This window comes from Aeromonas veronii bv. veronii (assembly GCF_000820225.1).
Lineage (GTDB): Bacteria > Pseudomonadota > Gammaproteobacteria > Enterobacterales > Aeromonadaceae > Aeromonas > Aeromonas veronii.
The window spans coordinates 90,312-137,183 of sequence record NZ_CDDK01000041.1 but is presented as its reverse complement, the minus strand read 5'-3'; the positions used below and the strand labels follow the sequence as shown (position 1 = coordinate 137,183).

At 58.3% G+C, this 46,872-nt stretch carries 42 protein-coding genes; 21 read left to right on the top strand and 21 right to left on the bottom strand.

Annotation, left to right across the window (positions count from 1 at the left end; all coding sequences use genetic code 11):
* Window positions 1-571 precede the first annotated feature (571 nt).
* From BN1139_RS17925 to BN1139_RS17900, 6 genes are all read left to right on the top strand, one after another.
* Complete coding sequence (locus BN1139_RS17925; protein WP_005354944.1) at window positions 572-1,114, top strand: fimbrial protein; 543 nt, start codon at window positions 572-574, stop codon at window positions 1,112-1,114.
* 99 nt (window positions 1,115-1,213) lie between these two features.
* A complete protein-coding gene (locus BN1139_RS17920) occupies window positions 1,214-1,603 on the top strand; it encodes a hypothetical protein (protein WP_005354943.1) in 390 nt (129 codons plus the stop codon).
* A gap of 67 nt (window positions 1,604-1,670) precedes the next feature.
* On the top strand, window positions 1,671-4,205 hold the full coding sequence (locus tag BN1139_RS17915; RefSeq protein WP_005354942.1) for a fimbria/pilus outer membrane usher protein: 2,535 nt from the start codon (window positions 1,671-1,673) through the stop codon (window positions 4,203-4,205).
* 10 nt (window positions 4,206-4,215) lie between these two features.
* Window positions 4,216-4,947: a fimbrial biogenesis chaperone gene (locus BN1139_RS17910; RefSeq protein ID WP_005354941.1), complete on the top strand. Its 732-nt coding sequence runs from the start codon at window positions 4,216-4,218 to the stop codon at window positions 4,945-4,947.
* 5 nt (window positions 4,948-4,952) lie between these two features.
* Entirely contained in the window at window positions 4,953-5,981 is a 1,029-nt protein-coding gene (locus BN1139_RS17905) for a fimbrial protein (RefSeq protein WP_005354940.1), read from the top strand.
* 11 nt (window positions 5,982-5,992) lie between these two features.
* Entirely contained in the window at window positions 5,993-6,544 is a 552-nt protein-coding gene (locus BN1139_RS17900; protein ID WP_005354939.1) for a fimbrial protein, read from the top strand.
* A gap of 2 nt (window positions 6,545-6,546) precedes the next feature.
* Here the strand turns inward: BN1139_RS17900 and BN1139_RS17895 are convergent, their stop codons facing one another.
* The 7 genes from BN1139_RS17895 to BN1139_RS17865 form a co-directional block, all read right to left on the bottom strand.
* Window positions 6,547-7,782 carry a winged helix-turn-helix domain-containing protein gene (locus tag BN1139_RS17895; protein ID WP_005354938.1) on the bottom strand — a complete coding sequence of 412 codons (1,236 nt, stop codon included), beginning with the start codon at window positions 7,780-7,782 and terminating at the stop codon, window positions 6,547-6,549.
* A gap of 300 nt (window positions 7,783-8,082) precedes the next feature.
* The gene (menE, locus tag BN1139_RS17890) at window positions 8,083-9,486 is read right to left on the bottom strand and encodes an o-succinylbenzoate--CoA ligase (protein ID WP_005354937.1); all 1,404 of its coding nucleotides are present in this window, start codon (window positions 9,484-9,486) and stop codon (window positions 8,083-8,085) included.
* Window positions 9,479-10,408, bottom strand: coding sequence for an o-succinylbenzoate synthase (gene menC / locus BN1139_RS17885; protein WP_005354935.1), 930 nt, complete (start codon window positions 10,406-10,408; stop codon window positions 9,479-9,481). Before menC ends, menE begins: the two co-directional genes overlap by 8 nt.
* Window positions 10,408-11,268 (bottom strand): 1,4-dihydroxy-2-naphthoyl-CoA synthase, encoded by an 861-nt coding sequence (gene menB, locus BN1139_RS17880; protein ID WP_005354934.1) that lies wholly within the window; start codon window positions 11,266-11,268, stop codon window positions 10,408-10,410. Before menB ends, menC begins: the two co-directional genes overlap by 1 nt.
* Window positions 11,261-12,058 (bottom strand): 2-succinyl-6-hydroxy-2,4-cyclohexadiene-1-carboxylate synthase, encoded by a 798-nt coding sequence (gene menH, locus BN1139_RS17875; protein WP_005354933.1) that lies wholly within the window; start codon window positions 12,056-12,058, stop codon window positions 11,261-11,263. Before menH ends, menB begins: the two co-directional genes overlap by 8 nt.
* Entirely contained in the window at window positions 12,018-13,775 is a 1,758-nt protein-coding gene (gene menD / locus BN1139_RS17870; protein ID WP_005354932.1) for a 2-succinyl-5-enolpyruvyl-6-hydroxy-3-cyclohexene-1-carboxylic-acid synthase, read from the bottom strand. Before menD ends, menH begins: the two co-directional genes overlap by 41 nt.
* Before the next feature lie 32 nt (window positions 13,776-13,807).
* The gene (locus tag BN1139_RS17865; protein WP_005354931.1) at window positions 13,808-15,130 is read right to left on the bottom strand and encodes an isochorismate synthase; all 1,323 of its coding nucleotides are present in this window, start codon (window positions 15,128-15,130) and stop codon (window positions 13,808-13,810) included.
* A 208-nt stretch (window positions 15,131-15,338) separates the two neighbouring features.
* Here BN1139_RS17865 and BN1139_RS17860 point away from each other — a divergent pair, with 208 nt between their 5' ends.
* The gene (locus BN1139_RS17860; RefSeq protein ID WP_005354930.1) at window positions 15,339-16,244 is read left to right on the top strand and encodes a 1,4-dihydroxy-2-naphthoate polyprenyltransferase; all 906 of its coding nucleotides are present in this window, start codon (window positions 15,339-15,341) and stop codon (window positions 16,242-16,244) included.
* 106 nt (window positions 16,245-16,350) lie between these two features.
* A complete protein-coding gene (locus BN1139_RS17855; RefSeq protein WP_005354929.1) occupies window positions 16,351-16,566 on the top strand; it encodes a DUF6500 family protein in 216 nt (71 codons plus the stop codon).
* Window positions 16,567-16,646: 80 nt separating this feature from the next.
* Here BN1139_RS17855 and BN1139_RS17850 read toward each other — a convergent pair whose 3' ends face one another.
* Entirely contained in the window at window positions 16,647-18,041 is a 1,395-nt protein-coding gene (locus BN1139_RS17850) for a PepSY-associated TM helix domain-containing protein (RefSeq protein ID WP_005354928.1), read from the bottom strand.
* Window positions 18,042-18,309: 268 nt separating this feature from the next.
* Between BN1139_RS17850 and BN1139_RS17845 the strand changes: the two genes are divergently transcribed.
* Entirely contained in the window at window positions 18,310-18,717 is a 408-nt protein-coding gene (locus BN1139_RS17845) for a hypothetical protein (protein WP_005354927.1), read from the top strand.
* A gap of 26 nt (window positions 18,718-18,743) precedes the next feature.
* On the opposite strand, the gene BN1139_RS17840 is transcribed toward BN1139_RS17845, so the two are convergent.
* Both BN1139_RS17840 and dbpA read right to left on the bottom strand, forming a co-directional pair.
* Window positions 18,744-19,034, bottom strand: a complete 291-nt coding sequence (locus BN1139_RS17840) for a YkgJ family cysteine cluster protein (RefSeq protein WP_005341481.1) — start codon at window positions 19,032-19,034, stop codon at window positions 18,744-18,746.
* An 89-nt stretch (window positions 19,035-19,123) separates the two neighbouring features.
* On the bottom strand, window positions 19,124-20,503 hold the full coding sequence (dbpA, locus tag BN1139_RS17835) for an ATP-dependent RNA helicase DbpA (RefSeq protein WP_005354926.1): 1,380 nt from the start codon (window positions 20,501-20,503) through the stop codon (window positions 19,124-19,126).
* Window positions 20,504-21,045: 542 nt separating this feature from the next.
* Between dbpA and BN1139_RS17830 the strand changes: the two genes are divergently transcribed.
* A complete protein-coding gene (locus tag BN1139_RS17830) occupies window positions 21,046-22,251 on the top strand; it encodes a NupC/NupG family nucleoside CNT transporter (protein WP_005354925.1) in 1,206 nt (401 codons plus the stop codon).
* Between the two features lie 64 nt (window positions 22,252-22,315).
* On the opposite strand, the gene BN1139_RS17825 is transcribed toward BN1139_RS17830, so the two are convergent.
* The gene (locus BN1139_RS17825) at window positions 22,316-22,816 is read right to left on the bottom strand and encodes a metal-dependent hydrolase (RefSeq protein WP_041202821.1); all 501 of its coding nucleotides are present in this window, start codon (window positions 22,814-22,816) and stop codon (window positions 22,316-22,318) included.
* Window positions 22,817-22,941: 125 nt separating this feature from the next.
* Entirely contained in the window at window positions 22,942-23,391 is a 450-nt protein-coding gene (locus BN1139_RS17820; protein ID WP_005354923.1) for a YaiI/YqxD family protein, read from the bottom strand.
* 140 nt (window positions 23,392-23,531) lie between these two features.
* Between BN1139_RS17820 and zntB the strand changes: the two genes are divergently transcribed.
* Both zntB and BN1139_RS17810 read left to right on the top strand, forming a co-directional pair.
* The gene (zntB, locus tag BN1139_RS17815) at window positions 23,532-24,497 is read left to right on the top strand and encodes a zinc transporter ZntB (protein WP_005341467.1); all 966 of its coding nucleotides are present in this window, start codon (window positions 23,532-23,534) and stop codon (window positions 24,495-24,497) included.
* 13 nt (window positions 24,498-24,510) lie between these two features.
* Window positions 24,511-25,023 (top strand): mechanosensitive ion channel domain-containing protein, encoded by a 513-nt coding sequence (locus BN1139_RS17810; protein WP_005354921.1) that lies wholly within the window; start codon window positions 24,511-24,513, stop codon window positions 25,021-25,023.
* A gap of 61 nt (window positions 25,024-25,084) precedes the next feature.
* Here the strand turns inward: BN1139_RS17810 and BN1139_RS17805 are convergent, their stop codons facing one another.
* The 7 genes from BN1139_RS17805 to lpxL form a co-directional block, all read right to left on the bottom strand.
* Complete coding sequence (locus BN1139_RS17805) at window positions 25,085-25,333, bottom strand: hypothetical protein (protein ID WP_005354919.1); 249 nt, start codon at window positions 25,331-25,333, stop codon at window positions 25,085-25,087.
* 64 nt (window positions 25,334-25,397) lie between these two features.
* Entirely contained in the window at window positions 25,398-25,970 is a 573-nt protein-coding gene (locus BN1139_RS17800; RefSeq protein ID WP_005354917.1) for a DNA-J related domain-containing protein, read from the bottom strand.
* Window positions 25,967-27,754, bottom strand: coding sequence for a cation:proton antiporter (locus BN1139_RS17795; protein ID WP_005354915.1), 1,788 nt, complete (start codon window positions 27,752-27,754; stop codon window positions 25,967-25,969). Before BN1139_RS17795 ends, BN1139_RS17800 begins: the two co-directional genes overlap by 4 nt.
* A 190-nt stretch (window positions 27,755-27,944) precedes the next feature.
* Window positions 27,945-28,466, bottom strand: coding sequence for an MltR family transcriptional regulator (locus BN1139_RS17790; RefSeq protein WP_005354914.1), 522 nt, complete (start codon window positions 28,464-28,466; stop codon window positions 27,945-27,947).
* Between the two features lie 122 nt (window positions 28,467-28,588).
* Window positions 28,589-29,734, bottom strand: a complete 1,146-nt coding sequence (locus BN1139_RS17785; RefSeq protein WP_005354912.1) for a mannitol-1-phosphate 5-dehydrogenase — start codon at window positions 29,732-29,734, stop codon at window positions 28,589-28,591.
* 37 nt (window positions 29,735-29,771) lie between these two features.
* On the bottom strand, window positions 29,772-31,694 hold the full coding sequence (locus tag BN1139_RS17780) for a PTS mannitol transporter subunit IICBA (RefSeq protein WP_005354910.1): 1,923 nt from the start codon (window positions 31,692-31,694) through the stop codon (window positions 29,772-29,774).
* Window positions 31,695-32,321: 627 nt separating this feature from the next.
* A complete protein-coding gene (lpxL, locus tag BN1139_RS17775) occupies window positions 32,322-33,245 on the bottom strand; it encodes an LpxL/LpxP family Kdo(2)-lipid IV(A) lauroyl/palmitoleoyl acyltransferase (RefSeq protein ID WP_005354908.1) in 924 nt (307 codons plus the stop codon).
* Between the two features lie 204 nt (window positions 33,246-33,449).
* Here lpxL and hldE point away from each other — a divergent pair, with 204 nt between their 5' ends.
* The gene (gene hldE / locus BN1139_RS17770; RefSeq protein ID WP_005335903.1) at window positions 33,450-34,877 is read left to right on the top strand and encodes a bifunctional D-glycero-beta-D-manno-heptose-7-phosphate kinase/D-glycero-beta-D-manno-heptose 1-phosphate adenylyltransferase HldE; all 1,428 of its coding nucleotides are present in this window, start codon (window positions 33,450-33,452) and stop codon (window positions 34,875-34,877) included.
* Between the two features lie 116 nt (window positions 34,878-34,993).
* Here hldE and tolC read toward each other — a convergent pair whose 3' ends face one another.
* Window positions 34,994-36,316 carry an outer membrane channel protein TolC gene (gene tolC / locus BN1139_RS17765; protein WP_005354907.1) on the bottom strand — a complete coding sequence of 441 codons (1,323 nt, stop codon included), beginning with the start codon at window positions 36,314-36,316 and terminating at the stop codon, window positions 34,994-34,996.
* A gap of 304 nt (window positions 36,317-36,620) precedes the next feature.
* Here tolC and nudF point away from each other — a divergent pair, with 304 nt between their 5' ends.
* The 7 genes from nudF to BN1139_RS21150 all read left to right on the top strand — a co-directional run bounded on the left by nudF (window position 36,621) and on the right by BN1139_RS21150 (window position 44,242).
* The gene (nudF, locus tag BN1139_RS17760; RefSeq protein WP_005335901.1) at window positions 36,621-37,262 is read left to right on the top strand and encodes an ADP-ribose diphosphatase; all 642 of its coding nucleotides are present in this window, start codon (window positions 36,621-36,623) and stop codon (window positions 37,260-37,262) included.
* A gap of 46 nt (window positions 37,263-37,308) precedes the next feature.
* Complete coding sequence (locus BN1139_RS17755) at window positions 37,309-37,713, top strand: DUF1249 domain-containing protein (protein ID WP_202411252.1); 405 nt, start codon at window positions 37,309-37,311, stop codon at window positions 37,711-37,713.
* A gap of 22 nt (window positions 37,714-37,735) precedes the next feature.
* A complete protein-coding gene (cpdA, locus tag BN1139_RS17750; protein ID WP_041980816.1) occupies window positions 37,736-38,554 on the top strand; it encodes a 3',5'-cyclic-AMP phosphodiesterase in 819 nt (272 codons plus the stop codon).
* 12 nt (window positions 38,555-38,566) lie between these two features.
* Window positions 38,567-39,154 carry a YqiA/YcfP family alpha/beta fold hydrolase gene (locus BN1139_RS17745; RefSeq protein ID WP_005354902.1) on the top strand — a complete coding sequence of 196 codons (588 nt, stop codon included), beginning with the start codon at window positions 38,567-38,569 and terminating at the stop codon, window positions 39,152-39,154.
* 132 nt (window positions 39,155-39,286) lie between these two features.
* Complete coding sequence (gene parE, locus BN1139_RS17740) at window positions 39,287-41,197, top strand: DNA topoisomerase IV subunit B (RefSeq protein WP_005335894.1); 1,911 nt, start codon at window positions 39,287-39,289, stop codon at window positions 41,195-41,197.
* A 71-nt stretch (window positions 41,198-41,268) separates the two neighbouring features.
* Window positions 41,269-43,545 carry a DNA topoisomerase IV subunit A gene (gene parC / locus BN1139_RS17735; protein WP_005354900.1) on the top strand — a complete coding sequence of 759 codons (2,277 nt, stop codon included), beginning with the start codon at window positions 41,269-41,271 and terminating at the stop codon, window positions 43,543-43,545.
* Window positions 43,546-43,603: 58 nt separating this feature from the next.
* A complete protein-coding gene (locus tag BN1139_RS21150; RefSeq protein ID WP_005354898.1) occupies window positions 43,604-44,242 on the top strand; it encodes a hypothetical protein in 639 nt (212 codons plus the stop codon).
* Window positions 44,243-44,345: 103 nt separating this feature from the next.
* Here BN1139_RS21150 and BN1139_RS17730 read toward each other — a convergent pair whose 3' ends face one another.
* The gene (locus BN1139_RS17730) at window positions 44,346-45,254 is read right to left on the bottom strand and encodes a LysR family transcriptional regulator (protein WP_005354896.1); all 909 of its coding nucleotides are present in this window, start codon (window positions 45,252-45,254) and stop codon (window positions 44,346-44,348) included.
* A 102-nt stretch (window positions 45,255-45,356) separates the two neighbouring features.
* On the opposite strand from BN1139_RS17730, the gene BN1139_RS17725 reads away from it, so the two are divergent.
* Window positions 45,357-46,598, top strand: a complete 1,242-nt coding sequence (locus BN1139_RS17725; RefSeq protein WP_005354895.1) for an MFS transporter — start codon at window positions 45,357-45,359, stop codon at window positions 46,596-46,598.
* Window positions 46,599-46,872: the final 274 nt, after the last annotated feature.

Sequence of the window (46,872 nt, the reverse complement as noted above, 5' to 3'; positions counted from 1 at the left end):
ACCTGATTACCTGATTACCTCTTTAGGGGGCGATTTATGAAGTGGTTGATAACTATTGTCAAAAATAGATAGATTATCTTTGTTGTGTTCTTGTTGAAATTTTGTGTGCGACTTTGAATTCACAGTCTGACAATATTGCAATAGATGTCCTTTATATGAACTTTATTTATTTCATGATATCGCTTTATGTTTCATTGTTGGTTTAAGTCATTGTTTTTATTTTGTTTATAAAAAAATTTATACAAATCAAAATGTATTTGATGTGCATCAAACGAGTCGTTAATTTGTTCGTCAAGCAAAAGCGGAATGCGGCTTTCTGCACAGACGACAAGGACGTATGTAGTTGTGCAGTTGAGGTGTAGCGGGAACTACCCCTGATGCTGTGTGTTGCTTTTGCTTATTTAAATAAACCTGAAGAGGCACAGTTTATTATTGGCATGACCTCTCATCGGCTTAATGAGAGGCGAACGCCAACAGTTGCTGTGCAGTATATCGCGGCATCACTTAATATCGTGACTCCAGCATGATTGGAGTGATGCAGTACAACACACGTTAATGTAGGTATAAACGAATGAAAGCTAATAAAATTCTGGTTGCTATGGGTGTTGGTTCCATGCTGCTGTGCGGCTCCGCTTTTGCTGCTGGTGGTGCCGGTTCCGGTAAAGTCACTTTTAACGGTGAAATCATCAACGCTCCTTGCTCTGTAGCCCCTGAGTCTGTTGACCAGGTAGTTGAAATGGGCCAGATCAGCACCAAAGAGCTGGCCAACGGTGGTGAGTCCAGCTCCAAGCCGTTCAGCATCAAGCTGCTGAACTGTGAAATCTCTGACAAGGAAGATGCCGTCAAGGTGACCTTCAGTGGTGCCAAAGACCCGGTAGACTCCAGCCTGCTGGTGATCGGTGGTGGTGACGCCGCGGGTGCCGGTATCAAGATGACCGCTCCGGGCGGTGCTCCGATCGTATTGGGTACCCCGACTGCCGCCTTCGGCCTGGTCAACGGTGACAACGAGTTGCCCTTTAGCGCCGTGCTGAAAGGCTATGCAAGCCAAGACACCAACCCGCTGAAAGCCGGTGCTTTCACTGCAGTGACCAACTTTACTCTCTCCTACGAGTAATAGAGTGCCTTAACGTGTGACAAGGGTTGTGGTGGTGCGAGCCACCACAACTTCACACATTCTGTTTCCTCACATCGAACCCTAATCATGAAAACTTCAATGATGGCGGCCATGGTGCTGCAGCTGGTGATGATGGCGGGATCAGTCCACGCCAACGAACTCACGGATGGACTAGCCGAATCGGGTTGTACGCTGGAGGTGCTGCGCAGCATTCCACTGCAGGCTCAGCAACCGGGCACGTTGAAAATCAGCGGTTGTCAGGTTGACGGGGCGACGGTGGCATCACTGCCTTTTATTTCCATGTCCGTGCGTGGTGCCATGAGCGATGAGCTGGGCATTCTCAATAACGGCCAATATCACAAGGTATCCGGTGAGCGCTTTATTGTCTCGGATATCGTCAACAGTGATCTGGAATTCAATTTGGGGCTCATCAGCAGTCAGCTGTTTTTTCCGGACAGTACGACGCTGTTAGAACTCAATTATATGTAAGCAAACCAATTGCTTAGTGTAGATACCTCATTACGTGAGACCTTTATGCAATTCCTAGAGTGAAAATATGAGCGTTTCAACATCAGACTCTGTGAGAAAAAAACATTATTCAAAAATGGCTTTTATGCTATGCGTGTCCGGCCTGATGGCGGTGGCAAATCACGCATGGGCAGAAACGGAGTTTAATATTGATGCGCTCGATCTGGATGAGCGGACCAAGATCGACCTCTCCCAGTTTGCCGACGAAGGCTACATCCTGCCCGGCGACTACTACCTCGAGATCGAGGTCAACAAGAACAAGCTGCCCCTGCAGAAAATCCCTTTCTACGAGAGCGATACTGGCAAGGGAAAGGGTGGGGTAGCCTGCCTGCCGCAAGACGTGATCCCCAAGCTGGCGCTGACCGACGAGGCCATCGCCAAGATCGATACCTGGCACGATGGCCAGTGTGCCAACCTGTTGGCGCTGGACGGCGTAGTGGTCTCGAACGATATCGGTAACGGCTTGCTGCGCATTGCCATCCCTCAGGCGTGGATGAAGTACAGCGATCCCAACTGGATTCCGCCCGAGCAATGGGATGAAGGGATCCCGGGGATGATGCTTGATTACAACATTAACGCCCAAGTCAACGAAGGCGATGGTTACTCCAATCACAACATCAGCAGCTATGGTACGCTGGGGTTCAACTACGGCGCCTGGCGTCTGCGGGGTGACTATCAGGCCAGCTCTTACTGGGGCGACAATGAGCGGACATCGACCGAGTTGAACCGTATCTATGCCTATCGTCCGTTGCCGAACATGGCCGCCAAGCTGACAGTGGGTGAGCAGCAGCTCAACTCCCAGTTGATCGATGGTTTCCGCTATACCGGCGTCAACCTGGCCAATGACGAGCGCATGCTGCCACCTAGCCTGCAGGGTTATGCGCCGGAAGTGAGCGGTATTGCCAAGACCAACGCCAAGGTCACTATCTCCCAGTCCGGCCGGATCATCTATGAAACCAACGTGCCGGCGGGCCCGTTTCGCATCCAGGGTCTGGACAGCTCGGTGCGCGGCCGCCTTGATGTGCGGGTAGAGGAGCAAGATGGCAGTGTCAATTCGTTCCAGGTAGACACGGCAACCGTTCCCTACCTGACTCGCCCTGGCTATGTCCGATACAACCTGGCGGTTGGTGCGCCTTCCGAACAGACGGATTCGGTGCACGATGTGCACGGCCCTGCCTTTGTGACCGGTGATTTCTCCTGGGGGGTGGCGAACTCCTGGTCGCTGTACGGCGGCAGCCTGATTGCGGGTGAATACAACTCCATGGGATTGGGTATCGGTCGTGATCTCTATGCCTTCGGCGCTATTTCCGCCGACCTGACCCAGTCCATCGCCAAGTTGCCGGGCCTGTCGACCAAGATTGGCCAGTCGGTACGGGTGAACTACGCCAAGCAATTTGATGAATACAACAGCTCGATCACCTTCGCGGGTTATCGCTTCTCCCAACATGACTTCATGACCATGTCGCAGTTTCTCAATAACAAGGATCGGTTGGAAAACAACACTACGACCTCGAGCGATGATTACAATACCTGGGGTGACAAGGAGCTCTACACCATCACCGCCAACAAGACCTTCTGGGCGGAGGATGCAGCCAAGGCGCTGACTGTTTATCTGGACTACACCCACAGAACCTACTGGGAACACGATGCCGAGGATCGCTACGGCCTCACTATCAACAAGAACGTGAACATCGGCAGCTTCAAGGATGTTTCCGTCTATGTGTCGGCCTACAAGACCAAGACCGAGAACTACGAAGATGACAAGAGCGTCATGTTGACCCTCAGTGTGCCAATAGGGGACAGAAAGAGCGCGGGATACAGCGTGCAGTCCTCCAACGGCAAGGTGACTCACCTGGCCACCTATCAAGACTACAGTCGACCGGATGATACCTATCAGCTGGGAGCGGGCGTGCAGAGCAATGGTCACGCCGTGGCGCGGGGTTACTACAACCACAACAGCGACATCGGTGCGGTCAGCCTCAATGCCTACAGCGTGCAGAGCGAATACACCTCGGTCGGGGCCAGCCTGCGTGGCGGTCTGACGGCGACCCAGCACGGTGCAGCCCTGCACCAGGCGACTCGTCGTGGCGGTACCCGCATGATGGTGGATACCGATAATACCTCCGGCGTCTCTTTCAACAATGGCCGCGCCGTGACCAACCGCTTTGGCGTCGCGGTGATCAGCGACATGACCGACTATCGCAAGAGCGACACCCGGGTCGATGTGGATCAGCTGAGCGACGACATCGATGCGATGAATGCCATCAAGCAGGGGACCCTGACCGAGGGCGCAATTGGGTATAATGCTTTCGAAATTGCGGAAGGGTTCAAGCTGCTGGCCAATGTCAGACTACCCGATGGCTCAGTGCCGCCGTTTGGTGCCACCGTCGTCAAGGATTCCGGCCGTGTGCTCTCGGTGGTGGATGAAGATGGCCTGGTCTATCTGACCGGGGTGAAACCGAATGAAGCGTTTGAACTCTCCTGGGGCGGGGCCCGCCAGTGCAAGATAGTGGCGCCGCAACAAGTAACCGATCTGTCGATGAAGACTCTCACTTGCAAGTAATGGGATACCGATGAAAAAGCTGCTCTCTTATATCTGTCTGGCTGCGCTTGGCATGACCTCACTCAACGTCAGTGCCGCCATTGTGCTGGATCGTACTCGTGCCGTTTATCCGGGCGGCGCCAAGTCCATCAGCCTCAACATCAAGAACGAGAACCAGAAGCTGCCTTACCTGGCGCAGGCCTGGATTGAAGATGCCCAAGGCCAGAAGATCTCTTCTCCCTTCGTGGTGCTGCCGCCGGTACAGCGTGTGGATGCCAACCAGAAGTCCATCGTGCGCATCGCCAGTGTGCCGGCCATCGAAAGCTTGCCCAAGGATCGTGAGTCCATCTACTACTTCAACCTGCGCGAGATCCCGCCCAAGAGCGAGAAGAGCAACGTGATGCAGATTGCCGTGCAGTCCAAGATCAAGCTGTTCTACCGCCCCGAGGCCATTCTGCCCGAGCGTGGGGCAGTCTGGCAGGATCAGGTGCTGATCACCAAGCAGGGCAAAGCCCTCAAGGTCAACAACCCGACCCCTTACTACATCACCTACGTGGGCCTAGGTCATCCGCAGGGCAAGGAGCGGACCACTATCAAGGGTTTCTCCGCCTTTATGGTTTCTCCCAAGTCAGAGCTGACGGTCACTATCCCGGAAACCCTGGGCAACGAATTTGTGATCAGCTATGTCAATGACTACGGCGGATATATGGATATCAAATACCAGTGCGCAGGCAATGCCTGTAAAGCCGTGAAGAGCGAGTAAGCCTTATGCTACGTTCCATCTTCTGTTCAAGTCTTATGCTGTTGGCAGGAACGGCATTGGCAAATGGCTATGTGACGCCTAACCCAACCCATGATTACTATATATCGTTGGACAAGGCTGACATTCAAAACAGGCCTGGTTTTACTACCAAGGCATTTGAGTGGAATTTGGGAGGGCAATACTCAGGTATCGTTACCTGCCCAGATAGAAGCATTCCACAATCTCCAGTGTACTATAAAGCAACAATGACGGATGGCTTGCCTCAAGTTGGTGATGGTTTTGTAAAACTAAATGACTTTTTGGATATGAAAGTCGAAATTTGGATAGCTGGTTGGAAGAAAAAATTTGTTACAGCCCCATTTCCGAATGAAAGTAACGATTATCCAAATTACTCTTGTACTAAAGGGAAAGAGACAAGAATAAATAATTTCGAAAGCGGTAGCCGTGGAAAGGTAACTTTTCGCGTGAAAAAACAAATAATTAATGGCGTGCAAATATCAGATCGTCAAGTTGTAGAGATGTATGGTCGTCTAGGGGCTACAACTACAGACTTTAATAGTTTGCCAATGTCTAGAATTACGATTACATCTGCAATTTTATATGTACCAGAAGAGTGCGTGATCAATGGTGGGCAGACTATTGAAGTAGAGTTTGGTGATTTGCCGGGCTCGGGATTGGATGGAAATAACTTTGAAAAGACGGTCCCTCTGACATTTCAATGCCGTGGTGGTGTTTTCGAAGGGGATGCTTTGAAGATCAATCTTGGCATTTCTGGAAAACCAACCACTTTCAGTCAAGACTATCTGCGGACAACTCGGGATGGCTATCAAGGTGGAAATGTTATTTCCGATTTAGGGATAAAATTCAAACAGCTGGATGGTTCTCAGCTGAAATTGAATACCTTCTATCCGGTTTCCATGCAGGGAAATATCGGTGATTGGGGCTTTATCGCTGCACCGGTAACCCCGACAGGTGCAGATATTCCGGCGGGCGATTTCTATGCGACAGCCACCATCGTTGCCGAGTTCCAATGAGGAGATGTTTTATGCTACGGACATTGTGGATAGGCTTGGTGCTGTACCCGTTGTTGGGGGTAACGGCAGCCCCCCGTGCCAGCAATGATCTGGAATTGCTTGGCAATACGGTCCATCTCCATGGCAGGATCATCGATCAGCCCTGTGTGGTTTCCCCTGAATCCCTTGATCAGGAGGTCGAGATGGGGGTAGTTGATGTGAAGGAACTCTATGCCAACGGAGTCGCGGAGCTAGTGCCGTTTTCCATTCGTCTGACCAATTGCAAGCCGGGTATTTTCCGCATGGCCAAGGTGACCTTTACTGGCTCGCAGGATACCGAACTAAGCGGCGGATTGGCATTCACGGCTGGGATTGCCAAGGGGGCAGGCATCCGCCTGTATGACGTGGCTCAATCACCTCTGAATTTGGGTAGTGCCTCCCGCGGCTATCTGCTAGGTGGTGCGGCAGATAATGAGCTTCAATTTTTTGCCAGGGTTGAAGGACATCCGGCGGCATTGACTGCCAAGAACATCCAGCCTGGCGACTATTCTGCCGTCGCCAATTTCATCGTTGCTTATGAATAAACTCAGAAGTCATTGCGCTGGATGACTTTTGTATTGCCATGGCTGGGCCAGGTGATGACGCCACCTAGATAACTGGAAAGGTAAATACCTCCGGGCAATTGAATGAACTTGGCTTTTTGTTTGGGGGGTGTTAGCGCCGCGACCAGAGTGGCGACCAGAGCGTTATTGGTCAGCGCCTGCTGGTCAATGAAATTGACAATGGTATTTTTTATCTCGACCGAAATATCGCCATTATCCCGCTCCAGATCCCCAACAGAATCCAGATTGAACAGCGTCTTTCCCTGATTGTCAGTGGCTATCACGGTGGCCACTACTATTTCTCTGTTCATGGTCACAATATATTTGCTCTTTCTGGTCATTTCTACCCAGTTGTCTGGTGCCTGACAATCTCTGTGATATCTGACTGTGGTTTCTTGATTATTGTAATAGTTGTTGGAAACATTATTTCCCTGCTGGTTCATGGTTGTGATAACGCATTGAACTTCTTCGGCCACAGGGTGACCACTACGCAACAGGAAGATATTTTCGGATAATTTTCTGCTACTATTGTTGATGGAAAAATAGCTGATGGCTTCTTTTCCAACCAGAATTGAAATCTGCTCATCAGCTTTACGTGAAACAGGTTTTATCAAGGGCGTCAGTGAATCTATTTTCACATTCAGTGCTTTTTCTGTCTCGCTGGTCATATAGAGAGAAATCTGACCTAAATTGATAGTGCGTAGTGTATTTGCTGTCGCATAGTTATAAATGACGAGGGCTAGTGAAGTCAGCGAGACCAGCAGCAATGCAAACAGCAAAATACGCTTTGGGCTGAAATATCGGTCATATTTGCGGCGAGTATATTGCCGCCTGGCTTGAGGTGCAGGGGAAGGCGTCGGCGCATGAATTTCTTCCGCTGGTGCTGGCTCTTCACTTTCCCCAGCGAGCTCAATCGGAGCACAAAACATATAGCCAACCCGTGGAATGGTATCGATCGCATCCATCAAGCCGAAGGATTCCAGCTTTCTTCTCAACGAGAGTATCTGCCGGTTCAAATTGGTATCGGTATTGTCCTGATTTGGCCACAAGGCATCCTGCAGTTTGCTTCTTGGAATGACAGTGCCTGCCTCATCACACAGCATTTCGAGTAGCTCGGCTTCCTTGTTGCTGAGCTTGATGTCCTTGTCCCCTTTCGAGATTCGGAATATTGCAGCGGAGAAAAAGATATCCTCTGCAATTTTATAAATTCTGTTACTCATGTGTGACTCGTCTTACTGCCAAGGAGAGCATTTTACCACCACGCAGTCTTTGTTCAAATAATGATAAATCGTCAATTTCTTTTATTATCATATGGTTAGCTTTCCTACTAAATGCATGGTGGAGGGTATGGTACTACAGCCAATTAATTTGGTTCAAAAAATGTGCAAAAAAAGGCCGTTTATGTAATCGTTCTCACTTATTCAGACTGAGGAGGAGGATTTTGATACCACCAGCATTTTATTTTGAGCCATATGTGTATTTGGATGGCTCCATGACGTCATTTTTTGTCGCATGAATAATTATTGCGACCTAATGATATTCTGAAATTGTTTCCGCTGTGGCTTGAGATTGCCGCCAAGATCGGGCCAGGGGAGCCAGTGGTCGGGCACCATAAAGCCGGGCAGGGTGCTGCGGATCCAGGTGGCCAGTTCGGGGTAGGGCACCGGCTCGCCGTGCCAGTCGATAAAGGCGGCGGGGCGTTGCCCCCACTCGTCGCTCGGCACCGGCACCACCAGCGCCTGGGCGACAGCGGGATGATCTACCAGTCGTTGCTCGATGGTTTCGGGCTGGATGTTTTCGCCACCCGAGATAAAGAGGTTATCGAGCCGTCCCTCTACCAGCAGCTCCCCTGCCGCAGTGAACCTCCCCTTGTCGCGGGTATGAAACCAGCCTTCGTCATCGAGGGGAAGTTCCTGCTCGCCATCTCGGTAGTAACCGGCAAACAGGGTGGCGCCGCGCACGCAGATCTCCTGCTCCCTGATGCACACTTCCCGTCCCGGTAGCGGTTTGCCAACTATGCCTGCATCGCCGGGGATAGCGGTGCAGACCTGGCTCCCCATCTCGGAGAGACCATAACTCACCTTGGGTTCGAGCCCCATGGCGCAGAGGCGCTTCACCAGCGGTTGCGGGATGGCTGCGCCACCGAGCAGCAGCTCGCGCAGGCGGGTACGGGCGGGATCAAAACCCTCAGCCAGCAGGCGCCAGAGCTGGGTTGGTACCAACGAGAGGTGAGTGATGGGCTGGCACTCCAGCCGCTCCTTGAGGGAGCGTTCACGTTGATCCAGCACCAGCGTGGCGCCCGCCAGAAAGACCCGAAACAGGATGGCGTAGCCGCCCACATGGAACAGTGGCAGGGAGAGCAGCCAGCCGGACTTCTCATCGAGGGGAATGAGGGTGGCAGAGCCGCGCGCCGAGGCCAGGTGGTTGCAGAGCCGGTGCACCACCGCTTTCGGCGTACCGCTGGAGCCGGAGGTGAGGATCATATTGTTGAGTTGGGTCGATTCCAGCGGCCACGTTTCCTCGCTTGCTGGCAGTTTGCGCGTGAAGTCGAGCTGCAGGGGCTGCCAGTTGTCTGCCGGGATCTCCCCTGCCGACCAGAAGGCATCGGCATCGAGTTGTACCGCCAGCTCGCGCTGCTTTTCGAGGGGGAAGGCGGGGTTGAGCGGGCAGAACACCACGCCGCTGCGCACGCAGGCCCACGCCAGCAGCACATCTTCCAGCGCACCGCGCACCACCGCCGCCAGATGAGCGCCACGACGCACTCCGGCTTGTTCCAGCTGTTGGCACAGGCTGTTGAGGCGGGCATCGAGCTGGCGGTAACTGAGGGGCGAGGCGGCGTGGATGGCAATGCGGTTCGGGGCTGTGATTGCCCGGTGGCGTACCGGGCAAGGTGTCTGTTCGGGTGAACGGGAGGGGTCAATCACGGTAATACAGTTGCTCCAGTCGGCTCAGTTCCGGCTTGCCATTTTCCCCCAGCAAGTTGCCTGCCATCCAGCGGCGGGTATCCAGACCCGGCGCCTGTTCGGGAGCCCATTCGCCCGCCAGATGAAAGAGCTGGTTCAGGCCCAGATCCGATTCGAAGCAGGAGGAGATGATCACCTTGAGCCGCAGTTCGCGGGCGCGGGCGATCAGGGCTTCGCAGTTGGCGAGTGAACCGAGCAGGGTAGGCTTGAGCACCAGCGCGCGCAGTTGCGGGATCGGCTCCCACGGCTTGCCTTGTGCCAGCAGTTCGTCCAGCGCCACCGGCATGCCGGTGCGGTTGGCGACAAAGGCGATGTCGGCAAAGTCGGCGCAAGGGTCTTCCAGATACTCGATGCGATTCGGGTCGAGGTGGCCGCAGAAGGTCCACGCCTCCTCGCGAGTCCAGCCCTGGTTGGCATCCAGCACCAGCTTGAGGGAGGGGAGGCGGTCGCACAGCAGGCGGATCAGCGCCAGCTCGTCACGCATCGGGTAGCGTGCCACCTTCAGCTTGGCCTTGCCGGGCGTGCGGTGCAGCCACTCTTTCCAGTTGCGCAGCAGCTCCTGGGGGGAGCCTTGAATGAGGGGATAGGGTTCCGGCAGCGGGTTGCGCTGCTCGGGCCATGTCCGGCGCGCGCAGTCGAGGCCAAATTGCACCGACGGCAGCACGGGGTTCGGGGTATCGCCTGCGGCCAGGGCCGCCAGCGTGGCAAGGGCTTCTGCCTCTGCCTGTTGCAGGCTCTCTTTCGAGAAGCCGGGCAGGGGGGCGATTTCCCCCCAGCCGTCGTTGATGCGCACCAACAGCCCCTCTCGCGCCACCTCCACCTTGCCGTGAAAGGTCAGTGGCTGGGTAAAAGGCAGTTGATAGCGATACAGGGCGAGTGTCATCAGGGGTTCCGCTTGTATTTGGAGAAGTCGGGGCGACGCTTTTCGTTGAAGGCGTTGCGGCCTTCCTGACCCTCTTCGGTCATGTAGAACAGCATGGTGGCATTGCCCGCCAGCTCCTGCAAGCCCGCCTGACCATCACAGTCAGCGTTGAGGGCGGCTTTCAGGCAGCGTAGCGCCATCGGGCTATTTTGCAGCATTTCACGGCACCAGCGCACGGTTTCTCGCTCCAGTTCCGCCAGCGGCACGACAGTGTTGACCAGACCCATGTCGAGGGCTTGCTGGGCATCGTACATGCGGCAGAGGAACCAGATTTCGCGGGCCTTCTTCTGGCCGACGATACGAGCCATGTAGGAAGCCCCCCAACCGCCGTCGAAGGAGCCCACTTTCGGGCCGGTCTGGCCAAACTGGGCGTTGTCGGCGGCGATGGTCAGGTCACACATCATGTGCAGCACGTGGCCGCCACCGACTGCGTAGCCCGCTACCATGGCAACCACAGGTTTCGGGCAGGTGCGGATGTCGCGCTGGAAGTCGAGCACGTTGAGGTGGTGAGTCCCCTCGTCATCACGGTATCCACCGTAGTCGCCACGGATCTTCTGGTCGCCACCGGCGCAGAAGGCTTTCTCGCCAAAACCGGTCAGGATGATGGTGCCGATCTGATCGTCATAACGGGCATCGGCCAGCGCCTGCAGCATCTCTTTGACGGTGCGGGGGCGGAAGGCGTTGCGTACCTGGGGACGGTTGATGGTGATCTTGGCAATGCCATCGTTGGACTTGTGATAGAGGATGTCCTCGTAACCGGCGGAGCAATCTTGCCATTCAACAGGTGCATACAGTTCAGCTTCCGTCATTGCTTCAATCATGACTCGTCTCTTCTTGTTGGTTGACCCACTCCGCGAGGAGTCGGGCAAAGTTATCAGGCTGATGGGCGTGCAGATTATGGCCGCCATCCAGCACCAAGTGGTTGATTCTGCGATCCTGGTTCGCCAGCTGGCAAGCCAGCTGATGGAATTTGTGATCCCGCTTGCCACTCACCCAGGTGACCGGCAGCTGGCTCGCCATGAGCCAGGGGGCGAGATCCGGCTGCTTGCCGAGCGAGGTGGCACGTAGCATGGTGGCGATGCCCTGACCGTCGTTGCCAAGGCGGCGGGCGATCTGGCTGGCCCGGGCCGCATCGTCAAGATCGGCAAACACCCCTTGCCGGTACCAGTCTGCCAGCACGTCAGCCAGTGGTTCCTGCTCAAAGCGCCGCGCCCACTGTTCATCGTGCTGGATGCGAGCGGCCCGTTCACAGGCCGGTAACCCCGGGTTGCAGTTCTCCAGCAGCAGCCCCCGCAGCCCGGTGGGCTTGCGGCTGGCGTGGTAGAGGGCCAGTCGCCCCCCCAGCGAATAACCCGCCAGCAGATAGCGTTCAATGTTGCGGCTGGCCAGCTCGGCGACCAGCCACTGGTGGCTCTGCTCAAAGTTGCTGACGGTGAGAGCTCGATGCTGACCGTGACCCGGCAGATCGAGGGCGATGCAGCGGATGGCTGGCAGCCGGTCGATCACCGGTTGCCAGTCGCCGCTATCCCCCAGCAGACCGTGCAGCATCACCAGCGGCACATGGGCATTTTTATTTGCCACGGATGGCGGCCCCCAGTGCCTTGAGATCATCGGCTACCTGCTCGCTCGGTACCCGGATCTCGATCAAGGTAACGCCATGTTGGAGGGCGGCGCGGTAATCGCGTTCGAACTCGGCCAGGGTGGTCGGCGCCCGATAGGCGAGACCAAACATGGCGGCAGCATGTTCAAAACTGAGGCCGTGGGGCAGCCGGTAGTAGCTCTCCAGCAGCTCCCCTTCGGTGGGCACCGGCAACATACGAAAGATGCTGCCGCCATCGTTGTTGAGCAGGATCACCACCAGCGGTCGACTCGCCTTGCTGAGCAGGGCGAGGCTGTTGAGATCGTGCAGGGCGCTGAGATCCCCAAGCAGCAGGGTGGTGGGCTCATTGCTGCCTTGCTCGATCGATTGGGCAAACCCGTAGGCGGTGGCGATCAGGCCATCGATGCCGGAGGCGCCACGGTTGGTCATCACCCGGCTCGGCCCTTTGCCCGTTTCGCCGAGCATATCCATCAGTCGGGCTGGCATGCTGTTGCCGACAAACAGTTGGCCTTCAATCAGGCGGTTGAGGCGATGGCAGACCCCAAGCTCGGAGAAGTGCTCGCAGGCGGCGGCGATCTGTTGGCTGGCGTTGTGTTGCAGCTCGGCCAATGTGTGCCAAGGGGCTTGTGTGGTGACCGGATGGGCCGCAGCAAAGGCGCTGGCGCTGCAGAGCAGCCGGTTGCGCAGCCGGTAATCGGGATCGAGCCGCGCCGGTTGCGGATCCACCAGCCAGTAATCCTGCCATGAATGGTGTTTGATGAACTGGCCGAGCCGCTTGGAGACAAGCCGTGCGCCAAATTGCAGCAGCACCTCGGCGCGGCCCAGTTCGGCGACGAATTCAGGGTCGTTGAGCGCCATATCCATGTGGATGAGGTTGCGGCTATCGAAGCGGATCTGGCTCTGCAGATCCGCCAGCAGCGGCCAGCCAAGTTGTTCCGCCAGCGCGGCGACCACCTGTGCCTGTTCGGGGTCAGTGATCCTGCCGGCGACAATAATGCCGCGCTGTTGCCGAAAGGTTTCCCACTCCGCCTGAGGGGGGCAGCTCGGCGCGCTTTGCTGCCACGGGCTCCAGGGCTTGTGCGAGCCGAGCCAGTCACCGAGGGGGGCCAGATAGTCGGAGAAATCCTGATAGTGCTCGCCCGGGTAGAGGGGCTCGGGGTACATGCAGTTGAAGTGCACCACTCCGGGAGTGAGCGCCTGTTTGGCCAGCGCCTGATCTACCGAGCTCAGCACAAACGCCGCCGGAATGGTCGGGGTGGGGCTCGGCAGGTTCTGTTGATAGACGGGGTAGCGGCCGAAGATCCCCTGCTGGTCGATCGCCTGATTGGCGCCGTTGTCGATAAGCTCGTGAGGACGATCGGCGGAGAGAATAATCAGCGGCACGCCGGTGAGCTGGGCCTCAGCCACTGCGGGCCAGAGGTTGGCTACCGCGGTGCCCGAGGTCATGATCACCGCCACCGGCCGGTTGCTCCCCTTGGCCAGCCCGAGCGCCATAAAGCCGAGGCCGCGCTCGTCAAAGTGCAAGTGACGACGAAAGCCCTGATGGGCCGCGGCGGCCATGGTCAGCGGCGCGGAGCGGGAGCCGGGGGCCAGCGCGATGTCGCGCACCCCGAGGCGAAAGAGCTCCTCCAGCAAGAGGGAGGACCAGACGTGGTTGAAGGTGGCGTGCTGGCTCGAAAACGGGGGGCAGGCAAACTCTTCGCTGGCAGGCTCTTTACGGGTGGGCATAGGGGCTCTCGTAGCGTGAAAAGGGTGAATGACTATCCCAGCAGGGAGAGCACATTGGCGATCTTGTTGTCGAGCTCGGCCCACTCGGCGACAGGCTCGGAACCGGCGACAATGCCGGCACCGGCAAACAGGGTGACGCTGCCCGGCTGAATGCGGGCGCTGCGAATGGCGACCGAGAACTCGGAGGTCTCCCTACTCAGCATGCCGCAGGCACCGGCGTACCAGCCCCGATCGTAGGGCTCGAACTCGCGGATAAAGGCGAGCGCCGCCTCGCGCGGGGCACCGCCCACCGCAGGAGTCGGATGAAGGGCATCGAGCAACTGCCAGTCGCAGACGCCGAGCTTGAGCTCGGCCTCAATATCGCACTTGAGGTGTTGCAGCAGCCGCAGTTTCAGAATGCGTGGCTCGGTCAGGGTGGCATCGTGGGTCAGTGGCGCCAGTCGGCTGAGGATGTCGGCATGTACCAGCCGGTTCTCCAGCCGGTTCTTGCTGTCGGCCAGCAGCTCGGCGGCCAGTTGGGCATCCACCTCTTCATCGCCGGAGCGGCGAATGGTGCCCGCCAGCGCCTCGGTAAAGAGGTGGCGATCTTCCCGGCGGTAGAGCCGCTCGGGAGAGCAGGCGATAAAAGCCTGCTCGGGGGAGAATTGAAAACCGAAGTGGAAGCAGTCCTGAGCGTGGCGGGCCCACTGGTCGAGCATGGCCCAGGGATTGATATCCGCATCATGGTTCGGACTGGTCAGCAGGCTTTCCCGCGACAGCACCACCTTGGGAGTGTGGGCCTGAAAATCGGGGGCGGTGACGCGTTCCACTAGGGTCTGCCACTGGGCGGGGCCGGGGCAATCCTGTCGCTGCCAGGGCTGCTTTTGCAGGGCGGGCAGCGGGGCTTCCGGGCGCAGGGCGTCGAGGGCGGCTTCGGCCGCCTGCAGTTCGGCCTCGAGATTGTTTTCATCCAGCCAGAGGTTGAGGCAGAGACTGACGCACTCGCCACGGCGCACCAGCTCGATGCGGGGCAGCACGAAACGGCAGGGGCCAAACCCTTGCCAGCCGGACTGGGCCGGATCGAACGCCAGTCCACCATAGTAGCGAGGGCTGTTGTCATGATGCTGGTTGGCTGTGTTAGTGCACACCTGCTTGATGGCGTGCGGCTCGGTCAGTTCATGGATGGCGCCCAGCGCGACATACTCGGGACGAGCCTCTCCACGGGCCTGCCAGTAGATGCGGGGATAGAGGGTTTGCGCCGCGAGCCAGCCCAGAAAGGAGCGGATTTCGATTGCCACTCGCAACCGTACGAAGCCGCTGACGTTGCTGTGACGCAGGGCGTCCAGTTGTTGCTTGATATGGGTCTGAGCCAACATGGATTCTTTTCTGAGCCGGGTAGTAACGAGCGATCCGGTAGCTGGATGCCGTAGGTTTATGCCAAAGGGCGATGATTTCCTATATATTATCTGCCCATTCGTCCATGTAAATCGCCCGCGGGAGCTTCACTCTCCGGGGCCAAGTATACCCAAATCCGGTTCGATAACCCTTAACACGATCAATATCCGATTGTTTGGCCATCACAAAATGACAAATACCTTCTCTGTTTGGTTGCTGGCGGCGCGTTTGCGAACATTGCCGCTCGCCTGCTCTTCCATCCTGCTGGGCTCGGGGCTGGCTGCCAGTCGTGGTGCCTTCGATGGCACCATCATGGCGCTCTCTCTGCTGACCGCCATCTTGCTGCAGATCCTCTCCAATCTGGCCAACGATTACGGCGATGCGGTCTCCGGCGCCGATAACGGTGAACGGATCGGCCCGCAGCGGGCGGTGGTCTCCGGTCTTATCACCAAAAAGCAGATGTGCGTGGCGATGGGGCTGACTGCGCTGGCGGCGGTGGCCAGTGGCCTGCTGCTGCTGGGCTGTGCCTTCGGCGGCCAGTGGCTGCAGATTTTGGCATTTGTGGTGCTGGGTGGCGCGGCCATCGTCGCGGCGGTGACCTATACCGTGGGCAAGACCCCTTACGGCTATCGCGGGTTTGGCGATATCTCGGTGTTCTTATTCTTCGGCCTGCTCGGGGTGCTCGGCTCCTACTACCTCTTTACCAAGACGCTGGAGTGGGAGCTGCTGCTGCCTGCCACCGCCTGTGGTCTGCTGGCGACCGCCGTGCTCAATATCAACAATGTGCGCGACATCGAGACCGACGCCGCCAGCGGCAAGATCACCCTGGCGGTGCGCCTTGGCCGCAACCGCGCCATCGCCTATCACTGGGTGTTGCTGGGGGCGGCGCTGCTGGCAACCATCGTCTTTATCCTGATCCAGCCCGCCAGTTTCTGGCCGTGGATCTTTCTGCCCGCCATGAAGCCTCTTAGCGATGCGGCCAAGACCCTTCGCGAAAGCTACGATGGCGAGGTGCTGACCGGTTCCCTCAAGAAGACCGCCATCAGCGCGTTTCTGTTCAGCCTGCTGCTCTCCATCGGGTTGGCGTTCTCCTGATGAACGACCGGCTTGTTGTTATGTGAAAAGGGCTCCCGAGGCGGGAGCCCTTTTTGTGTGCCGATGCGACGCGTTGGTACTGAATCAGTCAGACAGGAAGACTGCCATGCGTGCATCACTCAAACAGAAAATCATTCAGGTATGCCAGCAAAAAATCGCCCGGAAGGGGGAGACGGTCGGGCTCTCCTTTTATGCCTTCTTTGCCAATCGCAATGACGATCCCGATTTGCTGATGGAGGCAGCGACCTGGTGGATCCAGACCCACAAGCTCGATCACTTCGAGAAGGCCAAGAAAATTCTCCTGCTGGTCGAGCAGGAGTGAAAGTCGGTTGCAATGAAACGCAATGAAACAGAGAGGGCTCCCAAGCGGGAGCCCTCTCTGTTGGTGGATGATGCTATCGACTAGCTGGCGCGCGCCACCTTGAGGGGGCGGCGGGAGAAGAGCAGGGTATCCAGCAGCCAGATGGCAACCATGGAGGCCCCCACCAGCGGGAAGGCGATCCCCAGCAGGATCAGCAGGGCGATGGCACCGCGCATCGACGGGAGTTTGGCAGGCAGCGGCGGCGCGGCGAGACGGCCCTGCGGACGGCGGCACCACCAGATCCACAGACCACTCACGGCGCTGGCCAGCACCATCAGGCAGATAAGCAGCATGGCGAGCTGGTGGGGCCAGCCGTAGAGCTTGCCCATGTGCAGCATGACGCCACTCTCCACCGTTTTGGCGACCGGGCCGTAATCCTGCCAGCGCACATCGGCCAGCACCTTGCCACTGTATTGATCGATATGCAGGGTGGCATCGTTGCGCGGATCATCGGCAAAGATCGCGATGGTATAGACACCGGTGGCGCCGACCGGCGGGGTAATGCTGTAACCCGGTTGGACTCCCCGCTCATGGGCGATCTCGACCACCCGTTGCAGCGGGATCCGCTGGCTTGCCATCACCACTCCCTCGTGCTCGCCGTGGTTCATGGCACCGTGATCGTGCCCCTCATCAACTGGCTGCGAGCTGGGCATGGGGGTGTTCTCCACCGCCCAGGGAACCGTCTGCTCGTGGGCCTGATTCAGGGTGCGGGCCAGCGGCGCCGATTTGGGCACCTCGTTCCACATGGCGGCGGGGAAGCGGTTCCAGACTGCGGCAAACTGATCGCCCCAGAAACCGGTCCAGGTCATGCCACTCAAGAGCAGCAGCAACAGGAAACCTGCGCCCCAGAAGCCGATAACGGCGTGCAGATCGCGCCACCAGAGGCGGCCACGCTGGCTGACTCTGGGCCAGAGAATACCGCCCACGCCGGGCCCCTTGCGCGGCCACCAGAGATAGAGGCCGCTGATGAGCAGTACCAGCCCCCAGCCTGCAGCCAGCTCGATCAGCCGATCCCCTGTGGTGCCGAGCAGCAGGTCGGCGTGCAGGGAGCGAGCCACCGCCTGCAGATTCCACTTGTTATCCATGGTGCTGAGCAGGGCGCTGCTGGCGGGATCGAGGAACAGGGTCAGTTCGCGATCCCCCTGATTGACGATGAACTGAGCGCTCAGATCGGGAGCTGCAGGCGGCAGGTATTTACGCAGGCTGGCATCGGGCATGGTCATCATCGCCTTGGCCAGCAGTTGGTCGGCACTCAGGGTCTGGCTGGCGGTAGCGACCTTCATCAGCTCGGGGTACATCAGGTTGTCGAGCTGGGGTTTGAACAGATAGACGATCCCGGTCAGTGACAGCAGGATCAGGAAAGGGGCGACAAAGAGACCGGCGTAGAAGTGCCAGCGCCAGATCCGTTGGTAATGACTCGAGTCCCTGTTTTTCATTGCACATCCTTGTTGAGGTGCCAAACCTTTCGGCAGGTGGAATGTTTGTGGCGGCGCGGATAATAGCAGTAACGTTTCGTTAACTGCAATCGCACATCTTGAGATCGATTCGGTGCGGGATGTCGGTAACATGAGGTGCAGACGGTTTGCTGGATAGGATGATCACGCTTTGGGGAAAGCCTGTTTGCTGCTGGACTTTTCCTTATAAATTATTACCTTGTTGTAACAATTTGCAGGCGATGGTGGTGGTAACGGAATGGGAGCAGTCATGCAGCCACATGGGCAATTTGACATGGAGCGCAGGGGCCAGATGCTGATCTGCCGCCCGAGTGGCCCTTTCAATCTGGCAGGTGCCATGGCCTATGAGGCGCGCTTTCGTCACGAACTGGCCGGATTGATGGATGGCCCCTGGGGGATTGTCGAGGTCGCGACCGAGTTTGAAGCGGCCGGGCCCGAGGTGCTGGCCCGTTTTCGTCGCCAGTTTGGCTGGTGTGCCGAGAGTGGCTGTCAGTTTCTGGCGGTGGTCTTCGTGGGGGGCTTCAAGCGCTATCTGGCGGATAATATCTTCACGGGATTACCCTTTCGGGCAGTACGTTACTTCGAGCAAGAGGCAGCGGCGATCCAGTGGCTGGGGGAGCAGCTCAACACAGCTCCCTGTGAACCTGCGAGCGCTTGACCACCCTTATCCTGACTGGCCTTGGCTCAATCCAGCTTGATAAACCACTTGTCCCGTTCGTCAACGCAGTCGGGTTCACCCATCTCGAATTCGCGGCAGATCAGCGGTCGTACCTCGTAGATACGGCACATCATGGTGTTGCGGTCGAGGGCGGCGCACCAGCCATCGTCCAGCCGGCGCATAACCGGTATCTCGCCATCCCGTTCCAGTACATAACGGTCCGGCACGCCGGTATCGGTAAAGAGCATCACTTCGAGGCGGCAGCAGCAGGCTTCGCAGTTCTGGCAGCTCACATCGGTTTGGATTGCTTGGGTCATGGTGCCTGTCTTGCCGCATGGCGGCATCGGAGATATGAAACAGGCGCCTGTCAGGCGCCTGTGGTCTGGCTAATGGCTTGCAAAAAACCTTAGCCCAGTTTGCGGGCGCGGTAGCTGCGACCCTTGATCTTGCCTTCCTGCAACCGCTTGAGGGCGGCGCTCGCCACGCTGCGCTTCACCGCGACGTAGGAGTACTGCTCGGAGATCTGGATCTTGCCCACATCGGCGCCGGCAATGCCGCCTTCACCGGTCAGGGCGCCCAGAATGTCACCGGCCCGCACCTTGGTCTTGCGGCCTGCATCGATGGAGAGGGTCACCATCTGCGGGGCGATCGGCTTGATGTCGCGGCCGATGCTGTCGAGATCTCCCAGCGGCATCGGGGCCTGCTGGTACTCTTCGATAAAGTTGACGCGCTGGGCCTCGTTCGGCTGATAGAGGCTCAGGGCCAGACCCTGCTGGCCGGCACGACCGGTACGACCGATGCGGTGCACGTGCACTTCCGGATCATAGGTCAGCTCGTAGTTGATGACGGCGCCCAGCTCCTTGATGTCGAGGCCGCGGGCCGCCACGTCGGTGGCCACCAGAATGGTGGCGCTGCCGTTGGCAAAACGCACCAGCACCTGATCCCGCTCGCGCTGTTCCAGATCGCCATTCAGCGCCAGCGCCGAGAAGCCCTTGGCGGCCAGATGGTCGGCCACGTCGTTACAGGCGCGCTTGGTGTTGCAGAACACCACGCAGGAGCTTGGCTGGTAGTGACTCAGCAGCCAGGTGAGGGCGTCGAGGCGCTGACCGGCAGGCACTTCGTAGAGCTTCTGTTCGATGGCGCTCCCCTCGTGCAGGGACTCCACGCTCACCTCGACCGGATTGCGCTGCACGCCGCGGCTCATCTGGGCGATCCCTTCCGGATAGGTCGCGGAGAAGAGCAGGGTCTGGCGGCGCTCGGGGGCATAGCTGATGACCCGGTTGATATCTTCGCCAAAGCCCATGTCCAGCATGCGATCCGCTTCGTCCAGCACCAGCGTCTTGAGGCCGGAGAGCTCCAGCGTGCCTTGCTCCAGATGTTTGAGAATGCGACCCGGGGTGCCGACGGCGATGTGGGCACCAAAGCTCAGGGTGGCGGACTGCGGTGCGGTCGGGGTGCCGCCGCACAGGGTCACCAGCTTGACGTTGGGCAGGGCGCGCGCCAGACGACGGATCTCCTGAGCCACCTGATCCGCCAGTTCGCGGGTCGGGCAGAGCACCAGCGCCTGCACTTCGAGGCGGTTGACGTTGAGCTTGGCCAGCAGGCCGAGGCCGAAGGCGGCGGTCTTGCCGCTGCCGGTTTTTGCCTTGGCGATCAGGTCTTTGCCATCGAGCACCAGGGGCAGGCTCTGGGCCTGGATCGGGGTCATCTGCAGGTAACCCAGGCTGGTGAGGTTCTCTTGCAGGGCGGGGGAGAGATTGAGGCTGCTAAATTCGCTGTTGTTCACAAAAGGACTCTATTTCGGAGAAAACGGGGATGCGCGAGCGCTAAGGCCGCGCATCATACCAGAATGTGGCACCGGATGTGGCGGATTTTTGAACGGCTGGCCACGAGGGGCCATGAAAGGTTCATTTGTTGCCAAACCGATCGCGGACGATCACCGACAATGCGATAAGGACTATTTTTCAAACACTCATCTAATTATTTATCATGGATAAACGTTTTCTATTTTCGGTATTTTAATATAATGATTTTGAAATATTCCACGAACAGTTACTGCGCCACAGGGAATGTTGCGAAAATGCTGATTAAATATTTTCAAAGAATATGAAAACGGCGCCACCACTATTCAACATTATGTTTTAAAAGGATTTATGTTATCTGTGTTGCGCGATTAATATCAGTTCATTGCACAATTAATTTAAAAACGTTTGTATTATCCTGCCTCCATAATATTGCGCGGGATTGTGATGGCTATCTGATTTTTAAATGTGCAAATGTCTATGATGGCGCCGGTCAAAAATTACAATTTACTCAGGTGCTACAGGTATGGAATACGTTCACTTTGTGCTCGGACTGGTGATGGTCCTCGCTCTCTCTCTGCTGGCTAACCGCCACAACTGGAAACAGATCAAGCTGCGTTATATCGGCCAACTGCTGGTGGTCGAACTGGCGCTGGCCTGGTTCATGCTGAACTCCGAAGTGGGTCTGGCGGTGGTGGGTGGCTTCGCGGCCGGCTTCACCAAGTTGATGGAGTTTGCCAAACAGGGTACCGACTTCGTGTTCGGTGGTCTGGTCAACGAAGGGGCCTTCTCCTTCTTCCTGATGGTGCTGATGCCCATCGTCTTCATCTCCGTGCTGATCGGTATTCTGCAGTACATCCGCCTGCTGCCGCTGGTGATCCGCGGTATCGGTACCGTGCTGGCCAAGATCAACGGCATGGGCAAGCTGGAGTCTTTCAACGCCATCAGCTCGATGATCGTCGGCCAGTCCGAGAACTTCATCGCCCTCAAGAACATCCTGCCGCACCTGAACGAGAAGCAGATGTACACCCTGGCGGCGACGGCCATGTCTACCGTCTCCATGTCCATCGTCGGTGCCTACATGCAGCTGATCGAGCCGCGCTACGTGGTTGCCGCGCTGGTGCTCAACATGTTCAGTACCTTCGTCGTGCTGTCGCTGATCAACCCCTACGAGCCGGATAACTCCGTGACCGACATCAAGGCCATTGCCGAAGGTGACGAGCACCACACCCCGAAGAAAGAGAACTTCTTCGAGATGCTGGGCGAGTACATCATGGCCGGTTTCACCGTTGCCGTGATCGTGGGTGCCATGCTGGTGGGCTTCATCGCTCTGATCGCCCTCATCAACTACCTGTTCGAGATGGCATTTGGCGTGAACTTCCAGTTCGTCATGGGTTACCTCTTCTACCCAGTCGCCTGGATCCTGGGTATCCCGAGTGGTGAAGCGCTGCAAGCGGGCTCCATTATGGCGACCAAGCTGGTGACCAACGAGTTCGTGGCGATGATGGATCTGGGCAAGGTGGCTGCCGAGCTCTCTCCGCGCACCGTCGGCATCCTCTCCATCTTCATGGTCTCCTTCGCCAACTTCAGCTCCATCGGCATCATCGCCGGTGCGGTAAAAGCGCTGAACGAAGAGAAGGGCAACATGGTTTCCCGCTTTGGCCTGAAGCTGGTCTACGGTTCTACTCTGGTCAGCCTGCTCTCTGCTGTTATCGCAGGCATCATGATCTGATCCTCTAGTGGTTCGCACCACTGCTTGGGCCCCTGACCTCGTCAGGGGCTTTTTCGTTTCTGGCCTACAGGCGCCAGCCGCACCACCAGCCGGCGACCAGCAGGGTGAGAGTGCAAAAGCCGGTTTCGATGGCGCCGCCGCTGCGCAGCGGCCAGCCCGGCAGGCGGTAACGGCGCTTGATGGGCCAGAAGAGCGGAATGCCCGCCGGGGTGAGCCAGTCCCCCAGCAGATGGCTGAGGTAGCCGACGATCAGCGCATCCTTGACCCCCATGGGCAGGGTGTCCGGCGGCAGGCTCTGGTTCAGCCCCCAGACAGCGGCGGCGACCGCCAGCAGACTGTGGGTGAAGCCGCGATGGCCAAAGAGGCGCGACAGGGGCTTGGAGATCCACGGCAGTTGCTGCCCCAGCAGTGATTTGGGGTGGTCGAGATCCGGCAGCAGGGCGCTGGCCAGCGCGATCGGGATGCTCTGCCACAGGCTGGCATCGGCCAGGGCCGGCGTCAGCTGCAGTTTGTGGGCAATCAGGGTACAGGTAACGGAGAAGAGCAGGTGCCCTTGGGCGGTCATGATGATTACGGCGTGGACAAGATGGCGGCGCATCTTACCAGCCTGACGGTGGTGGTCAGCTCTTATTTTAAAAATCAGGATGTTACGGCGAAAAAGCGCCCAGACAGGGCGCCTTTAGGGTCTCTTTACAGCTTGCCTTTGACCAGCCACTTGTCGAGGGCGTTGGCGAAGCGCTGTTTGTCGGCAGCATTGAAGGGGGCCGGGCCGCCGGTCTGCACGCCGGCCGAGCGCAGCTCTTCCATAAAGTTGCGCATGCCGAGCCGCGCCTTGATGGTCTCGCGGGTGTAGGTCTCGCCGCGGGGATTGAGTGCCTCGCCGCCAGCATCGATCACCCAGGAGGCGAGGGGGATATCACCGGTGATCACCAGATCGCCGGGCTGAACCTGCTGGGCGATGACATGATCTGCCACATCGAATCCCTTTTCCACCTGCTGGGTTTTGATGAAGGGCGAGGGGGGCACCCGCAACCCCTGATTGGCCACCAGGGTGGTGACGACCTGGGCGCGGTGGGCGGCGCGGTAGAGGATCTCCTTGACCGGAATGGGGCAGGCATCGGCATCAACCCAGATGGGCATGGCATGGTTTCCTGTAGTGAAAGCGGATGGAAAACGAGAGCGGCCATGTTAACACAGGCCTCCCCTTCCAGGCGCGGGGCTGAGTCGGCCCCGCCTTTGGTGTAAGCTGGGGCCAGCACATGAAACGAGAAGGAGACGAGATGGATCGGGTGCCCGGTGAAGTGATTTATGCCCTGACTCTGGATGGCAAGGGTGGCATGGCGCCGCTGACGGCGGGAAGCGAAGTCCCGGCGGCGCATCCCGGCTGGCTGCATCTGGATTACGGCAATCCCGATTCGGCGCGCTGGCTGTTGCAGACCCCCTTGCTCAGCGAGGCGGCCAGGGAGTCGCTGCTCGGCCAGAGCAATCGTCCCAAGCTGGTGCGGATGGGGGAGACGGTGCTGCTGATCCTGCGCGGCATCAACCACAACAAGGATCACAGGCCCGAAGAGATGGTGGCGCTGCGTATCTTCATCACCCCGGATCTCATCATCAGCAGCCGTCGTCGTCCGCTGCTCTCCGAACAGGATGTCTTCAACCAGCTCAAGCTGGGGGGCGGCGCCGATACCCCGGCCGACTGGCTGGTAGAGATTTGCGATGCCCTGACCGATCGGGCGGGGGAGTTTGTCGAGGAGCTGCACGACAAGATCCTCGATCTGGAGGAGATGGTGCTGATGCGCGACATGCCCGCCAATGGCCGCTTGGCGCTGATCCGCAAGCAGCTCATCATGATCCGCCGCTACCTCTCGCCGCAGCGGGATCTGGTGGCGCGGCTGGCCAACGAGAAGATCAGCTGGCTGGATGAGGATGACCGCCGTCGTCTGCTCGATATCGCCGATCGGCTGCGGCGCTGGCTCGATGACCTCGATGCCGGAGTGGCACGCACCGCCGTGCTGGCAGACGAGATCAACAATCTGATGGCGGAGGCGACCAACCGCCGCGCCTACCAGATGTCGGTGATGGCGCTGCTCTTTTTGCCCGCCAGTTTCCTGACCGGCCTGTTTGGCATCAACCTCGGCGGTATCCCCGGGGCCGAGAATCCGACCGCCTTCTGGGTCTTCTGCGGATCCTTGGTGGCGCTGGCAAGCGGGCTGGCTATCTGGCTCAAACATCGGCGCTGGTGGTAAGGAGGCGTAACCCATGTGGCAATCAATTGGCCTGACCCTGCTGCTGTTGCTGGGTCATACCCTGATCCGGCGGCTGATTCACAAGAGCCTGCTGGCGCTCGGTCAGAGCAGGCAGGTGAGCGAGAACCGGGTGCTCTACGTGGCCCATGTGTTCCACTTCCTGCTCGGCTGCGCCACCTTGCTGGTGCTGGCCGGGGTATGGGGGCTCGACTTCTCCCGACTGGTAGTGCTCGCGTCCTCCTTCTTTGCGGTACTGGGGGTCGCCATGGTCGCCCAGTGGTCGATCCTCTCCAACATCACCGCCAGCATCACCATCTTCTTCGCCTTCCCCTACAAGATTGGCGACCGGATCCGCATCCTCGACAAGGATGATTCGGTCACCGGCGTCATCACCGAGATTGGCTTGTTCTACGTGCGGGTGCGTGATGACAACGGCGATCTGGTCACCTATCCAGCCAACCTGATCCTGCAAAAGCCGGTCAGAAAGCTGGAGGGCAAGGTGGCGGAACCACTGCAACCGGAATAGAAAGCAACCGGATTAACAAAAAGGCTCCCTCGGGAGCCTTTTTACTGTGCGGTGGGTGGCGCTAGCGTTCGAAGAAGCGGTAGAGGTGCTCCACCTGAACCGGGCAGTCGGCCACCTGATGCAGATGTTCGCGGGCCTGCTCGACAGTGCCGAAACTGACCGGGCAGCCGAGGGTGTCGGTCAGCTCGTAGAGGGCGCCATCCTTGCCTCTGAATTCGATGATCCATCCGGGGATGGCCACGTCGTGGAGGATTTCGGCCTCTTGCAGGATCTGTTGCTGATAGAGCTTACGAAGTTCACTGACTGTCATGATGCTCTCCTGTGGGGAATATCCAGCTCCAGTCTATGCCTGCCCTTTATATGCGGCAACGGGATCATCCCCGCAGGACCTCCCATGCCCAGCGGATGCGGACAAAGGTCTCGGCATTGCCACCCCGATCCGGATGGTGCTGCAATGCCCGCTCCCGCCAGCGGCGGCGGATCGCCTCCTGGCTCGCCCCTTCATCCAGCTGGAACAGCGCCAGCGCTTCCTCCTTGTGCCCCTCCCCGTCATAGGTGCGCCAGAAGCGGTTGAGCAGGGTTTCTACCTCTGCCCGATCCGTCTGCCAGAACACCTGCCAGTCGAGATAGTAGCTACGCAGATTTTCGCCAACGGCAAAGCCGTGGTTGACCTCCTGATTCCCGGCCAGCGGTTCGAGCCGGATATCCAGGGTACTGATCACCAGCCACCACCCCTCTTGCCAGAGCTCGGCCTGCAGCTGGTAGAGGGCGTTCATGATCAGGAAGTTGACCCGAAACAGCTGCAACTGCTCATCGTCGGCCAAGGGCGGGATTGCCCCCTGCTGGCGCAGGTCGGCCATCAGTTCGTGTACCTTGTAGCTGCCCGCCGCCTGTTGCAGCAGGGCCAGCAGCGGGGCGATCAGCGGATTGTGGGTGGCCTCGCTCATTCGGCGCCCTGCTCTCTGGGCGGTTGCAGGGCGATCAGCAACTCACCCGCCTGCGGGGTGACGGGGCCGGTGACGATGTGGGGCTTGCCCTTGCTATCCATGACGAATAGCGGGATGGCGCCGGGATTGGCGGCCTGATATTGGGCCCAGTCGAACGCTTCGCTCAGGCGGGTCGCCTTGATCTGGCCACCCCGGCTTAGCAGACCGCTCAGCTTGGCATAATTGATGTCGGGGCCGAACAGGTTCTGGCGGGCGCGGAAGGTGGCGCTCTCCCGGTTGGCCTTGCCGTGCTGTTCGCTGGATCGCAGGGAGTAGACCTGCTCCTCGCCGTAGAGGTGGGCGAAGTGCAGTACCCCGAGGGCGTTGTTGTGGCGGTTGGGGGAGAGTGCCAGCACGGTACTGATGCTGGTGAGCGGCAGGTGCAGCTCGGCATGCTCCGACTGGGGGTTGCCGAAGTAGCAGGGCAGGTTGCTCATCCGCGCCTGTTTGCAGAACTCCCAGGCGGGATCGCAGAGTTGCACCGGCACACCCAGATCCGCCAGCGCCTTGCCGATGGCCCGCGCCACCGAGTTGGCCCCTATGATGAGCCAGGTGTTGGGGGCGCTCTGGCGCATCTTGAGCAGGCTGGCCAGCGGTGCCGAGGTGAGGCTCTGCAACACCACGGTGGAGATGATCACCGCAAACACCAGTGGCACCAGCTTGTCGGCATCGGGGATCTCGGCCTGATGCAGGCTGATGGCGAACGAGGCGCTGACCGCCGCCGCGACTATGCCGCGCGGGGCGATCCAGCTCAGCAGGGCGCGAGCTCGCCAGGAGAGATCCGAGCCCCAGGTCGAGACCAGAATACAGAGCGGACGCGCCACGAATTGCACCACGCACAGCAGCGCCAGCACCATGGGGCCGAGTTGCCAGAGCTGGGCCAGATCGAGGCGGGCCGCCAGCAGGATAAACAGGCTGGAGATAAGGATGACCGCGAGATCCTCCTTGAACGCCAGCACCTCCTCCAGATCCAGCCCCTCCTGATTGGCGAGCCAGATGCCGAACACGGTCACTGCCAGCAGGCCCGATTCGTGGCTGAGCCAGTTGGAAAGGCTGAAGGTGACCAGCACCAGCGCCAGCACGCCGAATTTGTGCAGGCTGACCGGCAGCCAGTCCTTGCGAATGAGTAGGGTGGTGAGCCAGCCTGCCGCCACCCCGATCAGGGAACCGACCAGCACTGTCTTGCCCAGCGCCAGCAGGGTATGGCTGATGAGATCCCCCTGACTGCCGAGGCGTACCGCCTCGAACACCAGCACCGCAAACAGGGCGCCGATAGGGTCGATGACGATCCCCTCCCAGCGCAGGATGCGGTCTACCTCCCGGGTGGGGCGGATCACGTTGAGCATGGGGGCGATCACCGTCGGGCCCGTTACCACCAGCACCGCGCCGAGCATGGTGGCGACCCGCCAGTCCAGCCCCAGCAGGAAGTAACCGGCGCTGCCGATGACGGCGAAACTGACCAGCATGCCGGTGGAGCAGAGGTTGCGCACCACCTTGCCGATCCCCTTGAGCTCGGCCAGATGAAGGGTCAACGCCCCCTCGAACAGGATGATGGCTACCGACAGGGAGACCAGCGGAAACAGCAGATCCCCGAGCAGGGCATCGGGGTCGAGCAGGCCGCTGACCGGACCCAGAGTCAGGCCGGTAAGAAGTAGAAACAGGATGGCGGGTACCCGCAGCGACCAGGCGAGCCATTGGGCCAGCACGGAGACTAGGGCGATCCCGGCCAGAGAGAGGGCAATCATGCAGACCTCGATTCAGGCAGTGAGTATGGAGCTAGTGTAGTGGCTAAGTTGGTCAGATTGACACCTGAAGGAGCGTGCATCATGGCCGGGATGGGGAGATGTGCGACAGTCGGCGTCATGGTGGCTGGCGGTGGTGTGAAGGGCGCCAGCCAGACGCCAACCGTGGTGATGGGGTGGCCTCGGGGCCGGATTAGATGGGGCTCTCCTTGTGGAGCTCGCCGACACAGTCGGCCAGCGCCAGTACCAGTGCGGAGCGCACCATCTGATCGAGCCGGTTGAGCTGCATCTGGTAGAAGGCCCAATCCTCTTCGCTGGCAGGGGGCTCCAGTTTCATCATACCGCCCTGATTGACCCCGTGCAGGCGGTCAAGCAGATCGCGGATCGGCTTGTCGCTGAAGCGGTAATCCTTGGGGTCGCGCACCAGAAAGTCGCGGATCTTGAGATAGGCTTCCAGATCCTGATAGCGCTCAAGGGAGATGAGGCCGAGGGCGAAGATGAGCTTGAGGCGCACTTCCAGCTGGCCGAGGGGGCCGCTCTGGTTGAGCAGGGGTTCGATGGCGTATTTGACGGCATACTCCTCCTGACGGAACGCGCGTCGCATCAGGGAGTCGACCGCCTCTTCCAGGATGGTCACGGCTTCGAGAAAGAAGCCGCGAGGGCCATCCTGCTCGTTCAGTCGTTCCAGTACTTCATCTTCCTGGTGTGTGGTCATAGGTGCATTGGGTCCAGCTGACAGGGAGAGAGTCAGCCTCTCTCCCGGTTTTTATCATATGGGGCGCATTTCCTTGCGATTCAATCAATTGGAGCGTCCGGTCATGCGCCGCCAGCAGGGTATTACAAGGTCTCGTAACGAGCCACTATGGTGTGGACGATTTCGCTCTCTGCATCCAGTCCGGTGACGCGGGCCAACGCTTTGGCCGGGCCAAGCTCCGCTAGCAGCTGTTGCAGCTCGACCGCCTGCGGATCATCGGCATTGCGATAGTGGAGCGCCGCGGCGATCCCCTCCTGCAACTGATCGCTCGGCAGGCTGTACTCCAGGGTGCCGAGCAGCGGCTTCACCAGTCGATCCCCCGCCGCCAGCTTGCGCAGTGGCTGACGACCGACCCGGTCAATCTCGTCCACCAGATAGGGGTTGGCGAAGCGGGCCAGGATCTTCTCGATGTAGGCGGCGTGCAGGCGCGGGTCGAAGCCGTAGCGTTTCACCAGTACGGCACCGCTCTCCTCCATGGCGCGGCGCACCTTGCTGCGGATCACCGGATCCTCGATCGCCTCGCGCACTGTGCGGTAGCCCCGCAGTTTGCCGAGGTAGGCGGTGACGATGTGGCCGGTGTTGAGGGTGAACAGCTTGCGCTCGACGAAGGCCATCAGGTTGTCGGTTGGCTCCATGCCAGCCACCTGTGGCAGCTCCCCCTTGAACTGGGTCTGATCGACGATCCACTCGCTGAAGCTCTCTACCGTCACTTCCAACGGATCATCGTTGGCAGCCGCGGCGGGCGGCACGATGCGATCCACCGCCGAGTCGACGAAGCCGATACAGGATTCGAGCGTGGCATGATACGCGACCGGCAGGTACTTGAGTACCTCCCGCTTGAGGTGGCTGGTGCCGCGCACCATGTTTTCGCAGGCGATGACGTTGAGCGGGGTCAGGTTGCCGGCATCGAAACGGGCCTGCAGCCCCTTGGCCAGGGTGCTGGCAATCTTGTCCAGAATGTTGGGGCCCACTGCCGTGGTGACCAGATCGGCAGTGATGATACGCGCGATCACCTCGTGACCGGCGGAGCTCACCGCCGCCACGTTGCGCACCACATCCAGCTTCTGATCCGCCCCTACTACATGGACCTTGTACTCCTGACGGTGGTTGAGCTGGTCGATCAGGGTGTCGTTGACGTCGGCGAAGGTGACCTGATGGCTGGCATCCGCCAGCACTTTGCCGATAAAGCCGCGACCGATGTTACCAGCACCAAAATGCAATGTTTTCATGATATTAACCTCTTGAACCAAAGACGATGAAAGATGATTACGCAGCCTGTTCGGCACCCAGCAGATCCAGGAAGGCCTGGGGATCCGTGGTGCTGGCCAGCCGGTCGATGAGACCGGGTTCATCCAGTGCATTGGTCAGGCGGGTTATTACCTGCATGTGTTCGTCGTTGCGGGCGGCGATGCCGATCACCAGCCGCGCTACCTCATCGGCAGCCTCGCCAAAGGCGACCCCGGCCGGGTACTGGCAGATGACGATGCCGGTACGCTTCACAAACTCCTTGGCGGCGATGGTGCCGTGCGGCACGGCGATGGATTCGCCGAGGTAGGTGGAGACCAGCTGTTCGCGCTCCAGCATGGCGTTGACGTAGTCGGGCGCCACGTAGCCGCGCTCTGCCAGCAGTCGGCCTGCGGTCAGGATGGCGGCCTCCTTGCTGTCGGCTTTCAGTCCCAGATGCACGTCATGACGGCTCAGGGTAAAGACTTCGGCCGCTTGCGGCTCGTAGCTGTCGTCGTTGGCCGCCACCAGCAGTTGCGGGTTGGCGACGTCATCGTTGGCGGCCTGAGTCAGGCTCTGTACCAGCTCCTGATAGAGACCGTTGTCGAGGAAGTTGGTCAGGGAAATATGGTGGGCATGCGGCGCATGGCGACGGGCCCGCTCGGTCAGATCCTTGTGGGTGATGACCCAGTCCACCTGATCGTCGAGCTGATCGATGGCGCGGTTGGTGATGCTGATATCGAGCCCGGCGGCCTGTACCCGCTTGCGCAGCATGCCGGCGCCCATGGCGCTGGAACCCATGCCTGCATCGCAGGCGACCACGATATTGCGCACCGCCATCAGTTCACCGCCCGGCTTCTTGGCCGCTGCGGTTTCGGGCTTGCCGCCCTTCATGGCTTTCATCTTGCGGGTGGCTTCACCGAGGGCATCGGCCTCGTCGGCTTCCGGCTGTTGGGCTCGAACGAATACGGCGGCGACCAGGAAGGAGACCAGAGTGGCGCTGATGATGGAGAGGGCGACCCCGATCAGGGAGGCTTTCGGCGTCATCAACAACACTGCGAAGATGGAACCCGGCGACGCGGGTGAGACCAGACCGGCGTTGAACAGGGTCAGGGTAAAGACCCCGGTCATGCCACCGGCGATCACCGCCAGAATGAGGCGCGGGTTCATCAGCACGTACGGGAAGTAGATCTCGTGGATGCCGCCGAAGAAGTGAATGATGGAGGCACCTGCAGCGGACTGCTTGGCGGCGCCGCGACCGAACACCATGTAGGCCAGCAGTACGCCCATGCCCGGGCCCGGGTTTGCTTCAATCAGGAAGAAGATAGAGCTGCCGTGCTCGGTCGCCTGCTGGATCCCCAGCGGCGAGAAGATGCCGTGGTTGATGGCGTTGTTGAGGAACAGGATCTTGGCCGGTTCAACGAAGATGGAGGTGAGCGGCAGCATGTGGTTATCCACCAGGAAGCCGACGCCACCGGCCAGCACGCCGGAGAGCACCTTGACGAAGGGGCCAATCACGAAGAAGGCGAGGATCGCCAGCAGCATGCCGATAAGGCCAGCGGAGAAGTTGTTGACCAGCATCTCGAAGCCGCTCTTGACGCGACCGTCCATCGCCTTGTCGAAACGCTTGATGGCCCAGCCACCGAGCGGGCCGACCATCATGGCGCCCATGAACATCGGGATGTCGGTCCCCACGATGACGCCCATGGTGGTGATGGCACCGACCACGCCGCCGCGCTCACCCCCCATCAGCTTGCCGCCGGTATAGCCAATCAGCAGCGGCAGCAGGTAGGTGATCATGGGACCAACCAGCTTGGCCAAGGTTTCATTGGGCAGCCAGCCGGTGGGAATGAAGAGGGCGGTAATAAAGCCCCAGGCGATAAAGGCGCCTATGTTGGGCATGACCATATTGGACAGGAAGCGTCCAAAATTCTGTATCTTGACTTTGGTATCCGGTGATAACATGTCGGGACCCCGTTTTAAGCCTGTTTGATTAAAAGTGGTAGTTCGGGATGGCCGGTTTTGCCGAACCTCCATCCCGGTCGTCTAAGCAACTTCAATCTACCAGCTTGCGATCAAATTAGGCTGAAAACGGGGTGTCTTGTGATCCACATCTCAGATACCCCGTCATGCCCCCTCTCCAACCAGTGATGAAGATCACATTCGCTCGCTGTAATTCGGCTACATTTCGATCTTTTCTGTTTTGAATGACCATTTTTTGTGGTTTAGATCACCAATTCAGCTTTGCCGCTCCTTCGTGAAAAGGTGATTTACATCACAAATTCAATTTTTGTATTCGAATGGGACAAATCACTCAATTACTCATCAGTGGGTAGTGGCGATGGATCTATCGAAATACTCCATTGCTTACCAATGAATCAATAAATTTGTAACCCACTTTCAGTTTTTACGGTTGGTGATGAGGTCTCTTTTGCTGCTGGCCGATGGGAATTGGCGCCAACATGCAGGATGTTATCGAGCGGCAGATGTTCGGAGCGCTTGTTTGCCGCGCAGGCCAGACTGCAGATAAAAACAAACCGCCAGCAGGCGGTTTGTCGGTTTTTGCGATCTGAGCCCTGTCGGGGCTGCGGCTTAGTAGAAGCCGGCATCCTCGGGGGAGGGGCGGGTCTTGAAGCGGCGATGGAGCCACATGTACTGCTCTGGTGCCTTGCGCACAGCGGCTTCAATCTCGCGGTTGGCGCGGGCGGCATCAATCATATCATCCCCGCTCGGGTAGTCGGCGAGCGGTGCCCCGATATGCAGGGTGTAACCCTCGCTGGTGCGGATGTTGTAGCAGGGGAGGGTGACGGTGTTCTTCACCCGAGCCAAGGTGGCGGTGCCGGTGATGGTGGCGGCCTGCTCTACCGCGAAGTAGGGCACGAACACGCTGGCGTGGCTGCCGTAGTCGTGATCCGGTGCATACCAGAGGGCGTCGCCGTTGCGCAGCGCCTTGATCATCCCCTTCACATCCATCCGGTCTACCAGATATTTGTTGGAGGCACAGCGCCCGTGGTACTGGGCATACTCCAGCACCGGATTGGTGTTGGGGCGATAGACCCCCACGCCGGGGCGCACCAGCCCGAAACAGCGGGCGTTGAGTTCCAGCGTCAGGAAGTGGCAGGAGAGCAGCAGCATGCCCTGACCTTTTTCCATGGCGGCGATGACGTGCTCTTCCCCTTCCACCTTCATCAGGTTGCGCATCCGCCAGTCTGGCCAGAACCAGGCGATCCCCACCTCGAACACGGCGCAGCCCACGCTCTCAAAGTTTGCCTTAAGCAGTTTCTCCCGCTCATCCCGGGTCAGCTCGGGCATCGCCAGCTCCAGATTGCGACGGGCAATCTTGACCCGGGACTTCAATATCCTGGCGGCGAGGCGACCGAGCTGACGGCCCAGCCACATCTGGCTGCGCCACGGCAGCAGGGTCAGCAGCCAGAGCAGGCCGAGGCCGAACCAGCTGGCCCAGTAACGGGGATGAAACAGGCGGGGCTCCAGGCGGGGAGCGTTGTCATGGGCCATGGCTAATCTCTTGTTCGCAAACACAATCGGGGGATTCTAGCCGAAAAGGGGGGGCGGGGGCGAATGGCTGTGTGCTGGTCAGAGGGGTAGCCTGCGTCCGGTTAGCGTGACAGCGGCGGCAACTGCGGTCGGCTTTTTCTACACCGGATAAAAGAGTGTGATAAAATCGCCCGCTGATTTTTCAGGTTTTGAGAGTCGATACAGATGAAGATCACCCTGCCCGATTTTGAAAAAGCCCGCGTTCTGGTCGTTGGCGATGTCATGTTGGACCGTTACTGGCATGGCCCTACCGGTCGGATCTCCCCCGAGGCGCCGGTGCCCGTGGTCAAGGTTGAACACATTGAGGAGCGTCCCGGTGGCGCAGCCAACGTGGCCCTCAACTCCGCCGCCCTTGGCGCTCATGCCGTGCTGCTTGGCCTGACCGGTCAGGATGAAGCGGCCGATGCCCTGGCCGGTCAGATGGCTGGCGTCAAGGTGGCCTGTGACTTCGTTCGTCTGGCCGACTTCCCGACCATCACCAAGCTGCGGGTGCTGTCCCGCAACCAGCAGCTGCTGCGTCTGGACTTTGAAGAGCCCTTCCACTCCGTCGATGCCACCCTGCTGATGAGCAAGGTCGAGCAGGCGCTGCCGAATAGCGACGTGATGATCCTTTCCGACTATGGCAAGGGTGCTCTCAACGATGTGCCCGGCATGATCCAGCGCGCCCGAGCCGCGGGTATTCCGGTGCTGGTCGACCCCAAGGGGACCGACTTCGAGAAGTATCGCGGTGCCACCCTGCTGACCCCCAACATGTCCGAGTTCGAGGCTGTGGTAGGCAAGGTGAAGAGCGAAGAGGAGCTGGTCGCCAAGGGGTTGGATCTGGTCAAGCGTTTCGAGCTGGATGCCCTGCTGGTCACCCGTTCCGAGAACGGCATGACCCTGATCCGCGAAGGTCAGCCGGAGCTGCATCTGCCGGCTCAGGCCCACGAGGTTTATGATGTGACCGGTGCCGGTGATACCGTCATCTCCACTCTGGCTACCTCACTGGCGGCAGGCAAGAGCCTGGACGAAGCCTGCGCGCTGGCCAATACCGCTGCCGGTATCGTGGTCGGCAAGCTGGGTACCTCTACCGTGAGTCCGGTCGAGCTGGCCAATGCCCTCTACACCGAGCAGGAGACAGGCTTCGGCGTGATGTCTGAAGCCCAACTGAAAGTGGCGGTTCGTGCCGCTCGTCTGCGCGGCGAGAAGGTGGTGATGACCAACGGTTGCTTCGACATCCTGCATGCCGGCCATGTCTCCTATCTGGCCAACGCCGGCAAGCTGGGGGATCGCCTGATCGTGGCGGTCAATACCGACGAGTCGGTTCGCCGTTTGAAAGGGCCGGGTCGTCCGGTCAACCCGACCGAGCGCCGCATGGCGGTGCTGGCTGCGCTGGGCGCGGTTGATTGGGTAGTGCCGTTTGGTGAAGATACGCCGCAGCGCCTGATCGCCGAGATCCTGCCGGATCTGTTGGTCAAGGGCGGCGACTACAAGCCGGAAGATATCGCCGGTTACGCCGAGGTGACCGCCAATGGCGGCGAGGTGCGCGTTCTCAACTTCGAGGATGGCTGCTCCACCACCGACATCATCAAGACGATCCGCGAGCGCGGCTAACGCGCTGCTGGCCCCGCAATCTGGCGGGGCTCATTATCGGCGGTAGCAAGCAGGCAGAAATACGGATAACAAAAAGGCGACCTTGCGGTCGCCTTTTTCATGTCCGATAGCGGCTATCAGCCTTTGGCTTTTGCCGTGGCGGGCATCAGGCCCTGGTTCACTTCCACCAGATCCTGCGCTTCCAGAATACCGGCAGCCTGTTTCAGGCTCAGGATATTGAGAATGTAGTTGTAACGGGCTTCGGAGAGCTTCTGCTTGGCCTCGTACAGCTTGCGAGTGGAGTCCAGCACGTCGACGATGGTACGGGTACCCACTTCGTAACCGGCTTCGGTCGCCTTCAGGGCGCTGTCGGCGGAGACCACAGACTGGCTGTAGGCACGTACCGAGCCGATGCTGGCGTTCACGTTGTTGTAGGAGGAGCGTACTGTGCTCTGCACCGAGCGGAAGTTCTTCTCCAGCAGTTCGCTGGCCGCTACGTAGTTGTATTGAGCCTGTTTCACCTTGGAGCTGGTGGCGCCACCGCTGTAGATGGGCAGCTTGAAGGTCAGACCGATATTGGCCTGATTGTCATTGCCACCGCTCTGAATGTTATCCAGCTTGTAATCGGTATTGCTGGTTTGCAGTCCGGCACCCAGATCCAGAGTCGGCTCATGGCCGGTTTTGGCGAGATCGATCTGCTCCTTGGCAATGTCCTTGCTGATGCGGGCACTGTGCAGTTGCAGGTTCTTGTCCAGCGCCAGCTCCAGCCACTTGTCGGAGCCGAAAGCGGTCTTCTGCGGGCTGAAACGATCGGTGTTCAGCACGTCCAGATTGCGGTGATCGATACCGGTCAGCTCGCGCAGGGTCTCGTAGCTGTTGTCCAGCGAGTTTTCGGCATTGATCTCGTCAGCCAGCGCCTGGTCGCGGGAGGCTTCAGCTTCATGGACGTCGGTGATGGCGGTCAGGCCCACTTCGAAACGCTGCTGGGTTTGCTCCAGCTGACGCTCTACCGCAACCTTGTTGGCACGGACGAATTCCAGGGTATCCATCGCCTTGAGCACATCAAAGTAGGCTTTGGCGGTGCGCACCATCAGGTTCTGGATTTCGAGGTTGTAGGCGACATCTGACTGAGTGGCCTGCTTCTCGCTGATATCCAGATTGACCCAGTTACTGCGACGATAGAGGGATTGCGACAGCGTCACCTCACCCTTGGCGTTGGTATTGCTCTGGGTATCGTTCTTGTTTTGCAGATAATTGAGCCCGGCACCCAGATCGATCTGGGGCAGCAGAGGAGCACGGGATTCGTTGATCTTCTCGAAGGCCTGGTCGCGAACGGCTTTGGACTGCAGCAACTGCGGGTCTTTGATCTGGGCTTGCTGGTAGATGTCGAGCAGGTTTTCGGCATGGGCACCGGCACTGACGCCCAGCAACACCATGACTGACAAAAGTGTTCTTTTCATAGATCGTTTTAACCTTATGTAGTAACCCAAACTGGTTGCTGGAGAGGCAAATATTGTCACCGACCAAGCTTGATTGCAGCTTAATCACTCTACTATAAGCAAAATTTAATGCTAAGAGTCTCAGGTCCGGTGACGGGAACGTCAAGAACCGGACGCAGTTTTCTCCCCGCGCGCCTAGCCAAATGGTCTGTGGCTGCTAAAATCCACCCCTCATTACCATGGTACGCCGAGTGAATGAACGTTCATTCATGTTCCTCGGATTTTATGGTCAAACTGATACAAGTCAAGCTGACGGGAGCCCCGGATGTCGCAGCAACCCTTGCCGCAAGATCGGCATTACGCCGCCGATGATGTAAAAATCATTGAAAAATCAGCTGGATATAACGGCTTCTTCAAGGTGAATGTCTATCGTCTGCAGCATCGGTTATTTGCGGGCGGCTGGAACCAACCCATCGTGCGCGAGCTGTTCGAGCGGGGCCATGCTGCCGCGCTGCTGCCCTATGATCCGGTACGCGACCAGATAGTGCTGGTGGAGCAGTTCCGCATCGGTGCCATGGAGACCAGTCCGACCCCCTGGCTGCTGGAGCTGGTGGCCGGCATCATCGACGAAGGTGAGACCGCCGAGGCGGTGGTGCGTCGCGAAGCGGTGGAAGAGGCCGGGATCGAGGTGGCCCGCTGCGAGCATGCCATCAGCTATCTGGTGAGCCCGGGCGGCAGCACCGAGCGGATCGAGGTCTTTGTGGGCGAGGTGGATGCCAGCAAGGCCGAGGGACTGCACGGTCTGGCTGATGAAGGCGAGGATATCCGGGTGCACGTGGTGAGCCGCGAACAGGCCTACGCCTGGCTCAAAGAGGGACGCATCGACAATGCGGCCTCGGTCATTGCCCTGCAGTGGCTGGCTCTCAACCACGGCGAGCTGCGCGCCCGCTGGCTGGCGGATCGCTGAGGTGGCGCTGACCCTGCAACAGAGCAGGCGCTATGTGCCTGATCTGATGTCCTTGCAGCGTACCTGCGAGGTCAACTACATGGCATTAATGAAACTGCTGCCGCCTGATGGGGAAGTCGGCGCCGAGCGCCGCTATCGGGTCGGCAACGATCTGCAGTTCCAGCTCACCATCATTGGCGAGAGTCGCTTCACCAATCAGGTGATCCTGAGCCAGCACAACCCCGAATTGCCCGAATATTTACAAGCTCAGATAGAGATTCGTTTGTATCATGATGTGCGGATGGCGGAAGTGTGTGCAGCGCAACAGATTTCCCGTTTGCAACCACGTTATGATTATCCCAATAAAAAGATGCACCAGCGGGACGAAAAGGAGCAGGTAAATCTGTTTCTGGCCGAATGGCTAAAATTTTGTCTCAGACATGGTACCAGCCCGATCAATATCTCCAGTTGAACAAATAAAAAGAAGCGTGATTTTGGAAACAGAGCTCCCCCAAGCGCAGGACGGCAGTGTGCGCCTGTTGCAAATTACCGACACCCACCTCTTCGCGAGTGCCGAAGGGCGGCTGTTGGCTGTGCGCACCGCAGAGAGTCTGGCCGCAGTGCTGGAACAGGTGCAGGCCAATGAACACCCCTACGAGGTGATTCTGGCGACCGGCGATCTGTCGCAGGATCACAGTCCGGAATCCTATCAGCGTTTCGCCTCCATGATGGCGCCTCTGGGCCGCCCCATCTACTGGCTGCCGGGCAATCACGATGACAGCCCGCTGATGACCGAATATCTCCATGCCGCCGGGATCAGCGAATCCAAGCAGCTGGTGGGCGACCACTGGCAGGTGATCCTGCTCGACACCCAGGTGCGTGGCAAACCTCACGGCATGATTGGCGATCACCAGCTGGCCGCCCTCGACCGCGCCCTGCGTCAATATCCTGATCGCCACGCTCTTATCACCCTGCACCATCAGGCGGTGCCGGTGGGCTGCGCCTGGCGGGATCAGCACAATCTCAAGAATGCCGATGACCTGTTCGCCGTGCTGGCCCGTCATCCGCAGCAGAAGACCATCCTGTTCGGCCACGTTCATCAGGAGTTTGACGAGGTGCACCGCGGGGTGCGGCTGATTGCCAGCCCATCGACTTGCATTCAGTTCAAACCGCTATCCGACGGCTTCGCGCTGGATGAATCCGGCCCGGGCTGGCGCTATCTCACCCTCTATCCGGATGGGCGGGTGGCCAGCGAGGTGTGGCGCCTGCCGGTGGGGCAGTTTGTGCCCGACCCCAACGCCACCGGTTATTGAGGAGAGCATTCCATGAAGTCCGTTCTCCTTTATCTGCACGGTTTCAACTCCTCACCGGGCTCCGCCAAGGCGCAGCAGATGGCTGCCTGGGTGGCCGCCAATCGGCCCGACATCGAGGTGATCATTCCGGCCCAGCCCAATACGCCAGCGGCGGCCTGGGCGGCTATCGAACAGACCATCGCCGATCTGCAGGGTCGTTATGGCAGTGAATTCAAGCTCGGCGCCGTGGGTAGTTCCCTCGGCGGCTTTATGGCGACCCGGGTGAGCGAGCGGTTCGGCTGCCGCGCTGCACTGATCAATCCGGCGGTGCGCCCGCATGAGCTGCTTTGTGACTACCTTGGCCCCCAGACCAATCCCTATACGGGTGAGCAGTACGAACTGCTGCCTGAACATATGGACGAGCTGCGGGCACTGGCGGTACCGGTGACGGCGCCGGAGCGACTCTGGATCCTGCAACAGCAGGGGGATGAGGTGCTCGATTATCGCAAGGCGCTGGATGAATACCGCTTTGCCCGCCTCTCGCTGGAGTGTGGCGGCAACCACGCCTTTGTAGCGTTCGAGCGCTACCCCGCCCAAATCATCCGTTTCCTCGGGTTATAGTCAGGTTTGAGTCAATAAGGGCGGTCTCGCCCTGCTTGTTCTTCTCCAGATCAAGCTTTCGGTGCGGGGAGTTTGTTCTACCCCCGCCTAGCAGTTAAGATTCCCTCCAAACGTCAATTCGCAAGGCCCTCCATGTCTACTCAATACAATGCGGATGCCATTGAGGTCCTCAATGGCCTTGAGCCGGTGCGTCGCCGCCCCGGCATGTATACCGACACCACCCGGCCCAACCACCTCGGCCAGGAGGTCATCGACAACAGCGTCGATGAAGCGCTGGCAGGTCACGCCCGCAATCTGGAGGTGATCCTGCATGAAGACCAGTCCCTCGAAGTGATCGACGACGGCCGCGGCATGCCGGTCGATATCCACCCGGAAGAGGGTGTCAGCGGGGTGGAGCTTATCCTCTGCAAGCTGCACGCGGGCGGCAAATTCTCCAACAAGAACTACCAGTTCTCCGGCGGTCTGCACGGGGTGGGTATTTCGGTCGTAAACGCCCTCTCCGATCGGGTCGAGGTGACGGTGCGTCGCGACGGTCAGGTCTACGACATCGCCTTCGAGCGCGGCGAGAAGGTGCAGGAGCTGACCATCACCGGCACCTGCGGCCGTCGCAACACCGGCACCCGGGTGCGTTTCTGGCCGCAGGCGAGCTACTTCGATTCGCCCAAGTTCTCGGTCACCAAGCTGGAGCACCTGCTCAAAGCCAAGGCGGTGCTCTGCCCCGGCCTCACCATCAAGTTCCTCGACAAGAACACCGGCATCAAGCTGGAGTGGTGCTACGAAGATGGCCTCAAGGATTATCTGGTCGATGCGGTCAAGCAGTTCACCTGCCTGCCGGAGCAGCCCTTTATCGGCTCGTTCAGCTCAGAACAATCGGCGGTGGACTGGGCGCTCTGCTGGTTGCCGGAAGGGGGCGAATGCCTCGCCGAATCCTATGTGAACCTCATTCCCACCGCCCAGGGCGGTACTCACGTCAACGGCCTGCGTCAGGGCCTGCTCGACGCCATGCGCGAGTTCTGCGAGTTCCGCAACCTGCTGCCGCGCGGGGTCAAGCTGACCCCGGAAGATATCTGGGATCGCTGTGCCTACATCCTCTCCATCAAGATGCAGGATCCACAGTTCGCCGGTCAGACCAAGGAGCGCCTCTCCTCCCGTCAGAGCTCGGCGTTCGTCTCCGGCGTGGTGAAGGATGCCTTCAGCCTCTATCTGAACAGCAATACCGAGCTGGCGGAGCAGATCGCCGAGATCTGTATCAGCAGCGCCCAGCGCCGGATGCGTGCTGCCAAGACGGTGGTGCGCAAGAAGATTACCCAGGGCCCGGCGCTGCCCGGCAAGCTGACCGACTGTAACTGCGCCGACCCCATGCAGGGTGAGCTGTTCCTGGTGGAGGGTGACTCCGCGGGCGGCAGTGCCAAGCAGGCGCGGGATCGCGAGTTCCAGGCCATCATGCCGCTGCGCGGCAAGATCCTGAACACCTGGGAGGTAGAGGCCGGTCAGGTGCTTGCCTCGCAGGAGGTGCACGATATTTCCGTGGCCATCGGCCTTGACCCCGATTCCGAGGATCTCAGCGGCCTGCGCTACGGCAAGGTGTGCATCCTCGCGGATGCGGACTCGGATGGTCTGCACATCGCCACCCTGCTCTGCGCCTTGTTTGTGAAGCACTTCCGCACGCTGGTGGAGAAGGGTCACGTCTACGTCGCCATGCCGCCCCTCTACCGGATCGATATTGGTAAAGAGGTCTACTACGCCCTCGACGAGGACGAGAAGAACGGCGTGCTGCAGCGGGTCGAAGCCGAGAAGAAGAAGGGCAAGGTGATGGTGACCCGATTCAAGGGTCTGGGTGAGATGAACCCGAAACAGCTGCGGGAAACCACCATGGATCCCAACACCCGCCGTCTGGTGCAGCTCACCATGGAGCCGGCAGGAGAGAGCGAAGGTGATGCGGCTGACGAGACCCTGCAGCTGATGGACATGCTGCTGGCCAAGAAGCGGGCGAGCGATCGCCGCGAATGGCTGGAAGAGAAGGGCAACCTCGCCATCATCTAAGCCGTCGGTCACCTGCCGACCCGCATTTCAGGCGTGCCCTCCTGGGGCGCGCCATAGCAAGAGAAAAACATATGAGTGATGCTATCGAGCTCAGTCTGGACGGGGTAGAGCGCCAGCCAATGCGCACCTTTACTGAACAGGCTTACTTGAACTACTCCATGTACGTCATCATGGATCGGGCCTTGCCGCATATCGGCGACGGCCTCAAACCGGTGCAGCGGCGAATTATCTACGCCATGAGCGAGCTGGGGCTGTCGGCGCTCTCCAAGCACAAGAAGTCCGCCCGTACCGTGGGTGACGTGCTGGGTAAGTACCACCCCCACGGCGACAGCGCCTGTTATGAAGCCATGGTGCTGATGGCCCAGCCCTTCTCCTACCGCTACCCGCTGGTGGATGGTCAGGGCAACTGGGGTGCACCGGACGATCCCAAATCCTTCGCTGCGATGCGTTATACCGAAGCACGCTTGTCGCGCTTTTCCGAGCTGCTGCTCTCCGAGCTGGGGCAAGGCACGGTGGAGTGGACGCCGAACTTCGACGGCACCATGAAGGAGCCGGTGGTGCTGCCCGCCCGCCTGCCGCACATCCTGCTCAACGGGGTGACCGGTATTGCGGTGGGCATGGCGACCGACATCCCGCCCCACAACGCGCGGGAAGTGGCCTACGCCTGTGCCGAGCTGCTCGACAACCCCAATGCGGGGCTGGATGTGTTGATGCAGCACATTCAGGGGCCGGACTACCCGACCAACGCCGAGATCATCACCCCGCGCGACGATATCCGCAAAATCTACGAGACTGGCAAGGGCTCCATCAAGCAGCGGGCGGTCTGGAGCGAGGAGGATGGCGACATCGTCATTACCGCGCTGCCCCATCAGGCCTCCGGCGCCAAGATCATGGAGCAGATCGCCGCCCAGATGGTGGCGAAAAAGCTGCCGATGGTCACCGATCTGCGGGATGAATCTGACCACGAGAACCCGACCCGTCTGGTGATCGTGCCGCGCTCCAACCGGGTGGATGTAGAGGGGCTGATGGCTCACCTGTTCGCCACCACGGATCTGGAGAAGAACTACCGGGTAAACCTCAACATCCTCGGCCTCGACAACCGGCCGCAGGTGAAGTGCCTCAAGACCATCCTCAGCGAGTGGATCCAGTTCCGCCGCGAGACGGTGCGTCGCCGCTTGCAGTTCCGCCTCGACAAAGTGCTGGCTCGCCTGCACATCCTCGAAGGCTTGCTGATCGCCTACCTCAACATCGACGAGGTGATCGAGATCATCCGTACCGAGGATGAGCCGGGCAAGGTGATGGTGGAGCGCTTCAACATTACCGAGACCCAGGCCGAAGCGATCCTCGAGCTGAAACTGCGCCATCTGGCCAAGCTCGAAGAGTTCAAGCTGCGCGCCGAACAGAACGAACTGGCCGAAGAGCGCGATAAGCTGGAACTCATTTTGGGCTCCGAGCGTCGCCTCAACACCCTGCTCAAGAAAGAGCTGCTGGCCGATGCCGAGAAGTACGGCGACGATCGCCGCACCCCGCTGGTGGAGCGTGCCACCGCCGTGGCGCTGACCGAGAAAGAGCTTATTCCCAGCGAACCGGTCACCGTCATCCTCTCCGACAAGGGGTGGGTGCGCGCCGCCAAGGGCCACGATGTCGATGTGGCGGGGCTCTCCTACAAGGCGGGGGACAGCTATCTGGCCCACGCCTGTGGCCGCAGCAACCAGCAGGCGGTGTTCCTCTCCACGTTGGGGAGAACCTACGCCCTCGAATCCCACACCCTGCCATCTGCGCGCAGTCAGGGCGAACCGCTCACCGGCCGCTTTGCGCTGGGGGCAGGGGAAGAGGTGCGCCATCTGGTGATGGGCAACGAGGGCGAGCCGTATCTGATCGCCAGCGATGCCGGTTACGGCTTTGTCTGCACCTATGACGATCTCATCGGCAAGAACAAGAACGGCAAGGCGCTGCTCACCGTGCCGGAAGGGGGGCAGGTGATGGCACCCCAGAAGATCGGCTCGCCGGAGACCGATCTCTGCATGGCCATCTCCAACGAAGGGCGCATGCTGCTGTTCCCGCTCAACACCTTGCCGGTACTCGGCAAAGGCAAGGGCAACAAGCTGATCAGCATTCCGTCGGCTCGGGTGAAGGCGCGGGAGGAGTTTGTGGTGATGGCCGCCGTGATCCCGCAGGGCCAGTCGGTCACCCTGTTTGCCGGCAAGCGCAAGCTCACCCTCAAACCCTCGGATCTCGACTACTACCGCGGCGAGCGCGGCCGCCGTGGCGCCAAGTTGCCCCGCGGTTTGCAGCGGGTCGATCGCATCGAGATTGAACCCGCCGCCGGGGAAAATCAGGAAGGGTAATTAATATAGAAGGGCGCGAAAGCGCCTTTTTTATTATAAATATTTTTTTGGTGATTTCATGTACGATTTCATAAAGGATTTTTCACCTGTCTTTTTAGCTTTTTTTGGATTGTTTGTCCCAATTTATCAAGCTCAACGGGAAAGAAGAGCTAACTTTAAAAAAGAACATCAAATTAAAATATTTGAACAATTGCTCTCTGTTTCCAATGCACTGACATCTACTTGTGATGAACTATCTTTAAAAGCGTTGATATGGCGTGTTAATAAAGCGGATGGACATGAGGTTGACCTCCCTAAAAGAATGGATTACGCAATGCAGCTTGAGCATGTCACGTATTTGTTTTGCAAAGAATTGGAATGCCACGAAATTTTAAATCCTTTGTTATTTAGAACAACTCGTTTCATGATTCAAGCAAAATTATACGAGCTTTCTAGGGAACAACCATATCTTGAAAAAATTGACTTTTTTAGTAAGTTAGAATGGGTATCTAGAGAAATATCGTGTTTCACCAGAGATCTCATATCATGTTTGCAAAATGAGATTTATGGCGAGCTATTTTTAACAAAGGTTTCACCAAGGGAAACGACAATGGATAGTTTGAAGGTTATAAGAAATGAACCTGATAAACTGTATGCGCTATTAGAATATGTACAATGTGAAACTCACTATGGTAAAGAAGTGTTGAAAGTGAGTTAGTTTTGCACAGGTCTTTATAAGGCTGTAGGTCTGATTAACGAAGCGTAATCAGACCTACGCAAACGATAAACGCTGGCGTATGCCATTTAGTTTTGGACTTTAGCTACTGATAACTAATAATGTTTTGTCGAATGAACTCAATAAATACACGTGTTTTAGCAGGAAGATATTGGCGATTTGCATAAACAGCAAACAACTGCAATGGGGCGGCGGGTAGCTCAAGTTCAATTTCAACCAAGCTGCCATTATCAATAAATTCTTGACAAGATACCTTGGCAAGAATGGCAAAACCTACACCGGCTATGGCTGCTTTTAACGCCAGTTCGCCACTATTGACCCGGTAGTGTTCATTCACCTGGATGGTGGAAAATTCACTGCTCGTGCGAGTAAATTGCCAAGGCATTCCTTTCAGTGCACTCACCGTTGTTATGCAGGGGAGAGTTTTGAGTTGTGATGTGTGGTTGGGAAGCCCCCACTTCTGGATCAATGACGGGGAGCCAACAACAGTACAGGGAATGGTGGTCAAATGGCTGGCTATGTAATCGCAATCATCCATCTTGCCTCTGTGAATGATGATTGCCATGTCCAAATCCTCTCTTAATGATTCAAGTCCGGAGAGATTGGTAATGCAGCTGATCGTTATTTCAGGATGCTGGCAGGCAAAGTCGGCAATGGCAGTACCGAGCAGTTTTGGCCCAGCCTCATTGGGGATACAGATGCGTAATGGACCTTTCAGCTGAATCTGCTGTGATGTCAATTCAGCCTCGGTTTGCTCCAGTGATTCCAGCAGTGGTTTTACTCGGGTATAGAGCAGTTGCCCTGACTGTGTGAGCTTCATATGGCGGGTTGAGCGTTCAATCAGTTGAAGGTTCAAGGCTTCTTCCAATTGAGAAATACTGCGGCTCACATTTGAGGTGGGGATTTGAAGGGTTTTAGATGCCCCGACAAAACTGCTGTTTTCAACCACTGCAATGAAAATCTTCAGCGCATTCAATTCCATGCCGGTACGCATTGATTATCCCTAATCTGATAACAATCCATGCCATTTTAACGAATAAAATTAAAATGTGATAGTGGGTATAGTTTTTATCTCTAAAGATTGAGAGTAAACACTATGATGCTAGATGAAAATAATATGGGTGAAAGAACTCACCATAATCGTTCGGTTATGAATTTTAACGTTGTCTGGTTGGCGGCATTGATTCAATTGGTCAGTGCGCTTGATTTCATGATGATTATGCCGCTTGGGCCTGATTTATCTCGCGCACTAAATATAAGTCCAACCTATATAGGATATTTAGGAGGCGGGTATGCACTGGCAGCCGCACTATCATCGTTGTTATGTGCCAGATATCTCGACCGATTTGATAGAAAGCATGTTGCACTGATCACATTGTTGGGTATCACGCTATCCACTTGGGCCTGCGCTTTGGCATGGGATATGGAAAGTTTATTCTTTACCCGCTTGCTGGCCGGTATGTTTGCCGGTCCTGCAACATCCATTGCTCTGGCGATCGTTGTGGATGCCACGCCTGTACAGCAACGTGGCCGAGCGATGGCCATCGTGATGGGGGCGTTTTCGTTGTCAGCGATTGCCGGTGTGCCGTTGGGATTGGAGCTGGCAATGTTAAAAGGATGGAGTGCACCTTTCTATGTTTTAGGTGGCTTGGGATTGTGTATCTGCGTGGTGGTATATACAAGGCTGCCCGGGATGACGGCCCACTTGGGATTGAGTCAGAAGGCTTTTTCATCCATTGAAATGTTGAAGCGACCTGTGGTGTTGAATGCGTTTATGGCAATTGGGTTGGCAATTTTCAGCACCTTCCTTATTGTTCCCAACATAGCTGCTTATTTTCAATTTAACCTTGATGTTCCTCGCGGCGATATGAGTCAGTACTATGTCATGGGCGGCATTTTTAGCCTGTTTTCAATGCAGCTTGGTGGATTGTTTATTGACCGTTTTGGCGCAATGAAAGTGACGATTTTGATGGGGGCATTGACGATAGCGGTTGTTTGGGATGGCTTTTTGCATGAGCCTGGGCTGCCGACCATAGTGATTTTCACGTTATTCATGGTGGTTACATCGACCCGAACGATCACCGTAGCTGCTGTTAATAGTCAAGTGGCAGCGCCTTGGGAAAGGGCGGGATTCATGTCATTGCAAAATGTTTTTCAACATATATTCAGTGGCTCGGCTGCCGTCGTCTCTTCGATGATTTTAACAAATGTCGATGGTCACCTTGGCAACATAACTCTATTGGCTTGGCTAACCATAGTGTTGACGATTATTCAGCCACTTTTTCTATATCGATTGCTCAAGCTGCTGCGTTTGGGAACCCCAAAATCGGATGTTTGAGAAACGAGACCTGTGGGGACATAGGCTTGATTGACGAAGCCTAAACGGGGGCTCGCCAGCCAGACGCGGGTCATCCATCCCACCAAAAGAGAAGGGCCCCGCCATCCATGATGGCGGGGCCCTTGCATTATCAGCTGTGTCGCGGATTCAACCGTTCGTACTGACAGGGGCTGGTGAAATGGCTGGCCCGAATCCAATTAGACAGGAATGGCAGTGGCTGCCGGTGGCGGGGTGATTTTGGAGGCGATCAGCTGGCGCAGGCGGGGCACCAGCA

Excerpts from the sequence above, each read along its gene's own strand:
- BN1139_RS17830 (WP_005354925.1), top strand. The coding sequence starts at position 21,046 with ATGGAATACGTTCACTTTGTGCTCGGACTGGTGATGGTCCTCGCTCTC.
- nudF (WP_005335901.1), top strand. The coding sequence starts at position 36,621 with ATGTCGCAGCAACCCTTGCCGCAAGATCGGCATTACGCCGCCGATGAT.
- BN1139_RS17785 (WP_005354912.1), bottom strand. The coding sequence starts at position 29,734 with ATGAAAACATTGCATTTTGGTGCTGGTAACATCGGTCGCGGCTTTATC.
- BN1139_RS17900 (WP_005354939.1), top strand. The coding sequence starts at position 5,993 with ATGCTACGGACATTGTGGATAGGCTTGGTGCTGTACCCGTTGTTGGGG.
- parC (WP_005354900.1), top strand. The coding sequence starts at position 41,269 with ATGAGTGATGCTATCGAGCTCAGTCTGGACGGGGTAGAGCGCCAGCCA.
- BN1139_RS17795 (WP_005354915.1), bottom strand. The coding sequence starts at position 27,754 with ATGATTGCCCTCTCTCTGGCCGGGATCGCCCTAGTCTCCGTGCTGGCC.
- BN1139_RS17910 (WP_005354941.1), top strand. The coding sequence starts at position 4,216 with ATGAAAAAGCTGCTCTCTTATATCTGTCTGGCTGCGCTTGGCATGACC.
- BN1139_RS17845 (WP_005354927.1), top strand. The coding sequence starts at position 18,310 with ATGCAGCCACATGGGCAATTTGACATGGAGCGCAGGGGCCAGATGCTG.
- BN1139_RS17920 (WP_005354943.1), top strand. The coding sequence starts at position 1,214 with ATGATGGCGGCCATGGTGCTGCAGCTGGTGATGATGGCGGGATCAGTC.
- BN1139_RS17895 (WP_005354938.1), bottom strand. The coding sequence starts at position 7,782 with ATGAGTAACAGAATTTATAAAATTGCAGAGGATATCTTTTTCTCCGCT.
- BN1139_RS17850 (WP_005354928.1), bottom strand. The coding sequence starts at position 18,041 with ATGAAAAACAGGGACTCGAGTCATTACCAACGGATCTGGCGCTGGCAC.
- menB (WP_005354934.1), bottom strand. The coding sequence starts at position 11,268 with ATGATTGAAGCAATGACGGAAGCTGAACTGTATGCACCTGTTGAATGG.
- menD (WP_005354932.1), bottom strand. The coding sequence starts at position 13,775 with ATGCCCACCCGTAAAGAGCCTGCCAGCGAAGAGTTTGCCTGCCCCCCG.
- zntB (WP_005341467.1), top strand. The coding sequence starts at position 23,532 with ATGGATCGGGTGCCCGGTGAAGTGATTTATGCCCTGACTCTGGATGGC.
- menH (WP_005354933.1), bottom strand. The coding sequence starts at position 12,058 with ATGATCTCAAGGCACTGGGGGCCGCCATCCGTGGCAAATAAAAATGCC.
- BN1139_RS17925 (WP_005354944.1), top strand. The coding sequence starts at position 572 with ATGAAAGCTAATAAAATTCTGGTTGCTATGGGTGTTGGTTCCATGCTG.
- BN1139_RS17840 (WP_005341481.1), bottom strand. The coding sequence starts at position 19,034 with ATGACCCAAGCAATCCAAACCGATGTGAGCTGCCAGAACTGCGAAGCC.
- BN1139_RS17725 (WP_005354895.1), top strand. The coding sequence starts at position 45,357 with ATGATGCTAGATGAAAATAATATGGGTGAAAGAACTCACCATAATCGT.
- BN1139_RS17855 (WP_005354929.1), top strand. The coding sequence starts at position 16,351 with ATGCGTGCATCACTCAAACAGAAAATCATTCAGGTATGCCAGCAAAAA.
- lpxL (WP_005354908.1), bottom strand. The coding sequence starts at position 33,245 with ATGGCCCATGACAACGCTCCCCGCCTGGAGCCCCGCCTGTTTCATCCC.
- BN1139_RS17755 (WP_202411252.1), top strand. The coding sequence starts at position 37,309 with ATGTCCTTGCAGCGTACCTGCGAGGTCAACTACATGGCATTAATGAAA.
- BN1139_RS17825 (WP_041202821.1), bottom strand. The coding sequence starts at position 22,816 with ATGACCGCCCAAGGGCACCTGCTCTTCTCCGTTACCTGTACCCTGATT.
- BN1139_RS17790 (WP_005354914.1), bottom strand. The coding sequence starts at position 28,466 with ATGACCACACACCAGGAAGATGAAGTACTGGAACGACTGAACGAGCAG.
- BN1139_RS17730 (WP_005354896.1), bottom strand. The coding sequence starts at position 45,254 with ATGCGTACCGGCATGGAATTGAATGCGCTGAAGATTTTCATTGCAGTG.
- BN1139_RS17860 (WP_005354930.1), top strand. The coding sequence starts at position 15,339 with ATGACAAATACCTTCTCTGTTTGGTTGCTGGCGGCGCGTTTGCGAACA.
- BN1139_RS17915 (WP_005354942.1), top strand. The coding sequence starts at position 1,671 with ATGAGCGTTTCAACATCAGACTCTGTGAGAAAAAAACATTATTCAAAA.
- tolC (WP_005354907.1), bottom strand. The coding sequence starts at position 36,316 with ATGAAAAGAACACTTTTGTCAGTCATGGTGTTGCTGGGCGTCAGTGCC.
- BN1139_RS17805 (WP_005354919.1), bottom strand. The coding sequence starts at position 25,333 with ATGACAGTCAGTGAACTTCGTAAGCTCTATCAGCAACAGATCCTGCAA.
- hldE (WP_005335903.1), top strand. The coding sequence starts at position 33,450 with ATGAAGATCACCCTGCCCGATTTTGAAAAAGCCCGCGTTCTGGTCGTT.
- menC (WP_005354935.1), bottom strand. The coding sequence starts at position 10,408 with ATGACACTCGCCCTGTATCGCTATCAACTGCCTTTTACCCAGCCACTG.
- BN1139_RS21150 (WP_005354898.1), top strand. The coding sequence starts at position 43,604 with ATGTACGATTTCATAAAGGATTTTTCACCTGTCTTTTTAGCTTTTTTT.
- BN1139_RS17905 (WP_005354940.1), top strand. The coding sequence starts at position 4,953 with ATGCTACGTTCCATCTTCTGTTCAAGTCTTATGCTGTTGGCAGGAACG.
- BN1139_RS17820 (WP_005354923.1), bottom strand. The coding sequence starts at position 23,391 with ATGCCCATCTGGGTTGATGCCGATGCCTGCCCCATTCCGGTCAAGGAG.
- parE (WP_005335894.1), top strand. The coding sequence starts at position 39,287 with ATGTCTACTCAATACAATGCGGATGCCATTGAGGTCCTCAATGGCCTT.
- BN1139_RS17780 (WP_005354910.1), bottom strand. The coding sequence starts at position 31,694 with ATGTTATCACCGGATACCAAAGTCAAGATACAGAATTTTGGACGCTTC.
- BN1139_RS17745 (WP_005354902.1), top strand. The coding sequence starts at position 38,567 with ATGAAGTCCGTTCTCCTTTATCTGCACGGTTTCAACTCCTCACCGGGC.
- BN1139_RS17800 (WP_005354917.1), bottom strand. The coding sequence starts at position 25,970 with ATGAGCGAGGCCACCCACAATCCGCTGATCGCCCCGCTGCTGGCCCTG.
- BN1139_RS17865 (WP_005354931.1), bottom strand. The coding sequence starts at position 15,130 with ATGTTGGCTCAGACCCATATCAAGCAACAACTGGACGCCCTGCGTCAC.
- BN1139_RS17810 (WP_005354921.1), top strand. The coding sequence starts at position 24,511 with ATGTGGCAATCAATTGGCCTGACCCTGCTGCTGTTGCTGGGTCATACC.